Source organism: Niabella aquatica, from assembly GCF_054779315.1.
This window is the reverse complement of record NZ_BAAGYM010000003.1, coordinates 172,475-230,145: the sequence shown is the minus strand read 5'-3', so window position 1 is coordinate 230,145 and position 57,671 is coordinate 172,475. Positions and strand designations below refer to the sequence as shown.

Annotated in this window: 45 protein-coding genes (2 of these 45 running past the window's edge); 21 read left to right on the top strand and 24 right to left on the bottom strand. The window is 41.6% G+C overall.

The annotated features are described in order from the left end of the window. Together greA and ACYVBM_RS02520 are read left to right on the top strand one after the other, a co-directional pair. Positions 1 to 279, top strand: partial view of a transcription elongation factor GreA gene (greA, locus tag ACYVBM_RS02525; RefSeq protein ID WP_460684040.1) — the 3' portion only. It extends 195 nt beyond the left edge of the window; only the last 279 of its 474 coding nucleotides appear in the window; its start codon lies off the left edge, out of view; the stop codon is at positions 277 to 279. 75 nt (positions 280 to 354) lie between these two features. Next, positions 355 to 750 (top strand): HIT family protein, encoded by a 396-nt coding sequence (locus tag ACYVBM_RS02520; protein ID WP_460684039.1) that lies wholly within the window; start codon positions 355 to 357, stop codon positions 748 to 750. Here ACYVBM_RS02520 and ACYVBM_RS02515 read toward each other — a convergent pair. Then, complete coding sequence (locus tag ACYVBM_RS02515) at positions 747 to 1,925, bottom strand: MFS transporter (RefSeq protein WP_460684038.1); 1,179 nt, start codon at positions 1,923 to 1,925, stop codon at positions 747 to 749. The genes ACYVBM_RS02520 and ACYVBM_RS02515 overlap by 4 nt on opposite strands. Positions 1,926 to 2,078: 153 nt before the next feature. Between ACYVBM_RS02515 and ACYVBM_RS02510 the strand changes: the two genes are divergently transcribed. Continuing rightward, complete coding sequence (locus ACYVBM_RS02510; protein ID WP_460684037.1) at positions 2,079 to 2,678, top strand: 5' nucleotidase, NT5C type; 600 nt, start codon at positions 2,079 to 2,081, stop codon at positions 2,676 to 2,678. Between the two features lie 3 nt (positions 2,679 to 2,681). On the opposite strand, the gene ACYVBM_RS02505 is transcribed toward ACYVBM_RS02510, so the two are convergent. Beyond that, positions 2,682 to 3,701 (bottom strand): LacI family DNA-binding transcriptional regulator, encoded by a 1,020-nt coding sequence (locus tag ACYVBM_RS02505; protein WP_460684036.1) that lies wholly within the window; start codon positions 3,699 to 3,701, stop codon positions 2,682 to 2,684. Between the two features lie 127 nt (positions 3,702 to 3,828). Here ACYVBM_RS02505 and ACYVBM_RS02500 point away from each other — a divergent pair, with 127 nt between their 5' ends. The 9 genes from ACYVBM_RS02500 (at position 3,829) to ACYVBM_RS02460 (ending at position 22,642) form a co-directional block, all read left to right on the top strand. Further along, positions 3,829 to 6,012 (top strand): S9 family peptidase, encoded by a 2,184-nt coding sequence (locus tag ACYVBM_RS02500; protein ID WP_460684035.1) that lies wholly within the window; start codon positions 3,829 to 3,831, stop codon positions 6,010 to 6,012. A gap of 745 nt (positions 6,013 to 6,757) precedes the next feature. After that, positions 6,758 to 9,877: a SusC/RagA family TonB-linked outer membrane protein gene (locus tag ACYVBM_RS02495; RefSeq protein WP_460684034.1), complete on the top strand. Its 3,120-nt coding sequence runs from the start codon at positions 6,758 to 6,760 to the stop codon at positions 9,875 to 9,877. A gap of 108 nt (positions 9,878 to 9,985) precedes the next feature. After that, positions 9,986 to 11,539 carry a RagB/SusD family nutrient uptake outer membrane protein gene (locus tag ACYVBM_RS02490; protein WP_460684033.1) on the top strand — a complete coding sequence of 518 codons (1,554 nt, stop codon included), beginning with the start codon at positions 9,986 to 9,988 and terminating at the stop codon, positions 11,537 to 11,539. 1 nt (position 11,540) lies between these two features. Next, positions 11,541 to 13,184, top strand: a complete 1,644-nt coding sequence (locus ACYVBM_RS02485; protein ID WP_460684032.1) for a sulfatase family protein — start codon at positions 11,541 to 11,543, stop codon at positions 13,182 to 13,184. A gap of 13 nt (positions 13,185 to 13,197) precedes the next feature. Continuing rightward, the gene (locus ACYVBM_RS02480; protein WP_460684031.1) at positions 13,198 to 14,079 is read left to right on the top strand and encodes an alpha/beta hydrolase; all 882 of its coding nucleotides are present in this window, start codon (positions 13,198 to 13,200) and stop codon (positions 14,077 to 14,079) included. Between the two features lie 237 nt (positions 14,080 to 14,316). Continuing rightward, positions 14,317 to 16,410, top strand: a complete 2,094-nt coding sequence (locus ACYVBM_RS02475; protein WP_460684030.1) for a beta-glucosidase family protein — start codon at positions 14,317 to 14,319, stop codon at positions 16,408 to 16,410. Further along, entirely contained in the window at positions 16,398 to 17,807 is a 1,410-nt protein-coding gene (locus ACYVBM_RS02470; RefSeq protein ID WP_460684029.1) for a sulfatase family protein, read from the top strand. The genes ACYVBM_RS02475 and ACYVBM_RS02470 overlap by 13 nt, the downstream gene beginning before the upstream one ends. A 57-nt stretch (positions 17,808 to 17,864) precedes the next feature. Beyond that, positions 17,865 to 18,683: a glycoside hydrolase family 16 protein gene (locus ACYVBM_RS02465; RefSeq protein WP_460684028.1), complete on the top strand. Its 819-nt coding sequence runs from the start codon at positions 17,865 to 17,867 to the stop codon at positions 18,681 to 18,683. A gap of 59 nt (positions 18,684 to 18,742) precedes the next feature. Then, on the top strand, positions 18,743 to 22,642 hold the full coding sequence (locus ACYVBM_RS02460; RefSeq protein WP_460684027.1) for a hybrid sensor histidine kinase/response regulator: 3,900 nt from the start codon (positions 18,743 to 18,745) through the stop codon (positions 22,640 to 22,642). Between the two features lie 546 nt (positions 22,643 to 23,188). Here the strand turns inward: ACYVBM_RS02460 and ACYVBM_RS02455 are convergent. The 18 genes from ACYVBM_RS02455 to mutY form a co-directional block, all read right to left on the bottom strand. Beyond that, positions 23,189 to 25,567 carry a multicopper oxidase domain-containing protein gene (locus tag ACYVBM_RS02455; protein WP_460684026.1) on the bottom strand — a complete coding sequence of 793 codons (2,379 nt, stop codon included), beginning with the start codon at positions 25,565 to 25,567 and terminating at the stop codon, positions 23,189 to 23,191. Between the two features lie 72 nt (positions 25,568 to 25,639). Continuing rightward, positions 25,640 to 26,083 carry a DUF3347 domain-containing protein gene (locus ACYVBM_RS02450; RefSeq protein ID WP_460684025.1) on the bottom strand — a complete coding sequence of 148 codons (444 nt, stop codon included), beginning with the start codon at positions 26,081 to 26,083 and terminating at the stop codon, positions 25,640 to 25,642. A 16-nt stretch (positions 26,084 to 26,099) separates the two neighbouring features. Beyond that, the gene (locus ACYVBM_RS02445) at positions 26,100 to 26,315 is read right to left on the bottom strand and encodes a heavy-metal-associated domain-containing protein (protein WP_460684024.1); all 216 of its coding nucleotides are present in this window, start codon (positions 26,313 to 26,315) and stop codon (positions 26,100 to 26,102) included. 149 nt (positions 26,316 to 26,464) lie between these two features. Then, a complete protein-coding gene (locus ACYVBM_RS02440) occupies positions 26,465 to 26,842 on the bottom strand; it encodes a YidH family protein (RefSeq protein WP_460684023.1) in 378 nt (125 codons plus the stop codon). A gap of 225 nt (positions 26,843 to 27,067) precedes the next feature. Next, positions 27,068 to 27,649, bottom strand: a complete 582-nt coding sequence (locus tag ACYVBM_RS02435; RefSeq protein ID WP_460684022.1) for a YdeI/OmpD-associated family protein — start codon at positions 27,647 to 27,649, stop codon at positions 27,068 to 27,070. Positions 27,650 to 27,659: 10 nt separating this feature from the next. Further along, positions 27,660 to 28,043: a DoxX family protein gene (locus ACYVBM_RS02430; RefSeq protein WP_460684021.1), complete on the bottom strand. Its 384-nt coding sequence runs from the start codon at positions 28,041 to 28,043 to the stop codon at positions 27,660 to 27,662. Between the two features lie 5 nt (positions 28,044 to 28,048). After that, entirely contained in the window at positions 28,049 to 28,513 is a 465-nt protein-coding gene (locus tag ACYVBM_RS02425; RefSeq protein ID WP_460684020.1) for an SRPBCC family protein, read from the bottom strand. Positions 28,514 to 28,549: 36 nt separating this feature from the next. Then, positions 28,550 to 28,882, bottom strand: a complete 333-nt coding sequence (locus tag ACYVBM_RS02420; RefSeq protein ID WP_460684019.1) for an ArsR/SmtB family transcription factor — start codon at positions 28,880 to 28,882, stop codon at positions 28,550 to 28,552. 211 nt (positions 28,883 to 29,093) lie between these two features. Continuing rightward, positions 29,094 to 31,508: a heavy metal translocating P-type ATPase gene (locus ACYVBM_RS02415; RefSeq protein ID WP_460684018.1), complete on the bottom strand. Its 2,415-nt coding sequence runs from the start codon at positions 31,506 to 31,508 to the stop codon at positions 29,094 to 29,096. A 78-nt stretch (positions 31,509 to 31,586) separates the two neighbouring features. Further along, positions 31,587 to 32,150: a helix-turn-helix domain-containing protein gene (locus tag ACYVBM_RS02410; RefSeq protein WP_460684017.1), complete on the bottom strand. Its 564-nt coding sequence runs from the start codon at positions 32,148 to 32,150 to the stop codon at positions 31,587 to 31,589. Positions 32,151 to 32,214: 64 nt separating this feature from the next. Then, the gene (locus ACYVBM_RS02405) at positions 32,215 to 32,703 is read right to left on the bottom strand and encodes a GDYXXLXY domain-containing protein (protein ID WP_460684016.1); all 489 of its coding nucleotides are present in this window, start codon (positions 32,701 to 32,703) and stop codon (positions 32,215 to 32,217) included. Next, entirely contained in the window at positions 32,690 to 33,763 is a 1,074-nt protein-coding gene (locus tag ACYVBM_RS02400) for a DUF4401 domain-containing protein (RefSeq protein WP_460684015.1), read from the bottom strand. The genes ACYVBM_RS02405 and ACYVBM_RS02400 overlap by 14 nt, the downstream gene beginning before the upstream one ends. Beyond that, positions 33,753 to 34,709 (bottom strand): DUF2157 domain-containing protein, encoded by a 957-nt coding sequence (locus ACYVBM_RS02395; RefSeq protein ID WP_460684014.1) that lies wholly within the window; start codon positions 34,707 to 34,709, stop codon positions 33,753 to 33,755. The genes ACYVBM_RS02400 and ACYVBM_RS02395 overlap by 11 nt, the downstream gene beginning before the upstream one ends. Positions 34,710 to 34,963: 254 nt before the next feature. Beyond that, positions 34,964 to 36,349: a LutB/LldF family L-lactate oxidation iron-sulfur protein gene (locus ACYVBM_RS02390; protein ID WP_460684013.1), complete on the bottom strand. Its 1,386-nt coding sequence runs from the start codon at positions 36,347 to 36,349 to the stop codon at positions 34,964 to 34,966. Positions 36,350 to 36,391: 42 nt separating this feature from the next. Then, on the bottom strand, positions 36,392 to 36,982 hold the full coding sequence (locus ACYVBM_RS02385) for a DUF3109 family protein (protein ID WP_460684012.1): 591 nt from the start codon (positions 36,980 to 36,982) through the stop codon (positions 36,392 to 36,394). A 44-nt stretch (positions 36,983 to 37,026) separates the two neighbouring features. Beyond that, positions 37,027 to 38,373 carry a gliding motility-associated protein GldE gene (gene gldE / locus ACYVBM_RS02380; protein ID WP_460684011.1) on the bottom strand — a complete coding sequence of 449 codons (1,347 nt, stop codon included), beginning with the start codon at positions 38,371 to 38,373 and terminating at the stop codon, positions 37,027 to 37,029. A gap of 89 nt (positions 38,374 to 38,462) precedes the next feature. Beyond that, a complete protein-coding gene (locus ACYVBM_RS02375) occupies positions 38,463 to 38,885 on the bottom strand; it encodes a single-stranded DNA-binding protein (protein ID WP_460684010.1) in 423 nt (140 codons plus the stop codon). A 226-nt stretch (positions 38,886 to 39,111) separates the two neighbouring features. Then, entirely contained in the window at positions 39,112 to 40,158 is a 1,047-nt protein-coding gene (gene mutY / locus ACYVBM_RS02370) for an A/G-specific adenine glycosylase (RefSeq protein WP_460684009.1), read from the bottom strand. 168 nt (positions 40,159 to 40,326) lie between these two features. Between mutY and ACYVBM_RS02365 the strand changes: the two genes are divergently transcribed. The 3 genes from ACYVBM_RS02365 (at position 40,327) to ACYVBM_RS02355 (ending at position 43,519) form a co-directional block, all read left to right on the top strand. Beyond that, positions 40,327 to 40,650 (top strand): HU family DNA-binding protein, encoded by a 324-nt coding sequence (locus ACYVBM_RS02365; protein WP_460684008.1) that lies wholly within the window; start codon positions 40,327 to 40,329, stop codon positions 40,648 to 40,650. A 106-nt stretch (positions 40,651 to 40,756) separates the two neighbouring features. Then, entirely contained in the window at positions 40,757 to 41,653 is an 897-nt protein-coding gene (locus ACYVBM_RS02360) for a tetratricopeptide repeat protein (RefSeq protein WP_460684007.1), read from the top strand. A 318-nt stretch (positions 41,654 to 41,971) separates the two neighbouring features. Continuing rightward, positions 41,972 to 43,519: an Rne/Rng family ribonuclease gene (locus ACYVBM_RS02355; RefSeq protein ID WP_460684006.1), complete on the top strand. Its 1,548-nt coding sequence runs from the start codon at positions 41,972 to 41,974 to the stop codon at positions 43,517 to 43,519. Positions 43,520 to 43,550: 31 nt separating this feature from the next. On the opposite strand, the gene ACYVBM_RS02350 is transcribed toward ACYVBM_RS02355, so the two are convergent. Then, the gene (locus tag ACYVBM_RS02350) at positions 43,551 to 43,781 is read right to left on the bottom strand and encodes a hypothetical protein (protein WP_460684005.1); all 231 of its coding nucleotides are present in this window, start codon (positions 43,779 to 43,781) and stop codon (positions 43,551 to 43,553) included. Between the two features lie 99 nt (positions 43,782 to 43,880). On the opposite strand from ACYVBM_RS02350, the gene ACYVBM_RS02345 reads away from it, so the two are divergent. Continuing rightward, on the top strand, positions 43,881 to 44,996 hold the full coding sequence (locus ACYVBM_RS02345; RefSeq protein ID WP_460684004.1) for a glycosyltransferase: 1,116 nt from the start codon (positions 43,881 to 43,883) through the stop codon (positions 44,994 to 44,996). Between the two features lie 8 nt (positions 44,997 to 45,004). On the opposite strand, the gene ACYVBM_RS02340 is transcribed toward ACYVBM_RS02345, so the two are convergent. After that, entirely contained in the window at positions 45,005 to 45,934 is a 930-nt protein-coding gene (locus tag ACYVBM_RS02340; protein ID WP_460684003.1) for a DUF3078 domain-containing protein, read from the bottom strand. A 690-nt stretch (positions 45,935 to 46,624) separates the two neighbouring features. Here ACYVBM_RS02340 and ACYVBM_RS02335 point away from each other — a divergent pair. Beyond that, positions 46,625 to 47,092 carry an Lrp/AsnC ligand binding domain-containing protein gene (locus ACYVBM_RS02335; protein WP_460684002.1) on the top strand — a complete coding sequence of 156 codons (468 nt, stop codon included), beginning with the start codon at positions 46,625 to 46,627 and terminating at the stop codon, positions 47,090 to 47,092. Between the two features lie 34 nt (positions 47,093 to 47,126). Here ACYVBM_RS02335 and ligA read toward each other — a convergent pair whose 3' ends face one another. Then, entirely contained in the window at positions 47,127 to 49,226 is a 2,100-nt protein-coding gene (ligA, locus tag ACYVBM_RS02330) for an NAD-dependent DNA ligase LigA (protein ID WP_460684001.1), read from the bottom strand. 95 nt (positions 49,227 to 49,321) lie between these two features. Next, a complete protein-coding gene (locus ACYVBM_RS02325; protein ID WP_460684000.1) occupies positions 49,322 to 51,892 on the bottom strand; it encodes a DUF4961 domain-containing protein in 2,571 nt (856 codons plus the stop codon). A gap of 228 nt (positions 51,893 to 52,120) precedes the next feature. Here ACYVBM_RS02325 and ACYVBM_RS02320 point away from each other — a divergent pair, with 228 nt between their 5' ends. The 4 genes from ACYVBM_RS02320 to ACYVBM_RS02305 form a co-directional block, all read left to right on the top strand. Next, positions 52,121 to 52,834 (top strand): NUDIX hydrolase, encoded by a 714-nt coding sequence (locus tag ACYVBM_RS02320; RefSeq protein WP_460683999.1) that lies wholly within the window; start codon positions 52,121 to 52,123, stop codon positions 52,832 to 52,834. 117 nt (positions 52,835 to 52,951) lie between these two features. Further along, positions 52,952 to 55,927 (top strand): SusC/RagA family TonB-linked outer membrane protein, encoded by a 2,976-nt coding sequence (locus ACYVBM_RS02315; protein ID WP_460683998.1) that lies wholly within the window; start codon positions 52,952 to 52,954, stop codon positions 55,925 to 55,927. Between the two features lie 16 nt (positions 55,928 to 55,943). Beyond that, positions 55,944 to 57,548, top strand: a complete 1,605-nt coding sequence (locus ACYVBM_RS02310; RefSeq protein ID WP_460683997.1) for a RagB/SusD family nutrient uptake outer membrane protein — start codon at positions 55,944 to 55,946, stop codon at positions 57,546 to 57,548. An 82-nt stretch (positions 57,549 to 57,630) separates the two neighbouring features. Next, positions 57,631 to 57,671, top strand: the start of a protein-coding gene (locus ACYVBM_RS02305; RefSeq protein WP_460683996.1) for a SusE domain-containing protein. 934 nt of this gene lie beyond the right edge of the window; 41 of the gene's 975 nt are visible here — the first part of the coding sequence; it begins with the start codon at positions 57,631 to 57,633; its stop codon lies beyond the right edge, outside the window.

The following is a 57,671-nucleotide window of genomic DNA, read 5'->3' as shown; positions in this document are numbered from 1 at the left end:
CTGGAAGGAGCATTGGCAAACGCCCGTATAGTGGATGAGAGCACTATCGATACCAGCAAGGTTTCTATTTTAACGAAAGTAAAGCTGACTAATCTTAAAACTAAAAAAGAAGTTACTTATCAATTGGTAAGTGAGCAGGAGGCTGATCTGAAAGCGGGGAAAATATCAGTAAGCTCACCTATCGGTAGAGGCATCTTGGGTAAAGAGCCCGGAGAGGTAGCCGATGTGCAGGCCCCCGCCGGCCTGATCCAGTTCAGGGTGGAGGAGATCAGCATCTGACCTGATTTTTTTTACATGGAACCGGCTGAGGCCGGTTTTTTTTATTGTAATTTCATCGTACAAATAATATATACAATGACTATATTTTCAAAAATTATTGCCGGGGATATTCCATCATATAAGATTGCAGAAAACGATAAGTTTATAGCTTTTCTGGATATTATGCCGTTACGTAAAGGGCATGTACTGGTAGTTCCTAAAACCGAGGTGGACAATCTGTTTGATGTACCGGATGATTATTTGTCTGAATTGCTCATTTTTGCCAAACCCATTGCAAAAGCTATTGAAAGATCTTTTGACTGCAACCGCTGCGGTGTTAGTGTGGTGGGTATTGAAGTGCCGCATGCACATGTACACCTCATTCCTATAAATGACGCAAACGACCTTAATTTTGTACAGCCTAAATTAAAGTATAGTGATGAACAGATGAAAGAAGTTCAGCAACTCATTATCAGCAATATACAGGATTAGTTTAGGGCCAGCTGTGATTTACCTTTCGCATGGCGGCTGTATTTTAGTATGAATCTGACAGTGAGCAAAAATCCTGTAAAAGCCATAAGAGCACCAATAAAAGAAGGATAATTATAGCCCAGTCCAAACGCAATGGGTAAACCGCCAAAATAAGCGCCTATTGAATTAGCCATATTAAATGCGGCCTGCATAAATGCGGCGCCCATCATTGCTGATTTTTCTGCTGACCGTATCATTAATATATTGATGGGCGAGCCCACTGCCATGGCCAATGCCCCGCAAATAAAGGTAAGCAGCATAGACGCAACCTGGTTGTCCGAAAACAGAAATACCCCTGTTAATGCTATTACCAGGGCTATTAGCAGAACCGCACTGGCTTTTTCAGGAGCCATTTTATCGGCCATAATACCACCTATTAAGTTCCCTGCAACCATACCTGCACCGGCGATCAGCATGATATAAGAAACGGATTTCATAGAAAAGCCCGATACATGCGTCATAAGCGGGGAAATATAGCTAAACCATGCAAACAGTCCTCCAAATCCCACAGCAGTAATCAATAAAATATGCCAGGCTTTTTTGGTTTTAAAAAAACGAAGCTCTTCCTTTATATTGCTTTGCCCCTCCATGGAAATAGAAGGTAACCACATTTTAAGAAAAAAAATGGTGATAAGGCCAATCGTACCTACTATAATAAAAGCAAGCCTCCAGCTGTACTCATGCCCCAGGTAAGTAACCAATGGAACCATAGCAAGGTTGGCAACAGTAAGCCCCGCAAACATCATGGATATGGCCTGAGCCTGTTTACCAGCCTTCGCCATTTTTGAAGCTACAACAGCACCAATGCCAAAAAAAGCACCGTGGGGAAGCCCCGAAAAAAACCGGGCAAAAAGCAAACTATAAAAATCGGGTGCAGCTGCAGAAATGCCATTAAAGAATGTAAATAATACCATTAAGCCGATCAGTACTTTTTTGGGATTATACTTTACAGAAACTGCAACCAGAAGCGGAGCACCGACTATTACACCCAGCGCATAAGCTGAAATTAAATAACCTGCCATAGGGATACTTATATGCAGGGAACGGGCTATATCCTGCATGAGCCCCATTACAATGAACTCAGTAGTGCCAATGCCCAAGCCACCTAATGCTAACGAAAATAGTTTTTTGTTCATAATCAACATTTTGTACAATGGCAGGCATAACATTAGCTATTGATTGGATGCAAAAATACACATTTTGTTTAATCGATTAAACAAAATGTGTATTTTTGCATCGGGTTTCTGATCAATAAAATTTAATATTTTGAACTCATAAATTCAAGCAACATGAAAAGAATAGCAGTAGATATGGATGGAGTGCTGGCCGATTGTTTTGAACAGTTTATCAGTTATGAATATGCCGATACCGGTACCAGAAAAACGGTTGCGGATGGGGTAGGGAGAACAGAAGATGAAACTTTTGAACATGCAAGGACCTATCTTTACCAGCCGGGTTTTTTCAGAAATATGCCGGTAATACCCGGAAGCCAGGAAGTTTTATATAAACTGAATAAAGCGTATGAATTGTTCATTGTTTCCTCGGCTACGGAGTTTCCGCAATCCTTAACAGAAAAACAGGAATGGCTGAACGAACATTTCCCTTTTATTAACTGGCAGCAAATGGTTTTTTGCGGAAAAAAAACAATGATCAGTGCCGATATCATGATAGATGATCATTTCAAAAACCTGGATTATTTTAAGGGCAGAACTATATTGTTTACACAGCCGCATAACCAGTTGGCTGATGCAGGCAAACATACGCGGGTATATTCATGGGGTGATATTGAGCAGCTTTTGCTGAACGGTCAGCAAAGCAGGGACTGCTATAGCGCTAATAACAATAATAATGCAATAGCATTTACGCCTGTTATCAGCAAGTATGCATAACTTTTAGTGGCCTGTGGAGCCCCGTTTTACAATTTCTGCCGGAATGAAAACCTGCTGCTCCATTTTGTTTTTTGTAATACTATCGATCAACAGGTCGGTGGCTATTTGGCCTAACTGCAGCATGGGCTGTTTTACAAACGTCACCTGCGGCTGGTAGAAATCAAAAACCTCCTGCTCGTCAAAGGCTATTACCTGCAATGATGCGGGTATAGCGATACTTTGCTGCTGAAGGTACATCAATGCGTGTACGGCAATCCTGTTAGAGGCAAATAATATCGCATCTGCCGCAGGTGCTGAGAGCAGGGACGCCACAGCCCTGATGATTTCTGCTGGGTCATTATCGATCCCCACCTTTTTTACCAGGCTTTTATCAGGAGTGATTTTTGCCTCTTTTAAAGCCCTGGTATACCCTTTTGTGCGGTCGTTTAAGTGGTAGAGCTCGGTTTTATAGTTGATCAGCCCTATCCTTTTTTTGCCATTATCAATCAAGAGCTTTACAGCATCATAGGCGGCTTTAACGTTATTTACGTTCACATAGTGGGCGTCGATTTTCGGGAAATACCTGTCAACAATTACAAAAGGAAAATGTATATTTTTTAAACGGGTGATCTGCTCTTCGGCGCCTTCAGGGGGCAGCAGGATCAAGCCATCTACCTGCCTGTTCAAAAAAGTATGGATCAGCTTTTCAAAGCGGTTGATATCTTCATCAGAGCTGCCAAAAATTACGGTATAGCCGTATTTAGCCCCTTCATCTTCTATGATCCTTGCCAGTGAAGAAGAAAAGGGATTGGCTATATCTGCCACCACCAGACCTATAGTAAAGGTTCTGCGGGTCTTTAAGCTTTTGGCGATCTGGTTGGGCTGGTATTGTAGTTTTTTTGCCGTCTTTCTTATTTTATCAGCAACCTCTTTGCTGATCCTGTTTTCAAAACGGTTGTTCAGCACATAGGAAACCAACGCTGCTGATACGCCTACTTCACGGGCAATATCTTTTAAAGAAATTTTTCCTGTTTTTTGCTGCATTCCGGCAAAAGTAGCACATGATTTTTTATCATTGGCAACCGGGTAACAATGTCGTTCATTAATTTATAAAAAATATTTATCGATCAATATGTACATTCGCTTCGCACATTCATAAAAATATTTTTGCATGTTCAAACGTTTTTATTCCCTTTGCCTGCTCCTGGTTATTTTTATTCAGGGTATTGCGCAGTCAGTTAACTGGTCGGCCGATGGGTCCTCCTATTATGAGATAGCAGATAACGCCATTGTAAAGATTACGTTACCTGATCTTTCAAAAACCATCCTGGTTGCTAAAGAAAAGCTTACTCCTGCCGGCTCTGCCGCTGCTATTGCTATCAGAAGCTTCATGGTAAGCGCCGATGAATCGAAAGTGCTTATTTATAATAATACACAAAAAGTGTGGCGGCAGGATACACGTGGGGATTATTGGGTATATGACAGGGTGTCGGCGCGTTTGCAGCAGTTGGGGAAAGGGCGGCCCTCGTCATCTCTTATGTTTGCCAAGCTATCCCCCGACAATACGAAAGTGGCGTATGTTAGCGATTATAATCTGTATGTGGAAGACCTGGCCACGGGACGTATTACGGCATTAACTACAGGTGGTGACAGGAAAAATATCAATGGCACGTTCGACTGGGCGTATGAAGAAGAGTTTTTTTGCAGGGATGGTTTCAGATGGGCGCCCGACAGCAAAAAGATCGCCTACTGGAAAATAATAACAGGCGATACCAAAGTGTACAATATGGTCAATAATACTGATTCTATTTATCCCGGCCTGATCCCTATTGAATACCCGGTTGCAGGTGAAAAACCCTCTATATTTAAGATTGGTATAGTTGCTGTTAGCGGAGCTGAGACGCGATGGATGAATGTACCGGATAATGCTGTTTGGGGATCGTATGTACCGCGTATGGAATGGGCCGCAAATAATAAAGAACTGATCATTCAGCACCTGAACCGGCAGCAGAATGAAAGTAACCTGATGTTATGCGATGTTGAAAAAGGAAGCGTCAGAACGATATATACCGAAAAAGACAGCGCCTGGATTGATATTGCTCCTAACTGGGATGAAGATTATGCCAACGGCGGCTGGGACTGGCTGAATGATGGAAAAGAGTTTCTGTGGGCATCTGAAAAAGACGGCTGGCGTCATTTGTACAGGGTAAGCAGGGACGGGAAAAGAGAAACCCTGGTTACCAGTGGCAGGTATGATGTAATGGATATTGCAGCTATTGATGAAGCCAACGGTTACATTTATTTTCATGCTTCGCCGGAAAACGCCACCCAAAAATATTTATACCGTACTAAATTAAGCGGCAAAGGAACCCCGGAGCTTTTAACGCCTTTATCTTATACCGGTACTAATAATTATGAGCTGTCGCCCGGTGCAAAGTTCGCGGTACACCAGTTTTCCAATTATTACATTCGGCCGGTAAGAGAATGGATTACGCTGCCCGGCCATAAAGCCATAGCAGGCACCGGCAAAGTGGATGAAGCTATTGCAGCCGCGGATAAATTGAAATCAAATATTGAATTTATTACTATTACAACCGCAGACGGCGTACAGATGGATGCCTGGATGGCAAAACCTGCCGGCTTCGACCCTTCAAAAAAATATCCTGTAGTATTTTATGTATACACCGAGCCCTGGGGACAAACCGTAAAAGATGCTTACGGCGCAGGGCGTAATTTTTTATATAATGGAGATATGGCAAGAGACGGTTATATCTATATATCGGTTGACAGCAGGGGTACCCCTGTGCCTAAGGGCAGAGCATGGCGCAAATCGCTGTATAAAAATATTGGTATATTGAATATTCATGATCAGGCAATGGCGGCCAGAGAGCTTTTGAAGAGGCCGTATATAGACAGCAGCCGGGTAGCTGTATGGGGCTGGAGTGGTGGAGGCTCTACTACTTTAAACCTTATGTTCCAGTTTCCTGAAATTTATAAAACAGGTATTGCGGTGGCGGCAGTGGGTAACCAGCGTACTTATGATAATATTTACCAGGAACGTTATTCGGGTATACCGCAGCAGGATGAAACGCCTTATATAAAAGGCTCTCCTGTTTCACATGCCAAAAACTTAAAGGGAAATCTATTATATATACATGGCACCGGCGATGATAATGTACATTATAATAATGCCGATATGCTGATCAATGAACTGATAAAATACAATAAACAGTTTCAGCTGATGAGCTATCCTAACCGATCGCACAGCATATCAGAAGGAGAGGGCACTACAGAACACTTGTCTACCTTATTTACCAGTTACCTGAGGCAATATTGCTCTCCGGGAGCGAGATAAAGGTATGGACAGGCACGGTCAGTCAGTAAAGAGGAATATTTTTAGCTGCAATAGCAAACATTTCATTTTTATATAGGAGGTACTGAAGCGTTGCCCGGCTGCGGGGTCTGTTGTAGGAATCTGTCGCAACTATCATAATCCGACGCAGGCGGAGCTATAATCTAATTTCTTTTTTAAGCGCTTCTATTTTAGCTGTATACACTGCATCCTATTTTACTTTTTTTCAAACAAATTCTATTTTAAGCTTATGATTCATTTGATACTTTCATTCAGCAACACAATTTTAAGCAATTAAGGCCGGCAGGTTTAACAATCGTTCTAAAAAGTGTAAAATCTGTTCAAGACCTGTTTTTTCAAAACGTAAAGAAAATATGATGGCGGGGAAGAAAAGTTTAATTACTTACCTGCTGAGCTGTTAGAGGCTTTTTAATAAATGGCTTCAGACACCGGCAGCATCTGTGCAATATACAGCGCGCCGTTATGGAAGGATTAATGAATACTAAAAATAAAAAGATCTTACAGATACCATAGAATTTAAAAAATAAATCCTATTGCTCTTTGCCTGTCTGCTTTATGCTAAACTATACGTCAAAGCCAGAAATTGAACAGCAATTCAACCAAACTGAACCAGGATTCAACCCCCTAAAGGGGCACATGCTGTTAAATTTGCCCCTGTTCGAATTGTAACTCTTTTTTGAGTTCCATGTAAACTTGTCATATTTAAAAACCATTTAAACCTAAGCACATGAAACATTGGTTTAAAAAACGATTGATTGCTAAGGAATATTTAACCTGCATTCTCTTTGTTTTAATGAACATCACGGTTAAAGCCCAAACCAAAACTGTAACTGGCAGCATTAAAGATGAACAAGGCCTTGCAATGCACGGCGTGAGCATTAAGATAAAGGGCTCTGTCAACGGAACTCTAAGCGATGGAAAAGGCAATTACACCATCAAACTTCCATCAAACGGGGTTACGCTGGTATATTCGTTCCAAGGCTACCAAAGCCAGGAAGTAAGTACTGCAGGCAAAACAATTATTAACCTCAGCATGACACCATCAATACAAGACCTATCAGAAATTGTGGTGATCGGGTACGGCGAAGTTGCCAGAAAAGATCTTACCGGGGCAATTGCAACAGTAAAAACCTCGCAGCAGGATGCCATACAGTTTAATACTGTAGATGAGCTTTTGAAAGGAAGGGCGGCCGGTGTACAGGTAACTACCAGTAGTTCCGCCCCGGGCGGTATTGCATCAGTGCGCATTAGAGGAACCAACTCTCTGCGATCTGATAATGAACCTTTATATGTAATTGATGGGGTAATTATGAGCTCGGTAACAGATGATAACCTGTCGATGAGTCCCGGGGCCAACAATGGCCAGGAGGCTCAAAATGGGCTCTCTGGATTAAATACACAGGATATTGAAAGTATTGAAGTGCTTAAAGATGCATCGGCAACGGCAATTTATGGCTCCAGGGGTGCGAATGGCGTTATTATTATTACTACTAAAAAAGGCAGGGCCGGCAATGCACAGTTTATCTTATCCACTAATACCCAGCTATCAATGCCGGGTAGATTTTACGAGGTGCTAGATGGCCCTGGCTATGCCAGGTACATCAACGATGTTTTATTGGCAAGAGGCAATACTGCTCCAAGGTATGATCCAGATACCGTAACCTCGGTAAACTGGCAAAAACAACTGATTAAAACCGGTATTACCCAAAACCACCGTATATCGGTTTCGGGTGGTTCTAAAGATAAAAATACGATCTATTATTTATCTGCCGGTTACATTAATACCCAGGGTGTTTTAGAAAATACCGGTGCTAAAGTAGGTGACATAAGATTAAACCTTACCCAAAAGCTCACTTCAAAACTTGATCTGACGTTCAATTTGAGTTCGGGCTACCAAGTAAACAATATGACTTCTGGTACCGAGCCGTTGGGTTCTTCACAATCCAGTATGATACAGCAATTGGTTTATGCACAACCTTTTTTTAAACCCAAAACAGATGACGGCAATAATGATGAAGCTTTGTGGGCCAATCCAACGTCATGGATCAATGATTATGCCGATATCAGCAAAGAGCTTCGCTTCCAGGGAAATTTATCATTAAGCTATAAAATATCTCCAACCTTCACCTACAGGTTAAATATGGCTGGCAGTAACCGTAATAAAGACAGGGCGCGCTGGTATGGCCCTAGTACCTATTTGGGTGGGCTTAGTAATGGTCAATTAGGTATTGGCAACATGAACAGAACTTTTTATTCGGGCGAAAGCTTGCTGATGTTTAGAAAAGGAAACAAAAAGCACCAGTTCAACGGCACTGTAGGGTTAACCTATAACCACGACCATTTAATGAACACGGCGTACCTGAACAAACGGTTTTTCTCTTATGAGCTTACTACCGACGGTTTTGGCTATGGCAGCGATCTGTCTCTTACCATTCCCGACGAAAGTGTAATCGAGATATTTTCGGCGCTGGCCCGTTTAAATTATACTTATAATAACAAGTATCTTTTTACCTTAACCGGCAGGGCTGATGGCAGCAGTAAATTTTCAGGCAGTAATAAGTTTGCCTATTTCCCGTCTGCCTCGTTTGCCTGGCGCGCAAAACAGGAACATTTTCTTAAAAATGTAGAACAAATATCTGATTTAAAACTACGTATAGGCTTTGGTATTACGGGTAATCAGGGTATCAGGCCCTACAGCACCATTGTTAAATACGGCGCTACCCAATATCCTAACCCCAATGGCGGTGGCTTTTTAATAGGAGTGCGCCCCCAAAATGTAGGGAATACCGATTTGAAATGGGAAAGCACTTCACAGGTAAATGCCGGTTTAGATATAGGTGTGTTTGGTAACAATCTGACGTTTACAGTTGACGCTTATTATAAAAAAACAACGGATCTGCTTCAAAACTTTACCCTGCCATACTCAGCGGCTTATGCCACCATCGCCCAAAACTATGGTAGCTTAGAAAACAGGGGTTTGGAATTTTCGGCAAACGCCAATATAATAGACAAAGGCGACTTTAAATTTGGAGCAAATGCCAACCTTAGCTTTAACCGCAATAAAATATTAGACCTGGGTTTAACCCCCACCACTTTAGGAACCTTAACAAACGTTTCATATTATTATGGCGCGGCAGTTTCAAACAGTCCGTTCTTTAAAATGCCTGCCAATGTATTTATTGAAGGTCGTCCTCTTGGATTATTTTACGGCTTGCAAAGCAAGGGCATCTGGCAAAACACAGACGATATAGCCAGTCAGAAATATTATGGCACAGCAATAGTACCTGGTAATATCCGTTATGTTGACCAAAACGGAGACAACAATATTACCGACGATGACAGAGTGATTTTAGGTAACCCCAATCCTGATTTTATTTATGGTTTCGGCTTTAACTTCTCGTATAAGAAAATTTCGCTCAATGCATTTTTTAACGGCAGCTACGGTAATGAAATTGTAAATGGCAATATGCTGCGTTTAACTAATACAAATGGTTTGGGTAACATTCTGGCCAGCAGCTATTACAATGCATGGACTGCTACTAATCCCAGTAATGAGTATCCCCGGCTAAACTATGAAGAAACACGTTTTAGCGACCGATTGGTAGAGGACGGCAGCTATCTAAGGCTGTCAACTGTCAATCTCAATTATGATCTGCCATTGAAATCTAAATTCTTAAAGCAGATTACTTTTTCGGTAACCGGTAAAAATCTATGGCTGCTTACCAGGTATTCGGGTTACGATCCCGAAGTGAACAGCTTTGGATGGGATGCTTCCCGTATTGGGGTTGACTGGGCTTCGTACCCGAATAGCAAAGCAGTAACATTTGGTATTAATGCAAAATTTTAATTTGTTATGAAATGACCATAAAAATTTTCGAGCAAATTCACACCCAAAGCAATGAAAATTTTTTATGCAAAATTCCATGTGGCAATAAAAACAATAAAAAATATACACATGACAAAATCATTCATTATAGTTAGCATAGTATTCATGTTGTTCGTGGCGCCTGCGTGTAAAAAATCTTTTTTAAAAGAAGTGCCTACCACCTTTTATACCGAAGAAGGTGCTTTTGGTACAGACGGCGGCGCAAAATCGTCTTTAATCGGCCTTTACTCAACCATTGCGGGTTACGACTACTTTGGTACGGGCTATATTATGCTTACCTCCGAGGCTTCAGGCAGCTTTTACTCGCCGCATGCTGTGTCAAGAGCAGTGGCCGAGCTTAAGGTCGAATCTAACAGCTCCTGGATTTATATGGTTTACAGGCAGGCATATACCGCTATTGACCAGGCCAACACCATTATAGCTAACCTGCCCAACAGCAAGGTAAGCGCTAGCGTAAGTAATAATATTTTAGGTCAAACCTATTTTATCCGCGGGATGCTTTATTTTAACCTGGTGCGTATGTGGGGCGGCGTACCATTGCGCCTGGAGCCTGTTAACCAGAGCAATTTATACAAGCCAAGAGCAAGTGCTGATGAAGTGTATGCGCAGGTCATCAGCGATTTGGAAAAGGCTAAAACATTATTGCCCGAGCCTGCCGTACAGGAAAAAGGCTTTCCTCATAAATATGCTCCTTATGCCCTGCTTGGTAAAGTATATGTTACTTTAGCAGGCGATAATAATCCATCGCCCTATTGGCAAAAAGCCAAAGACGAATTATTAGAAGTAGTAAATCAGGAAGGAACGGCTTATACGCTGGAAAGCAGTTTTGCCAATTTATTCAGTTACACCAACGAAAATACCAGGGAATCTATTTTTGAGATTCAGTTTATTCCCACTACCCCATCAAACGGCCAGCTTACCAATTACTTTATGCCTGGCAACATTAGCACCCAACCGTTGGCACAACGCAATTTTCAATGGTTAAGGCCAAACAAAGAAGTGTATGACAGGCACGCAGCGCAATATCCTAACGATCCACGTTTGGCTACTACTTTTGTGGCCGGAACCTATAAAAACAGGGCAAATGGTAATGTAACTACCTATCCATTGGGCCAGTTTAACAATAATACCAATGGCTTTCCCTTTATTAGAAAATATGAAGATCCGAGTTACGTTATCGACATCGGGGGCCGCAATCTTATTTATATGCGCTATGCCGATGTTTTATTGCTGTTGGCCGAAGCCGAAAATGAAATCAACGGCCCGGCAAATGCTTATCAGTATGTAAACAAGGTATTGACCAGGGCCAGAAATACAGTTTCGCCAGCTGCAGCACAGCCCGCCAACTTTGCGGGTATGGATCAGGCTACTTTTAGAACCAGAATAATGGAAGAACGCTATTACGAGCTGCTGGGAGAGTTTCATGAATACTTTGATGTACGTCGACGTGGTGTTACCAAATTTCTGGCCTACCTTAAAGCGCATAATGATTATCCCAACCTGAGGTCTGCATACGAATTTGTTTACCCTTTAAATGAAAGACTGATGCTTATGCCTATTCCGGATGGTGAAATGAACTATAACAGAGCTTTACAACCAGGCGATCAAAATCCCGGTTACTGAGATGATTAAAAGATTAAAGATATGTTTCCTGCTTGCTTTGTGCTGTATCCAGCAGCGCATAGCACAAGGTAAGTTACCACCTGAGCTTCCTCAACGTCCTAACATTGTATGGATAGTAGCCGAAGATATGTCTTCTCATTTGAGAAGTTTTGGAGATGATGGGGTAAAAACGCCCAACCTCGACAGGTTGGCTGCGGATGGGGTAAGATATACGCAGGTATATACCACAGCAGGCGTATGTGCTCCCAGCAGATCATCGCTGATTACCGGGATGTACCAGACTGCTATAGGCACTGGAAATATGCGCACTTTAAGCAGACCGCCGGGATATAAAAACCCCGAAGCACCGGATCCTTATTCGGCAGTTTTGCCAGAATACGTTAAAGGTTTCCCCGAGTATTTACGCCTAAATGGCTATTACTGTTCTAACAATGCCAAACAGGATTACCAGTTTATCGCTCCGGTTACCATGTGGGATGAATCCTCTCCCCGAGCACACTGGCGAAACCGGCCAGAGGGCATTCCTTTTTTTTCGGTATTTAATTTGGAAGTTACCCATGAGGCAAAATTATGGGAACGGGAAAATGAGCCTCTGTTGGTCGATCCTGCCCGGGTGATGGTGCCACCCTATTATCCTGATGTGCCCGAAGTAAGACAGGGGATTGCCCGGCACTTATCTAATGTAATGATAATGGACCAGCAGGCCGGGGAAATTATCAATCAGCTAAAAAAAGATGGGTTATACGACAATACCATTATTTTCTTCTACACTGATCATGGTGATGCCCTGCCTTATGTAAAACGTGAGGTACTGAAAAGGGGGCTGCATGTTCCGCTTATTATCAAATTCCCCGGCAATCAGATGGCCGGAAGTATAAACAGGCAGATGATCAGCCTTATGGATCTGGGACCCACAGTACTATCATTAACCCAAACCATCGTTCCTGCTTATATGCATGGGCAGGCGTTTCTGGGTAGTCAGGCTGTAAATCCCCGCCGCTATATTTTTGCCGGCAGGGATAGAATGGATACCGAGTACGACAGAGTGCGCACCGTTCTAGATACTCATTACCAGTATATACGCAATTATTACCCCGGAAGACCACGCTACCAGGAAATAGAATACCGGAAAAATATCCCGATGATGAAACGTATTCTAAATATGCGGGACAGTAACCTGCTAAATAAAACCCAAATGAGGTGGTTTGAAAAAGACAAACCATCAGAAGAGCTTTACGATTTAAAGAGCGACCCGTATGAACTTCATAACCTGGCCTTCAATCCTAAATACAGGAAAGTATTGGAAACATACCGAAAAGCATTTAATGACTGGATGAGCAAAGTAGGGGACAGATCCGAAATTCCCGAAAAAGAAATGGTGCAACAAATGTGGAACGGAAGCAGTGTTCAACCTGCTACTGCCACGCCGCAGTACACTGTTACCCCCAGCGGAATTGTTATTACCTGCGCTACGAGAGGCGCATCCATTGGTTACAAGATCAATTCAGCAGATGCACCGGATAATGCAGCCAACTGGAAGGTTTACAACAATATACCCATCGCGCTGCAGGCAGGCGATAAAATGATCATCAGAGCGGAGCGCATTGGCTATAAGCCGGGTATATTGACTTTTACTTTTAAATAACCATTAAACAGCAATGAAAAAAATAATCATCCTATTATGTATCCCCCTGTTCATTAACTGGCAGAAATTACCAGCCGGTTCTACCGTGCAATCTAAAGAAGCGGGTTGTAAAAAAACTGTTTCCGGAACAGAAAAAGTAGTGATATTTAAAAAGGCCGGTAGTGTAGCACTTAAAATGGTGATCCGTTATCCCGCGGAGAATAAAAAATGTGCGCCTTTGCCCGCTATCGTATTCTTTTATGGTGGCGGTTGGAACAGTGCTGCTCCCGATCAATTTTCAGGACAGGCAAAATATCTTGCAAAAGAAGGAATGATTGCTGCGACGGCAGATTACAGGGTGAGGAACGATCATGGTACTACTCCTTTTGATGCGCTTGATGATGCCCGTTCGGCGGTAGCGTACCTGCGTGAGCACGCAAATGAGCTGGGGATAAATCCAAACAAACTGGCTGCAGGAGGTGGCTCTGCAGGCGGCCAGTTAGCCGCTGCCACCGATCTTACAGGTACCGGATTGGCGGAGAGCTCTGCTGTAAGTTGCCGGCCCAACGCCTTGGTTTTGTTCAATCCTGTATTTAACAATGGCCCTGGAAACTTCGGGAATAACAGTGACAGCAGGGCCGTGGGCGATCGTTATCCCGAATTTTCGCCTTATCACAATATTAAAAAAGGGGCCGCACCAACCATTGTTTTTTTGGGTACCAGCGATAAGCTGATCCCGGTTAGCGTAGCCGAAGATTATAAGAAGGCAATGGAAGCTGCTGGCAGTCGTTGTGATTTGTATTTGTACAAAGATCAAGGACACGGTTTTTTTAACAGGGCGCCCTATTATAATCAAACATTGGAGCAGGCCGCCAGATTTTTACGTGAGTTGGGATACCTGCCTGCAAAAAAATGACAACACGCAATCACCCCCTAATCAAACAGAATAATGACCGTTAATAAAATAGCGTTTATCTTACTGGTATTATACCGCCTGGCAGGGACGAAGACGAAAACCTTATTGAAAAGCCGGCATATGCCGAAACTGTACAAAAACTAAAAGGCCGGCTTATTCAAATTTTTAGACGAACAGTATACCCAACTGATAAAACAAACCAGTATGCATTGCCGTACCTTATTTTTTTCCTTACTGATGAGCGTAGCTTTAAAAAGCTATACACAATTTAATATTCCTGATACCAGGGTAATGCAGCAAGCCAATAAATTGCTTGTCCGAATGACCTTGGAGGAAAAGCTGCTTTTTATTACAGGTGGCCCCAAAGCTACGATTAACGGAATTCCCCGTTTAGGGCTGCGGCCAATTCGTATGTCAGACGGGCCTTTGGGCATAAAGGCACAGGCTGAAGGTGAAGATGCCGTAAAAATTAATGCCACAGCGTTCCCGTCGGCAATGACCATGGCTTCCACCTGGAATAATCATTTACTCTATGAAATTGGCAAAGCAATAGGTTCCGAGTCCAAGTATAATGGGGTAGATATATTATTAGGCCCGTCTGTGAACATGGTACGGATACCACAAAACGGCCGGAATTTCGAATATTTTGGAGAAGATCCTTACCTGACCGGCCAATTAGGAGTAGCGTATATCAAAGGTTTGCAAAGTCAAAAAGTGTTGGCCAATGTAAAGCATTTTGCAGCTAACAATAGTGAGTTTAACCGTTATAAATCTAACTCTGTTTTAGACGAGCGTACACTCCACGAAATTTACCTGCCGGCTTTTGAAGCGGCAGTAAAAGAAGGCGGCTCGGCCACGGTAATGACGGCACATAATCTCTTGAACGGCTACCATAGTTCGGAAAATGCCTTTTTATTAGATACTATCCTGCGCAAAAATTGGAATTTTAACGGCTTTGTCATTTCCGATTGGTTTTCCAACTACGACCTTATTCCTACGGCCCGATACGGCGTAGATCTTGAAATGCCTATACCGCGGATAATGATGCAAGAACAAATGTTAAAGGCCCTTAAAAATAAAGAAATCAGTGTTGAGGATATTGATAAAAAAGTAAGGAGGATACTTTATACCTGCCTGTACTTCAATTTGTATGAGCAACAAAATGCGCAGGCACCTGATTTGGGACAACATGCCAGTATTGCCCTGCGTACCGGCGAAGAAGGAACCGTACTTTTAAAAAACAGCGACAACTTTCTTCCTCTTGCTAAAAAAAATATCAAAAATATAGTTTTACTGGGCAGGGCTACCGTAGAAACACCTTCATATGGTGGCGGTGCTGCAGGTATGGATGCCAGACGCAAGAGAAATATGCTTCATGAAATACAGCACCTGGCAGGCAATAATATCAATGTTAGTTATTTTGAAAATACAGATGTCAATGGGGTTGCTGAAAAACTTAAAACAGCCGATATCGTACTTATTTCGGTAGGCTTCGATGCAAAAACAGAGGGTGAAGCCCACGACAGACCCTTTAGCCTGCCTGAGGACCAAAATAAGCTGATACAACAGGTAGCTGCCATTAATCCAAATATTGTAGTAGTGCTGTATGCAGGAGGTTCTGTGAATATTTCGCCCTGGATCAACGAAGTAAAAGCACTTTTTATGCCCTGGTATTTAGGTGATGCGACGGGACATATTATAGGTCGCATTATCTTTGGCGAGATCAACCCATCTGGCAAGCTGCCCATCAGCATTGAAAAAGACTGGAAAGACTCCCCGGCCTTTAAGAGCTACGATACCTATGCGAGTGAAGCTAATATGCCCGCGTTATTTAAACCTTTTTATGAAAAAATAAATGGTGTTGTAGATTCAAAAAGTAAAATAGATACCCCCTATGAAGAGGGGATATTTATGGGATACAGGCACTATACCACCAGTCAGATTGAGCCTTTGTTTCCTTTTGGCTTTGGACTGTCTTATACCAGTTTCAACATAACTGATTTAAGGACTTCATTCAAAAACGGTAATATTATGGTGATGCTTAATGTAAAAAATACCGGCAAGATAGCGGGTGCCGAGGTGGTACAAATTTATGTTGGAGATGACGAAGCCAGTATAAAACGGCCGGTGAAAGAATTGAAGGCGTATGAAAAGATTTTTCTTAAACCGGGTGAACAGAGGCAGCTGACTTTTTGCCTCACTAAAAAAGACCTTAGTTTCTGGGACATTAACACTCACAGTTGGAAGGCCGAAACAGGCTATTTCACCATCTATGCTGCAAGCTCATCTGCCGATAGCAGTAATCAAACAAAAGTATTATGGAAAGAATAACGCATTACGCTATACTGGCCTTAATTGCCGCTGCCTGTTCTTTAACCTGCCCGCAGGCAGCAGCACAACAAAAGCCCAACATTATTTTCATTATGACCGATGACCAGGGCTATCGCGATGTAGGCAGTTATGGTTATGGCAGCAAAAAGCTGGTTACGCCTCATCTTGATGCCATGGCAAAAACAGGACGCATATTTACCAATTATTATGTTGCAGCTAATGTTTGTACCCCATCAAGGGCAGGAATACTTACGGGCTGTTACCCGCAGCGCATTAATATGGAGCAGGTGCTTTTTCCTCAAACAGGCCCCGCTTATATAAAAGGTAAAAACCAGCATGGGCTCAACCCCAACGAAGAAACGATTGCATCGCTTCTAAGGGATAACGGTTATACAACTGCATGTACCGGTAAATGGCATCTGGGATACCAAACCGGGTTTCTGCCCTTGCAGCATGGATTTGATGAATTTTTGGGGATTCCCTATTCGCACGATATGATACCTCAAACTGATAGCCTCTATCCTCCGCTACCTCTGATTAAGGGCAACAAGATACTTCGTATCAACTTTCCGCTGGACAGCCTTACTCAAACGTTTACCGATTTTTCTGTCGATTTTATCAATCGAAATAAGCACAGGCCTTTCTTTTTATATCTTGCCTATTCCATGCCGCACGTACCGCTGGCGGTATCAAAAAAATATGACGGTATTACCAAAAAAGGACTTTATGCCGATGTAATTTATGAAATAGATGCTTCAGTGGGACGTATCATGCAAACCCTGGAAAAAAACGGGCTTGATCGGAACACACTGGTTATTTTTACTTCTGACAATGGCCCCTGGCTAAAATTTGGCAATCATGCAGGCATGGCTTATGGGCTTAAAGAAGGTAAGGGAACAACATATGACGGGGGCCACAAAGTGCCTTTTATTGCCCAATGGAAAGGTACTGTTCCTGCAAATTCTACCTGCAATGAGCCTTTATCTGGAACAGATATTTTACCTACGTTAATTTCATTTGCAGGAGCAAACCAGCCTAAGCTGAAAATTGACGGGCACAATGCAGGCTATTTATTCACTGAAAAAAAACCATCGCCTAATAATAACCCCATTTACTTTTTTAACGCTACCGAACTGCAGGCTGTACGCCAGGGTAGCTATAAATACCATTTTGCTCACGGATATGATAGTGTGACAGTAAAGGGTAACAATGGCAAACAGGGCAGCTCTGCCCGGCAACAACAGCAGGAAGCCCTCTATAATATTAAGAACGATCCGGGAGAAAAAATAAATCTCATTAATACCCGTAAAAAAACAGCACTTGAGCTTAAAAAAACTGCCGAAAGTTTTATAAACGAAATAAAAATCAATCAAAGGCCTAACGGAAGAATTAAATAGATCTCATACGCATTATCAACAATATTTTCTTAGTAACCGAATTGTACATCACAGAATATGAAAGCAAAAATTTTAGTAAATTCATTGATTATTGTTCAGTCATTCCTGATCATACAATGCTCTGCCAAATCTGTTCCCGGCCAACAGCCTTCCGAAAGCCTGGTAACGGATACCTCGGTCAACCGGAAACTCGTTTGGAGTGACGAGTTTAACGGTAATGAAATAGACAAGACGAAGTGGGAAATCGCACATAGCAAACGACGTACGGATCCTGCCGGAAGGGATGCGTGGTGGCATAAGGACAATGCTTATGTTCAAAACGGCAATCTGGTAATCCGCACTTCAAATATTGATGGCGTTTATGCCGGTGCAGCCATTGATACCAAAGGTAAATTTGAAAGGGCTTTTGGCTATTACGAAACCAGGGTAAAGTTGCAAAAAGAACAGGGCCATTGGGGCGCAGTTTGGCTGTTTGCAAAGAGCGTAAACAATGTGGGCGATGAAGGACGCGATGGCACCGAAATAGACATCTTTGAATCGCCTTATATTGGTTTGGGTAAAGATAGTATCAATGCTGCTCTGCATTGGGATGGGTATGGTGCCGCACACAAAAAAGCCAACAAGGTAGTAACCGGTATGAATTTAAATGATGGAAGCTGGCATACTTTTGCAGTAGAGTGGACTCCTGAAATGTATAAATTTTATTATGACGGAAAATTAGTGTGGGAAACCAATGAAGGCGGCGTTTGCCAGGTACCGTTGCACATTATTATTTCTGATGAGGTGGGTGACTGGGGTAAGCAAGTCAACATTTTTAAGGCAAATTTGCCCGATTATATGCTGGTAGATTATATACGTGTTTATGATAAAAAATAATTAAGGAGTTTGAAAGCAATTTTCATGTCATTATCCCTATATCGTTTATTTTGCCATTAATGATAAAGCGGTTAATATTTTCCTGCCTGTCAGGTATCTGTTCTTTGTTGACATTTTCCCAACAGAATTTTCAGTCCGTTATGGTGGAAGACGGCCTTGAAAACAATATTGTATTTGGAGCGGTACAGGACAATAAACATTTCTTGTGGTTTACCACCATGTCGGGTATTGACCGGTATGATGGCAAATCATTTGTTCACTATAACCTGCCCAATGAAAATCAGGAGCCAAGCTTCGGTTTTAAACAGGCTATTAATATTGTAAAGGATAGTGAAGGTCAGCTTTGGACTTCAACTATTCAGCAACTATACCGGTACAACGCTGTTTTAGATCGTTTTGAATTTGTGCTCAAATACCCCAATGGTCCCGTTATTACATCCAATATTTTTGCCGACGATTTTAATGGTATATGGATAGGCACTAATAAAGCGCTATTCAGATACGACGGCAATAAAAAAAAGCTGTTTAGCGTGGGTAAAACCGGCGCAGAAGCCTGGGCCTTTAATGAGGATGCCGACAAGCGTATATGGGCAACATCGTCTAAAGGTATATATTGCTTTACCTACAACAAGCAATTAAAAGACTACGTGGCTACGGAAGTAAAAATGCCGGTAAAATTAGAACCATTGTCTACGTTTTACGACCGGTCTGACCGGTTGTGGATTGGCACCCTTGAAAAAGGGTTGTTGATTTTTGATGTTAAAAATCAACGGTTCCTGAACACTTCTGCTATTAACCATTATATCAAAAATACGGCAATCAGAGGAATTGTTTATATTGACAAAAAGAAACAGTATGTACTGGGCACCGATGGCGAAGGGCTGCTGTTTGTTTCCGAAGATTTAACGGTGGCAGCACACGAAACCTACAACCCCGATAACCCCCTGTCTATTTCAAGCAATAGTGTGCAAAGACTTTACAAAGACAGTTTTGACCGGTTATGGATCACTACTTTTGGCGGTGGTGTGAGCTATACCTCGGATAAACTACCTTTCAAAAACTTCACCCATGAGATCAATAACCCGAATAGTTTGCACAATAACATGGGACGCAGCTGTACAGAAGATAACCAGGGCAGGATTTGGTTTGGTACCAGCAAAGGACTTAGCATCTATAATCCAAAAACAGGCCAGTGGAAATACCACACCTTAGACTCAAAAGGGGACGGTGCCAATATTTTAACCTTACTGAACACAGGCGATGGTTATATTTGGGCAGGAACTTATGGGGATGGACTCAAAAAAATTAACACTGCCACTGAAAAAGTGGAGCATTATTTTGCCGGTGATGGAAGCAATTTAAAAAGCTCATTAAGCACTAACTATGTTTTTAGTTTATATCAGGACAGCCGTAAAAATATCTGGATTGGGGGCATCCGCGGGTTGTTATCGGTATTAAATCCTCAATTATCCGTCATTAACAGTTACCCGGTAAGAGATATCCATACTCTTATAGAAGACAGGAACGGCAACATGTACGCCGGTGGAACCAGCGGCCTTACATTTATTAATACCCATACCAATGCGGTAACAAAAATTGACTTTTCCGAAAAATATCAGAATATACAAATATTTGCACTTCAGCGTGATGGAGATAAATTTTGGATGGGAACGCGAGGCTCTGGCTTATTACTTTGGCATCCTCAAAAAGGAATCATTAAGCATTATTTAGAGAAAGAAGGGTTGCCTTCAGCTATTGTGTACGGCATCCTGCCCGATGAGCAAAACAGACTTTGGCTAAGTACCACGAATGGCCTGGCCTGTTTCACCTATAGCAGCCAGAGTTTTCAAAACTACAATTGGGCCGATGGCCTGAGAACCAGCCAGTTTAACAGCTCGGCTCATTATAAAACCTCGAAGGGCGAAATGATATTTGGTGGCACTAACGGTTTCGTAATGTTTAATCCCTCGCAAATCAAAGAAAAATCATACCCCTCCAGAATTGTATTTACAGATTTTAAAATAGCTAATCAAAGTGTGATTGTAGGTGCTGATCATTCACCAATCAACGAGCAGGTAGACGATTTGTCGGAAATTAAACTCCACCACAATCAAAATTCCATTTCTTTCCATTTTGTAAATATTTCTCCTCAAAGCGCTGATAAAAATACCTATACGTGGAAACTAAAGGGGTTCGATAAAAACTGGTCGCCTCCTTCTGCTATAGGAAGTGCCAATTATACCAATCTGGATCCCGGAACCTACGAATTCAGTGTCAAAGCACTTAACAATCCTTACAGTAATCACCAACGCAATATCCGTATTGTAATAGCCAGCCCGCTTTATCGTACCTGGTGGGCCTATTCGTTGTATTTTATATTACTGGCTTTACTTTTTACAGCATTGAGGTTTTACCTGAAGGCACTGCTGGCCCGTAAGAGAGATAAAGAGCGGCTGCAGTTTTTCGTTAACATTGCTCACGATTTACGTACCCCGCTAACACTTATTAAAAGCCCCATCAGTTCCATTCTTCATAAAGCTGATTTATCAACTGAAGACAAGAAAAGCCTGGACATAGCTGAACGTAATGCCGACAGGCTGATGCGATTGGTTACACAGCTGATGGATTTTCAGAAGGCTGATGCTAATAAAATGAAAATAAAGGCAGACCGTTACAACATAGTAGCCGTTTTGCAGCATATCCTGACCTATTTTAAACCACTTTTTGAGGACAAAAAAATCAGCCTGTCCTTCCAGCCCGGTACGGCAGAAATTTTAGTATGGTTTGACCGGGATAAGTTTGAAAAAATAATGTACAACGTTATTTCTAATGCTATTAAATATTCTAAAGAGCAGGGAACCGTTACCGTACATGTACAGGCAGATGACCATTACTGCCATATCAAAGTTATTGATAATGGAATAGGCATACCAGAAAAACAGCAAAAACAGATATTTCAAACCTATTACCGGGCAGACAATGCTATAAACCTGCAGGAAACAGGCAGCGGTATCGGGCTGATGCTCACCAAACAATTGGTAGAGCTGCATAAAGGCACTATCAGTTTTTTGAGCAAAATGAATTTTGGCACAACGTTTAAGATATCTTTTCCCCTGTCTGACCATTTTACCATAAAGGAAAAAATAAGCGAAAGCGCAGATCCGGATGAAGGTGTTAATGGCAAAAAAAGCAGAAAAGGAACTCAGTTGCTCATCGTTGAAGACAACCTGGAACTGCAACGTTATTTAGAGAAAGAACTCTCTAAATTTTATAATGTTGATGCTGCTGCAAACGGAAAAGAAGCGCTGAAGCTGGTAAAGCAGCATAGTTATGACCTTATTGTAAGTGATATTATGATGCCTGAAATGAACGGTTATCAATTGTGCGCTTTTCTTAAAAATCAAATATCAACCTGTCATATTCCTGTTATACTGCTTACTGCAATACATGATGATGAATACCGGATAGAAGGATATACGGTTGGGGCTGATGATTATGTACAAAAGCCGTTCAATATGTTACACCTGAAAACACGTATAGAGAACCTGCTGCACAATAGGGCGATTATAAAAAACAAGTTCTTTAATACTTTTGACAAAAATGCTAATGGCGCAGAAGAAGATCCTAATTTTATTTTTATTTCAAATGCCACGCAAATTGTAACTGATAATATTCAAAATCCACAGTTCTCCATTGATATGCTGTGTAACGAACTGGCAGTAAGCCGGTCCGTATTGTTCCGGAAACTGAAAAATATTTCTGATATAGCTCCGCAGGATTTTATTAAAAATATAAGGCTTAAAATTGCAGCGGAATTGCTGATGTCTAAAAAATATTCTATTAACGAAATAACTTACATGACTGGGTTTTCAGACTCCAAATATTTTAGCACCTCGTTCAAAAAGAAATTTAAGCAATCACCTACAGCGTTTTTACGCGATAACGAGCAGGCATATTAAAAGGATGGTCAGTATTTGAATTACAATTCTCCAGCCGAACTGAAATTCATCAACAGGTATTGCTATTTAGATTTGTGCATGTAAGCCGATTTTGGCCTGGAATAGGATGCCGCGGGAATAAAGATAAAGCATCGTTGTTTAATGAGATATGATGGTTCGGTGTGAAAATAATTAGGGCTTGCTGTTTGACTGCCACGAATGCACAAATGTGCCGTTGCAGAAGATATCGTGTAATTCGCTATTATAACCTGCGTATTATTCTGCATGCATATTTTCAATTTAAGAGCAAAATCCTTGCAACAAAAAATCTTGCGATTCGTATTCAAAGCAAAAAAAGTATTCACTTCAAATTAACACATGCATTTTTACAAAATATTCGTGCATTCGTGGCTGTATTTAATGTTTTGCGGAATTCTCACAGAGCATTCGAGTTAACCAGCAGGCCCTAATTAATAAGCTATATAACAGGTAATGCTTACAGGCGCTGAACGATTTGATTATATCTTATAAAGATGAGTGCTGTTTCAAAATAGGGGCATTACTATCTTAATAGTTGAATGATAATCCCACGCCAAAGCCCATATCACTATCGTAGTGCGCCCTCACACCCATATATCTTGTAAGTATATATCGCAGGTCAGCCATGTACTCTTTATCAGAATTCACCATAAAACCGGCTCTTAGTCTTTTGGAAACCGGGATGTCTTCCCGCATCAGCGACAAACGGAATATGCCATCGTGATACATTTCTGCCTGTACATTAATCAGCATTGGAAGGGTGTACATTGCCCCAAAACTTAAGGCAGCCCTGTTGTCTTTTTTATTCATCTGGCCAAACAGGTTTTTCTCTTGTTTATCCATTCCCAATTTACGATATCTCCAGTCGAAACCTATAAACGGCATGAGCCATTGCATTTTACCCATATATCTGCCTAAATGGGTCTCTGTTTCATAACCGTGCATATTATTATAACCTAAGCGCCACTCAGATCCTAAACGCCACCTTGCATTCATCAGCATTAGTTCGCCATCATTACCATTAGTGGCAAAATCGTTCTGTGCCATAAAGTGAACCATATTGCTTTCATGCTGTAGCTTACGATATGCTTTTGCTTTATCGGGCAACTCAGGATTGTTATAGTCATCTATTGCAAAAACCCTGTTCATTCCCGCCATCATGTGGTATAATATATGACAGTGAAAAAACCAATCGCCTTCGGTATTTGCCAAAAATTCTATGGTATCAGTTTCCATCGGCATAATATCGATGATATTTTTCAATGGTGCATGATCGCCGTGCTGGTTCAATACCCTGAAATCAAAACCATGCAGGTGCATCGGGTGCCGCATCATCGAATTGTTGTAAATAGTAATCCTTAATATTTCGCCTTTCTTCACCGGTATCTTATCACTCTCAGAAAGTACCCGGTTATCCATACTCCATACATAGCGGTTCATATTCCCGGTAAGGGTAAACTTCAACTCCTTAACGGGCGCTTGCTTTGGCAATCTGGTATTGTATGGCGATTGGAGCATTCCATAGTTTAATGTAATGATATCGTTTGAAGCACCGGCATTGTGATGATCATGATTTTCTTTCATCTTCATATCTGCGTGTCTAAGATGATCCTGGCCTTCTTCTTTGCTTTTCTTCTTTTCTTCCACCATATTCATATCGTGACTTTGATGGTCGTGTCCGGTATGGTGCCCGGGAATTTTCTTTGTACTCTTTGTCTTTTCTTTACCTGCAATTTCGGGGTACATCACCCTGTTCATATCCATCTGCTGCAGGTTCATATTCATGCCCATATCATCTAGGTCACCATTCATCTTCATCATACCGTTCATCATTTTCATGCCCTCAAAATATTCCAGGCGGGGCAATGAGCCGGCATACTGCTTTTCCCCGTTGCCTATGAAGTAGCTCGCAGATTGTGTACGGTCTTCAGTAGTTGCCATAAACTCAAAAGCTTTACCATTTTCGGGAATGGTAACTACAACATCATAGGTTTCAGATACAGCAATGAGCAGCCTGTCCACATCCACAGGCTCCACATCGTTTCCATCGCTTGCCACAACGCTCATTGTCCCACCCGCATAATGCAGCCAGAAGTAAGATGAAGCGCCACCGTTGGAAATGCGTAAACGTAGTTTGTCCCCCGCTTTAGGAGGTTTGCCATCAATGTATTTCAGTTCCGTAATGTGATTGCCATTCAGTAAAACCCTATCGTAATACACATCGCTTACGTCCATGGCCAGCATGCGCTTCCATTCGTTGGTAAGCTTGGTTTTTAAATGTCCGCTGCGGATGGCTTCGGCATAGCTTTGTGTTGAACCTTTTTTTATAGCAAACCAGTCGCTTGCGTTGTGCAGCATACGGTGTACATTTTCGGGTTTTAGATTGGTCCATTCGCTGATCATAATGGGTATAGCCGGCAGATCGTCAATTCCTTTCCGCGGAGCCTTGCCCTCAGCTTTCCCTGCAGACGAGGAAACATCTTTATGCATAATAAAGCTGCCATACATCCCTATCTGCTCCTGTAACCCTGAGTGTGAATGATACCAATGCGTGCCGTTCTGAATAATGGGGAAGCGATATGTGTAAGTTTCTCCCGGTGCAATTGGTTTTTGTGTAAGCCAGGGTACACCATCTTCTTTATTGGGCAGGAATACACCGTGCCAGTGCAGGGAAGTGCTTTCTTTTAGCTGGTTATGCACTACGATTTCCGCAGTATCGCCTTGAGTAAATTCAAGCGTCGGCATCGGTATCTGCCCGTTTACGGCAATGGCTCTTTTTGCTTTGCCTGCATAGTTTACGATAGTGTCTTTTACAAATAAATCGTAATGCACTACTTTTTGGGCAATGCCGAGCCGGAAAACAAAAAGTGTTAATATGCTTAACGATAACAGTTTTTTTGAAAGCATATTTTTGACCCGTTTTAAAATCGTGTTGAAATATATTTTGAAAGGCGCCGCTCATCAGCGATGCCTTAAAGATTATGATTTTGTTTCTGCCACCTTTCCGCACGTAAGCATTGATGAACCGTAGTAAGGATTTCTGATTTCTTTCTCTTTACTTAACCAATAAGCTTTCTTCATCGGGCAGTATTGATAATAGACTGCCTGGCCTGCCTTGTTGTCGCTTTTTACAAGCTTCCACATTATAGTAGATACATCATTGAACGCCGCTCTTTGCTTTTCAATACCACTTGCCTGGCTTAGCTTTTCAGTGGCTTTCAGTAACGCATCTTTTAGCTCAAAACTCCTTTCGTCTTTTACTGATTGATATAGTATGCTGATAGCCTGTGAAGCGTTTTTGCTATCGCTGTTTACCAAAGCGTTCTTTACGTTGATGTAGCTGTTCAGGAAGTGATCCGTGTTTTGGGCAAATGCTGTACACCCCGCCAATAATATTACCAGCATTATTAAACTCTTTTTCATTGTTAATATTTTACGTTTATAAAATCTCTATTTTAAATCCTGCTTTCTGTACTGTTTCTATTATTTCTTTGCCGGTAATTCCTTCTGATTTAACGGTAAGCACCTTGTCTTTATTGTTGATGTCTACATTCCATTCACCAATGCCTTTTGCGTTATCTAAATAAGGTTTTACTGATGTTACACATCCGCCGCAATTGATATTTGTTTTAAACTGAAAATTTTTATGTTCCATTTTCTTTGAATTTACACGTTAATAATGAGTACAAAGTTCAACATAAGAATGCTGCCAGCTATTGTGTTATTTCCTGTTTGATTTATGAGATTTACGGGTTTAAAGAACTGGCAGGTCCGGATGATTAAAAACCTCCCGCCGCGCCGGGCTCAGATATTTTTGATCAGGTACCAGATCAGGATAACGCTTATAAGTACCATGCCAGCAGTAAGATAAGTGATTAGCGGATTAGAGCTGGAATAGTTGTCCGAGGCAATCTGTTTTTCTATCTTCTTGTAATTGATATAGGCCATGGCAGCGGTTAACGAACCTATTGCAACCAGTATAACACCTATAATACCTGAATATCCTGTTGGGGGAGCGGTTACCTGTTTGCCAACGATTTGTGAAACCTGCCTGATAAACATTGAAAATTTAACCACAATAAAGCCAAAGCCCATGATTCCTATGCTGGTTCTGATCCACGCCAGGAAAGTTCTTTCATTGGCAAGATGGTCATTGGGTTTCCCTTTTTGTTTATTTTCCATTTTTTATACCAAACATACAAGAAGCCTGCCGGACTGCAGTCAGATTTTCCATTTATAAATGCTACAATGAGGAAAGCGTAATACAGCGGCCTATTACTTTTCTACAGCAACCGGGGTGGCATCATCGGACACCGGGCATCTTTCCTGCAAACGATAAATAATTTGAACGAGCTTTGTCGGTTCAATATTGCACCACATCCTTACGAACGATGCAGATCTTGTTTATCAGTCATCTAAACCTTTGTTCTCAAGAATTTTCGGAATATATTTTTCAATCCTCGCTTGCCTTGTTTTGGATTGTTTGGCCTGGTTGAAGTAAAGTAAATATCCTTTTTGCCGGCCGGGTGTCAGGGAGTAAAATGCTTTGTTTAATGCTTTATTCTGGTCTAAAACTTTCTGAAACTCTTCGGGAGCAGGATGGCCGGCGGTCGTCTTCATTGTTACTTTCTTTCCCGATTTTTCAACGGTAATGGCTTCTTTAATATAATTTTTAATAACGGGTTCCAGTTGTGTGATTTGTTCTATATTCGTAAACCTGATTTGTCTTGCCAACTGCACATTTTCGGTTTGCTGAATCAATATATTTTCAGGGTCTTTCAGCAAAGCGCCTTTATGAAACAATAAGGCACAATATTCCTTAAAACCGTGAATGAGTACGATGTTTTTCCCTTCAAAGGTGTAGCAGGGATGCATCCATTTGTAATCTTCTTCAAGCGATGGGTTTTCACGAATGATTTTACGTAATAAGTGAAATTCGTCTTTCCATTTTTTTGCCTTTCCGAAAAATTGTTCTGCCTGTCCGTTCATTGAAGTCGATTTAATTCTTTTCAGGAATGATTTTTCTATCGGCTGGCCGGAAATACCATGATAAAACCGTTACCGATAATAGTACTAATGAGGGAATAGCTTCAGCAAATGATTGTCCAGCTACTAAATGTGAAACAAACGCGCCTGACATGACAAAGAAAAATCCTGCGTAAGCCCATTCTTTCAGTAATGGAAATTTAGGGATAAGAATCGCAATAACACCTAACAGTTTCCATACGCCAAGGATGCTTAAAAAATATAACGGATAGCCCAATGCGGCTACTATTTCATTGTAACCACCTATTTGTAGTAATTGTTGTATGCCTCCTGCCGTCATTCCTATTGACAGAAATAGGGTTATAATCCAATAGACGATTTTATTTCGCTTTTTCATATTTGTTATTTTAGTTTATGGATGATTTCCTGTAGCCTGGTATGTGCCATATTGATGCCTTGTGCAAAATGCATTTGCAATAACTGGTTTCTGAATTCAATGGACTTGAACACAATGTGCATTGTGAGCTTACTTGTATCGCCTGTTAGGTTTTCAAACTCCAGGTATTCAAGCTGAACAGGAAAGGACGTGTTTTCCATTTCAAATGTTCGTGTAATTCTTTGGTTCGGAATAAATTCGTGTATTGTTCCGTTTGCCCTGAAAACGACGTTGCCATTGTGCGATGTTTCAAAAGCATAAGAGCCGTGTTTTTTATTTTCCATTTTCAGCACTTTCGTTCCCATCCATTGCTCAAAAAGTTCAGGCTCTTCATAAGCTTTAAAAAGATGTTCTACAGGCAAATCAAATTCCCGTGTAATGATGATTTCCTGCTTTCCCTCTTCGGCATAGACTTTTGTTTTTTGTTCCATTGTCTATTTGCTTTTATAGTTTTTACTCACTAATGATTATTTCCTTTTGTATTCCTGAATTTTCGATTTCATTACGGCTTCCAGTTTATTAAACCTGTCGTCCCACATTTTGCGGAAAGGCTCAATGAAATCCGCTACCTCTTTCATCTTTTTACCATTGATGCGATAATGAACTTCTCTGCCGCTTTGCTCCTGCTCAAGTAATTCGCACTCTGTTAGAATTTGCAGGTGTTTTGAAACAGTGGGCCGTGCCGTGTCAAAATTTGACGCAATCGCGCCTGCTGTCATAGATTGGGATGCAACTAACAGCAGTATGGCTCTTCTTGTAGGGTCGGCAATAGCCTGAAATACATCTCGCCTTAAATTCATCAGTTGGTTTTTTATTTATTGGATCGCGCTTTGTTTTATTTATGAAGTCATTTGGCTACAAATATAAGTGTAGTTATTTGGCTACGCAAATTATTCGGAAATTTTTTTACCAGGCGAAACCTACTTGCTTTGCGTTAATGATGGCTGCCGGGCAGGGTTCTTTTGTGAATCTAAACGAAACAAAAGAGGTGATGCCCAAATGGAAATAAGCCTATTTCTTCCACCTCAGGCGCAGGCTGTTCGTTACTACGCTTACGCTGCTCAATGCCATTGCTGCACCTGCGATCATTGGATTTAATAAAAAGCCGTTAAAAGGATAAAGAATACCTGCTGCAATTGGAATACCGATCACATTATAGATAAATGCCCAGAACAGGTTTTGTTGAATGGTGGCTACGGTTTGCTTAGACAGGCGGATTGCCTGTGGTATCCTGCTAAGATCAGATGAAATGATCGTCATTTTAGCCACATCCATTGCAATATCACTTCCCTTACCCATAGCAATACTTACATCTGCAGTGGCAAGGGCGGTACTATCGTTGATTCCATCTCCTACCATTGCAACAATTTTTCCTTGCTGTTGCAATTCTTTTATAAAGTCCGCTTTATGCTGTGGTAATACTTCTGCCTTGTAATGCCTGATGCCTGTTTGCTGCGCAATGGCCTGAGCAGTGGCTTCATTATCGCCCGTAAGCATATAGGTTTCTATGCCCATTTCCTGCATTTGCTTAATAGCAGCTACCGATGTTTCTTTAATCTTGTCTGAAATAGCGATTACTGAAAGTGCCTGTTCATTATCTGCAAACCATATTACTGTTTTGGATTGTTCACTCCATTTATCCGCTTGTTTTAACAACTCATCTGCAATATTGATATTGTTCTCTGCTAATAGTTTTTTATTACCGGCGAAATAAGTTGTATTATTACAACTGGCTTTTGCTCCTTTACCTGTAATGCTGTCGAACCCTGATAAGTACATAGCGGGCACTCCTTCCAGATGTTTTACTATTGCTTCGGCCAATGGATGTTCTGATTGCTTTTCAATGCTTAATAAAATATTTTTAGTTGTATCATCATTATGCAGCCATTGGATGCCAGTTACCTGCGGCCTGCCTTCGGTAATGGTTCCGGTTTTATCCAATACAACGGCCTTTATTTTCTTAGCCAGCTCCAGACTTTCGGCATCTTTGATTAAAATGCCGTTTTCCGCTCCTTTGCCTACACCTACCATAATAGCTGTAGGGGTAGCCAATCCTAATGCACAGGGACAGGCAATTACCAATACCGTAACGGCTGCCAATAGCCCCTGCACCGTACCATTATCACCACCCAATAACAACCATAATACAAAAGTAAGTATGGCTATTGCTATAACTATCGGAACAAAAATACCTGCAATCTTATCGACCAGTTTTTGTACAGGTGCCTTACTGCCCTGCGCATCCTGCACCATTTTAATGATCTGCGCAAGCATGGTTTCTTTACCCACTTTCAAGGCTTTAAACCTGAAGCTGCCCTTTTGGTTGATCGTTCCGGCAAATACTTGGTCGTTTTCTTTTTTCAGTACCGGAACAGGCTCCCCGCTCAGCATACTTTCATCTACGTATGAACTCCCAGAAATCAGCATTCCGTCTACCGCAATTTTTTCACCGGGCTTTACCAGGATAATATCACCTGCGTTTACGGCCTCAATGGTTGTGTGTTTTTCCGTTCCGTCCGCCTGTATCACCAATACGGTTTTGGGCTGTAAGCCCATCAGCTTTTTAATAGCCGATGAGGTGCTTCCTTTGGCTTTTTCTTCCAGTAGTTTTCCTAACAGAATAAATGTGATCACTACAGCTGCTGCTTCAAAATATACGTGAGCGTGCAGCCCTCTTTGATGCCAGAAATCTGGAAAAAGCATATTGAATACACTGAAAATATAAGCAATGCCGGTACTCAGTGCCACCAGCGTATCCATATTGGCAGAACGATGCCGTGCCTGCTTCCATGCATTAATGAAAAAATCTTTTCCCATCCACAATACAACAGGTGTTGCGAACAGCCACATGATTTCATTGGCATAGGAGATCTCCATAAAAAACATCCCTGTCACCACTACCGGGAGCGTTAGTATAATTGCCCATAAGGTTTTGTTTTTAAGTTGCTTGAATTGATGAGCATGAATAGCTTCCAATGTTTCCTGCTGTTTGGGTTCCTCTTCTACGAGTAAATCATAACCAACGGATTGTACCGCTTTCTGCAGCTTCGCAGCATCTGTGATGTTGGGTAAATATTCTACAGTAAGATTGCCTGTAGCAAAATTTACAGAAGCATTAATCACGCCCTCTGCATATTTAACAATGCTTTCGGCGCTATTTGCGCAGGAGGCACAACTCATGCCCAATACAGGAAAAGTATTTTTAACAGTGGTAACGCCATATCCCAGGCCTTTAATGGCTTTAACTGCTTCTGCCACAGCTTCGTTGTCTTCTGCGGTAATAACTGCCCTGCGGTTGTTCAGTTCTACCTTATGACTCTCTACACCTTTAACCTGCGCCAGCCCTTTCTCTACAATTAGTGCACAATGCTCACTTTCTACATTTTCTAAAGGCAGATATATTGTTTGTTGATGATTTGTTGCCATAGCCTGTATATTACAATACAAAGTTGGCAATAATGCCTGTGGCAGCTATTGTGCAATTATGGAATTGATTTGTAATATTTACACTTCGTCCAAGGGCTTTCTTTTATCTTCCCTGATCTGTTTAAAATGGCTTGGAGTAAGTCCGGTCACTTTTTTGAACTGGTTGCTTAAATAGGCCACACTTGAATAATTTAAACGGGAAGCAATCTCGCTTAACGATAACTCATCGTACTCCAGTAGTTCCTTTACCTTTTCTATTTTCTGAGCAATAAAATATTTCTCAATAGTAGTGCCTTCTACTTCTGAAAACAGGTTCGACAAGTAGTTGTAGTCGTGATGTAATTCCCGGCTTAAAATGTCCGACAAATTATTTTTAGTATCATTATCCTGGTAGTGCACCAGGTCGATAATAACATTTTTTATCTTCTCAATGATCCTGCTTTTTTTATCATCAATAAGCTCGAACCCGAGAGTGGTCAATACTTTCGCCAATAGTTCTTTTTCTCCTGGTGTAGGCTCTTTTTTAAGTGTTACTTCGCCCAGCTTAATATTTTCAATAGCTAAACCGAGCTTTTCCAGTTCATTCTGTACCACCATAATGCAGCGGTTACAGACCATATTTTTTATAAAAAGTGTGCTCATATTTATTCCTCACCGCTTTCGGCATATTCTCAAAAATAGACCTATGTAGGTGTATATACAATCTTTATTCTATTTTTTTCAAATCCTCGTCATAAAGTCCTGTTAACAGGCTGTTTCCGTTTTTGTCTGTTTTTATGCCTCCGTATTTGGCCTTGTCATATCTGGCTGCATGCCCTTCCTGGAAAAAGAAAGATGCTGCTCCTATGTTAATGCTCCATTGATCCGGAGAGGTATATTCAATAAGATACTCTCCTTTATTCAGGGGTGTCCGGTGCTCTTGAAATCGGACGCGCCTGGCTATTTGATTTGTGTCTGGCAGAACAACGCAATAACCACGTTTTGTAATGTTTGCAGAACCAATATCTTCCGAAATTTTATAGCGCAAAGCCATGTAATCTCCCTGCATTAAAGAACGGGGGTCAACAGGGGCAAGCTCCAGCAATATCAATTGCCCGTTCTTTAACAGTGCCTCTTTTTTCGCAACAGAGTTATTGAAATAGATCAGTAAGAAAATGAGGTTCAGCAATATAATGAACCATTTATATTTTTTCATTAGTAGTCAGTTTCTTGTGGGTGAATAAATAAAGTGATATAAAAAATACGCCGGTTAAAAGCAAGAGGACAGATTTGGTCAGCAGCGTAAAATGAAGATCATAATAATACTGTGCAATAAAGTATATGAATGCAATAATACCCAAAACAAAACCGGTTGTATAGTTTACCAGGAAGCCCAGTAAAATGATCAGAACGGCACCTGGTATGGCTGGCGACAATGCGGATGGCAATAATATAAGAACGGCGAAAATGTATATGACGGTTTTATGCTGTGCCCTGGTTATATTCAGCATACTAAACAGAATGAATATCAAATAAAGTATCGCAGCAATAATGATTACAGATGATAGCCATATATAGTCTGGCGATACAGGAACGAGGTCTTTTTTACCAAGAAATACCAGACCTGCCAAAAATGATAAGATCAATCCAGCTCTCGCAGGGGCGTAAAGTCTGGCTAATGCTTTACCGGCTGTAATTATTTTAGATTCTTTCAGGAAAAGATACGCTACAGCCAGTGCAAGTGCTGCAACGTAAATATGAATAAGATCGTAAGCTTTGTTTAATATAATGAGCGTTAAAATACTTCCGTTTATTATCAGAACAGCAAGAAAAGAAAGAATGTAATGCGGCACTATACTTAATGAGAGAAACGCAATAAGTATAAAGGCTATACTAATAGTAGTTCCGGTTATTTTTAAGCCACCCATTCCCAGTCCCAACAGGATAAAGCCAATGATAAAAAAGGAAACACTTAATGTGTCGATAATTATTTTATCATGCTTTTTGTTGATCCAGACAGCACCGACTATACAAAGTGCTCCAAAGATTAATAAGCCCGGGTTGGATCTGTACAGCCCTGCAATAAAAAGAAAGCCCAAAAGGGCAAGGCTTGCCAGTAAGCCGCCCAGAACAGACAGTATTTTTATAATCAGCGATTGATCATCGTTACTTTTTTGATAAGCAGACTCAATAGCCTCTTTATTGTACCGCAGTTCTTTCTCCTGAGTAGTTTGTAAATAATCCAGCAGTTCTTCTATGTGGTCCTTATTTCTCATTTTTCCATTTCTTTTGAAAAGTGACCAGGTTTTTGATAACCAAAGTAACGGAGGTTATAATAAACAGGCCGACTAGCAGGAACATCATTTCTCCATCTGATATTTTGATAAACAAGGCTGACATGATTACAATAATACCGAAGGGAATGATAGCAAGATAAAAACCGTTTTTTGTTTTCAGCGCGTACCATATACCTAATGTAAATCCTGTTAAAGTAAGTAAGATCAATACAGGGAAGGCAACCTGGTGATCATCAAAAATCCCGGTAATAATCCCGGTAGTAGCGGAAATTACAGCAGCCAGCGCCACTGTATGCAAGAACCAGACAGGCATGTTGGCCATTTTCCTGTACCTGGCAATTAAAGCAGCAGTAACCGGTACAGCGGCATTAATGATGAAAAGCAGGGTAAAAACAAGCACTTCCGACCAGTTCCCCGCAACCTGCTGCGCGTACAAAATAAGTGTTGTATTGATCAGAATTAGGTATAGCAGCCATAAAGGTGCAAAGCCTGCAACAAATACCCATAAAGTTATAAAAAGCGTCCAGGCCAGGAAGAAGTCATATGCATTGGCGCCTGTTTGATAGATCTGTCCGAATACGGCAAACAAAACGCCTACCAGAACCGCTGCAGCAGTAAGTATGATATTCCTGCCGGTAATATTGATTTTAAGAAATAATACAAGGCACGTTGTTGCAATGATCAGCAGCTCTATAAGCCCTGTTTTAGTAAACCTGTGCAGATCTGCCCAATTGTAAGCAAAGAAAAAAACGATCCCCGATGCCGCAAAACCAATACCAAGGCTTATAAAAAACAGCAGCAAAAATTTTTGCCATGCCTCTTTATTATGATATACATTTTTTTTCAGGATTTTGTCAGCTCCTTGCTCGGTTAAGCTGCTATGTCTGCTAATGATATAAATGTCTTCCCGCTGTATATTTTGCATCGGTTTTTTTTAAGTTGTTCGTTTTCAGTATTCGCTTTTATTAAAGTATTAAAGAATAGCGATCTGAAAAAATATTATACAGAGGCTAAAAGCAAAGGCCCAAAGCTAAATTATAAGTCATTGTTATTACATGAAGTATAGTAGCTCTATACAGGCTTTGTACAATAACTCTTTACCCGCCAGGCGGCGCATCAGGCAATTACCGCTAACAACTGAAGCGTCTCTGCATTTCCAGAAGAAATGAGCCAGGCCGGTTAATCTTTAGATTCTTTCCTCCGCTCAGCCCACAATTCGTTAAAGGACTTTTTAGGGAACACAAGCCTGCTGCGATCTTTAGTCCAGGCGTCTGCAATAGAATTAATTACCTTTGTTTTTATATTACCATTGGCTATATTCATCCATCTGCGCTTCAGCATTCCCGCCTTCCACATTTTCCAGGCTACTTTTTCTGCCAAAGGAGCATGGCCCTGCTGCCGTGCTTCGTGGCGGTTTTCCAAAAGCAGTTCGTGAAGATTTATTCTTACCGCACATACTTCGGTACAGTTACCACAAAGTGAAGAAGCATGGCTTAAGTGCTTCCATTCCTTCATAGGCTTTAAGTGCGGTGTAATAACAGAGCCGATAGGGCCGCTGTAGGTAGTGTCATAAGTATGGCCGCCAATATTTTTATAAACCGGGCAGGCGTTTAAGCAGGCTCCACAGCGGATACAGTACAGGGCCTCGCGTGTTTTTTCATTGGCCAGCATATTGGTGCGCCCGTTATCCAGCAGTATTACGTACATTTCTTCCGGGCCATCCGTTTCTCCGGGCTGCCGGGGGCCGGTAACGATCGTACTGTAAGAAGTGATACGTTGTCCTGTTCCAAAGGTGGCCAAAAGCGGCCAGAATAATGCAAGGTCTGTCATTGAAGGGATCATTTTTTCAATGCCTGCAATTACAATATGCGTTTTCGGCATGGAGCAGCTTAATCTTGCATTTCCTTCATTTTCCGTAATCGCAATGCCACCGATATCCGCAATGATAAAGTTGGCTCCTGTAACGCCTACTTCCGCTTCAGCATATTTCTGGCGCAGCTTATCGCGGGCTATGAGTGTTAGTTGTTCTGCACTAAGACCGGGATCAGTACCCAGCTTATCGGCAAATAACCTGGCAATGTCGGCCTTGCTTTTATGCATGGCCGGTGTTACAATATGATATGGGGTTTCGCCATCCAGCTGCTGGATGTACTCCCCTAAATCCGTTTCGATACTTTCAATACCATGCGCTTCCAGATGCCTGTTCAGGTGTATTTCCTCGGTAACCATGCTTTTGCTTTTTACCAGCGTGCGGCAATTTTTTGCTTTGCAAATGGCCACGATCTCATCCATAGCCTGTTTAGCATCTTCACACCAGATCACTTTTGCGCCGCGGCCTGTAATGAGCGCTTCAAAATTTTCAAGCTGCTGGTCCAGGGTCTCAATCGCCTTCCACTTTAAGTTTTTAGCCCGTTCACGGGCAAGGGATACATCAGCAAACTGTTTTTTGCCTGCAGGCACAGAGGCATTGTACCGCCCGATATTAAAGTTGATAACCTGGCGGTGATCTCTGTCTGCTGCTTTTTCTTTGCTTTTCTTTTGAAAGGCTGTAGATGAATGGGACATATGAAGAAATAACAGATAGGTTTAAGAATGTAAAGGCTTTGCTCAGGCTCCGTTTTCATGCGCAGCTACAGCTTGCTCCAGCACCTCGTAAAATGCAGCTCCGTATTTTCTTATTAATGGTTCTTTTAAAAACTGGTAAACCGGAACCTTTAATTTTTCTCCCAGCTTACACGCAGGGCTGCATAGCTTTTTACGTGGTTCGTAATTCAGGCGTTCGTAGTCTCCATGCCTGCCTTTGTAAGCTATAATGGGGTACAGGTGGCAGCTGATGGGTTTTTTCCATTGTATTTTTCCATCATTATAAGCCTGCTCAAACGCACATTTGATCAGGCCATTCTCTTCACGGTAAGCGTAAACGCAAATTTCATTATCACTGGGCAGGGTAGGAGTTACCCAGCCAAACTCATCATCATACAGGTACCTGCCTTTTTTTTCTACTTCTTCAATGGCATCTTTGGTCATATAAGCCTGAATGATCTCGTAATATTGATCCACCTCTTTCAGCTCCTCGATGCTTAACGGTGCACCGGCGTCGCCTTCTTCACAGCAGGCGCCTTTACATTTGGAAAGATCGCACACGAACTGAGCCTCTGCCACATCGTCGCTAATTATTTTGTTGTCGATTATAATCATTATGCAAAAGTAATGCAATGCAACGGATCGGTCTACGGTGTATATTATTCCTTTGTTTTAATTACTACCTGTGCTTTTTTTACACGGTTTCTTTCTACTTCAAGCACGGTAAACTCAAAATCGCCGGACTGCACAACGGTGCCTTCATGAGGCAGTTCGCCGGATATTTCATTGATCAGGCCGCCAAGCGATTCATTATCTCCCCTTACGGAATCAAATGTATTTACAGGTAGCTGCATGATCCTGCATACATCACGAAGCATGGTGCTGCCATCAAACAGGTAGGTATGATCGTCTACTTTTTTATTATTGATTTCATCTTCGTCGAACTCATCTTTTATATCCCCTATAACTTCTTCCTGGATATCTTCCATTGTAACAATACCGCTGGTTCCGCCAAATTCATCTACAACAATAGCAAAGTGTACACGCTTTTTCTGGAACTCCAGAAGCAGGTCTTCAATAAGCTTGGAATCAGGAACAAAATAGGGCGCCCTGATCACGGTATGCCAGTCAAAATCCGTTTCGTATAAATGAGGAATAAGGTCTTTGGTATTAAGAATGCCTTCAATTTCATCCAAGTTACCTTTATAAATGGGAAGGCGTGAATATTGCAGGTCTTTTATTTTTTCGATCAGTTCGGTAAAAGGAGTGTGATACTCTATACCGTTTACATACAGGCGGCTGCGCATTATCTTCTTCACCGATATCTTGCCGAACTTTACAATGCTTTTCATGATGTTTTTCTCTTCCGGAGAAGCTTCGTCATCTGTTTGCACATCAATGGCTTCATCAAATTCCTGCAGGCTGTTAGCTTCAGCATTTTCAGTACCCAGCACCTTACCAAGGCCATACGCAACGGCCACGATCCCTTTGCTCATCCTTCGTAAAATGTAATGGATTATTTCTACAATAAAAAGCAATACAGGCCATTCGTATGCAAAGCGTAGGCTGTTTTGCCTTGCCCATACACGGGGAAATATTTCCAGTGGAAAAATGATCAGTAAAGCGATAAGCAGCCATTTTAGGGCAATAGAATATCCGCTGTGCAAATATTCAGGCGGTGTATATTGATTAATCAGGTAATTGGTTAAAATAATAAGACAGATGTTCAGGATGGTTTTGGATATCACCATGGAAGTATATACTTCTTTGGGCTCATCCAGCAGGTCAATAATTCTGCGGGCGGCAGGCTGCTGTCTCGTTTTTAAAACATCTATATCTTTTTCATTAAGAGAAAAAATGGCGGCCTGTGATCCGGCAACTGAAAAAGACAGGAATATAAGCAATAAAAGAACCACAACCAGTATAGTACTGCTTTGCGGGGTAGCCTGCAGCTCTATCTGCAGTAAGGGGTTCAGCAATAAAATAGCAAAGGCCGGTGTATCCAAAACAAATTAATTAATAAGGTTTTAAACAGGCGCTTAATACAAATATGAATGTATACATTTATATTAAAAATAAGATATCCGTATGTTCTTTAAAAACTGATGCTACCGGCCTCATTGTTGTCTGTTGCCGGCGGGTGATCATTGGGTGCCGGTTCCTCATGCTCTTGGGAAAGGCCTTCTGCTTTTTTATCCAGCATGATCAGGTTTTCACCTACTACTTCAGTAATATATTTTTTTACACCATCTTTATCCTCCCAGCTGCGTGTACGTAATCTCCCCTCAATATATACAAGGCTCGATTTGTGTAAAAACTTCTGGGCAAGATCTGCAAGGCCACGCCACAGAACAACGGTATGCCATTCTGTTTGCGATACCAGTTTGCCCGACCTGTCTTTAAAAGTTTCCGTTGTGGCCAGAGGAAATTTTGCAACGGAGATATTTCCTTCAAGCAGTTGCACTTCAGGGTCTTTTCCCAAATTACCAATCAACATTACGCGGTTAACACCTCTCATAATAAGTATAAATTTTTCTTATGTAAGTATGTATGAAGCTATAGTACTATAAAATTAATTTTTTTTAGGCATTTGAAAAAATAATGCTTCCGGCTGATGCATAAAGCTTTTTTGTTGTTAAAAAAGAAACATCAAAACTGATGCTGCTGCGTGTGCCTTTTTGGCGGGCTGCTCAACCTGGAAATATAGATATATTATGGGGGTGTTTAACTTCAGCCAAACTGTGTTATTCGGCTCCCGCATCCTTGCTGCCCGATAAAAAGTCGTTAATTATTTTAGGAAAAGAATAATCTTTAAGGTCCTTAACAGCCACCCATTTATAGGTTTGCATTGTCGCGGGCCTTTGATCGGTAAATGCATACACAAACCGGGCACTAATGCTTTGATGCGTAAGCTTTTGCCTGTAAATGGTATCTGGTGTTTTTATAGCAGTTCCTTCCGTAATCCAGCCTAAACCCTTAGCCTCCTTAACCGCCTGTTCTGCAGCAGTGGCGTCGGGAAACTCGATCAGGGGAAATCCGTGGAGATGGCGCCAAATGTCTTTTTCTGTTCTTTCATGCAAAGCGATTGTGCCCTGATACTGTATCAGGAAAAAATAAAAAAAACGGTTTCGTTGTTTTATCTTTTTTTCTTTTACCGGCAGTTCCTGTATGCTGTTTTGGGTATACGCTACACAGTATTTTTTAAAAATACAGCTGGTGCATAAAGGTACCGCCGGCTTGCATACCGTAGCGCCAAAGTCCATAATGGCCTGGTTGTATTTGCCTGGTCTTTCTTTATCCAGAAGTTCTGCAGCAAGGAGGGTAAATTTTTTTCTGCCTGCAGTGGTGTCTGTAGCATCGGCAATACCAAATACCCTGGCCAGGATGCGGAATACATTTCCATCTATTACTGCAAAAGGCAGGTTGAAGGCAAAAGAGGCAATAGCTGAAGCCGTATAAGGGCCGATTCCCCTTAGGTTAAGGATCTCTTCGTACTGACGGGGAAACACGCCCTTCAGTTCCCGGTAAATATATTTTGCCGTAGCTATCAGATTGCTGCATCTTGAATAATAGCCCAGGCCTTCCCAAAGCTTATAAACTTTTTTTTCTTCGGCAAGGGCCAGGTGGCTAACCGTAGGAAAGTGCTGTATAAAGCTATTATAATACTCCATACCCTGCTCTACCCTTGTTTGCTGCAGGATGATTTCACTGAGCCATATTTTATAAGGATCTTTTTCTTCTTTCCAGGGCATTTGTCTTTTATTGTCTGTTTCATGCCACTTTAACAACAATTTTGAAAATTTGCTGAAATTCAGAGTTTTATGTGTTAAATTGTTCAAAAGTTTTTATTTATTTTTCTGAAAGAAAAAAATTGGATTAATAATTGTTAATATCTTAGAAGTATTATTTGTAAAATGCTGTTATACAATTTAAATTAGTAGTTAAAATAATATCAAATTATGCGAAAAGCGGACTTGGTTAATAAGATTTCTGAGAAAACCGGTATCCCTAAAGTAGATGTACTGGTAACTCTGGAAACAATGTTTAAAGAAGTTAAGGATACGCTGGCTTCTGGTGAAAACATTTATATTCGTGGTTTTGGCAGCTTTATTACCAAAAAGCGGGCTGCAAAAATCGGCCGCAATATTAAGAAAAATGTAGCGGTTCATATTCCTGAACATTATATTCCTGCTTTTAAGCCAGCAAAGGAGTTCAGTATCGAGGTAAAAAAATTAAAAGAGCCTAAGCCAGACGATGGACCTGGAGAAGATCGTGATGATTAGCTATATCTCTAACTACAATATATAGCTGCTTCCTGTTTTATCCTTTCCTTTTTAAACAATTTATATAGTATTGGGGTTAACTTTGCAATCAAAATATATTTGGATTGTGAAAAAACCCCAATATTTAACTATATCTCTGGCAGTAGCTGTATTGTGCTTGCTTTGGGCTTTTGGAAAGACCAAACCTGAACCAAAATCAGTTGTTCATGAAGAACATTCTCATGATGATGGCCATGACCATCCCGCTCCATCTTCTGTCGGCGGAGTATTAATTTCTTCATTTTCAATTGATAGTGCCTTAGAAGTTGCAAAAAGCAAATTGTCTGAGCGCAACATATCTCGACTCGGCCAGCTTGAGGCGTCGGTTTCCGGAACAGCAGATAATCAACAAAAAATACATGCTTACCACCAGCTTTCGGGCTTTTGGAAAGATAGCATAAAGGCCTTTGTGCCCTATGCCTGGTATATGGCTGAAGAAGCAAGGTTGGAAAATTCAGAAAAAAACCTCAATTTTGCAGGCCATTTGTTTTTGAACAATCTGCAGCATGTAGAAAATACGGAGATGGCAAGGTGGATGGCACTGCAGGCAAAAGATTTGTTCGAAAGATCTTTGAAGCTTAATCCCGGGAACGACTCGGCAAAAGTAGGCTTAGGTGCTACTTATATGTTTGGCGGCATATCCAATGCTCCAATGGAGGGTATTGCCAAGATAAGAGATGTGGTTGCCAAAGACAGTACGAATGTATATGCGCAAATGACTTTGGCTATGGGTTCGCTAATGAGCGGACAAACAGATAAAGCCAAAGAGCGTCTTGAAATAATAACCCGGCTGGATCCTGAAAACCTGCAGGCGGTATTATTGCTGGCAGATATTTACGAAAAACAGGAAAATAAACAGGAAGCTTTAAAATTTTATCAGAAAGCATTACCGTTGACCACCAATCATACGGAAATGAAAGCTGAGCTTGAAAAAAGGATTATTGCTTTAAAAAAGCAGAATTAATTATTATTAAACGTATTAAAATTATTTGAACTATGCCTTGTGGTAAAAAAAGAAAACGTCATAAAATTGCAACTCACAAACGCAAAAAAAGACTAAGAAAAAACCGTCATAAAAAGAAATAAACGCTTTTTAGGAAATATTCTACATAAAACCCCGTAGATTACTTTTGCGGGGTTTTATGTGATTTTGTCAGTTTTCATACCCTTTATCGTTATATGCATTTTCCAGCCTTAAATGCCATATGCTTTTCCCTTGCATTACAATAACGTATAAAGTTGGTTAAGTTTACTTTTAAAGACATAGCCATGTTCATAGGTAATGAATAAAGAAATTGTAATTAATGCCGCTCCTACCGGTGTTGAAATAGCTTTATTAGAAGATAAGAAGCTGGTAGAGTTGCATAGCGAAAAAAGCGACGCCCGCTTTGCTGTTGGTGATCTTTATCTGGGTAAGGTAAAGAGGCTGATGCCCGGACTAAATGCTGCCTTTATAGATGTAGGTTTCGAAAAAGATGCGTTTTTGCATTATACGGATCTGAGCCCTTACGCTAAGTCATTATTGAAATTCACCAATCTGGCCATGTCGGCCACAGATGCGAATCCCGTAGACTTTTCAAAATTTGAGGTGGAGCCGGAAATAGTAAAAACCGGCAAGATCAGTGAAGTTTTGGGCGGTAAGCCCCATGTTCTGGTACAAATACTGAAAGAGCCGATTGCGGCGAAAGGTCCGCGCCTGAGCTGTGAATTGTCGCTTCCTGGCAGGTTTGTGGTAATTACCCCCTTTAATAACATAGTAGCGGTATCTAAAAAGATTCACTCGTCTGAGGAAAGGAAAAGGTTGCAAAAGATTATTGAGGCCGTAAAACCCAAAAATTTTGGTGTCATTGTAAGAACGGCAGCCGAAGGTAAAAATACCGCAGAACTGTATGAAGACCTAGGCAACCTGGTAAACATCTGGAGCACTGTACAGCAAAATTTAAGAGGGGCTGTAGCACCTACTAAAATTTTCAGTGAGCAAAACAAAACCAACAGCATCTTAAGAGATCTGTTAAGTGCGGATTATAACCGCATCGTAACAAACGATAAAAATATTTTTAACGAAACCAAGAACTATATTCAGCGTATTGCGCCCGAAAAAGCGGAAATCGTAAATCAGGCGCAGGGAAACGTGTTTGATGCATTGGGTATTACCAAGCAGGTTAAAGGTTCATTTGGAAAAACTGTAACGCTTAACAGTGGTGCTTACCTGATTATCGAACATACAGAGGCGCTTCATGTGATTGATGTGAACAGCGGTTATAAAAATGTAGGCAATAACCAGGAGCAGAACGCACTTGAAACCAACCTGGAAGCTGCTGCTGAAATTGCAAGACAGCTCAGGCTAAGGGATATTGGCGGGATCATTGTGGTTGACTTTATTGATATGAAGCTTGCAGAGAATAAGAAAAAGCTGCATGAAGTGATGGAGGAAGTGATGGCTGCAGACCGGGCGAAACATTCTGTATTGGCTATATCAAAGTTTGGCCTGATGCAGATAACACGGCAGCGTATGCGCCCCGAAGTGAACATCAATACCCAGGAAGTATGCCCCAGCTGCAACGGCAGCGGTAAAATCTCTTCTACATTAGTACTGGAGGATGAAATTGAAAAGAACCTGAACTATCTGATCACTCATAAGCATAAAAACCTGAAGCTGGTAGTGAATCCTATCATGCACGCTTATTTAACCAAAGGCCTTTGGTGGAACAGCAAGCTATCTAAGTGGAATAAACGGTTCGGGCAAAAAACGCGGTTAGAAAAAAACACGGCGTATCATCTTACAGAGTATCATTTTTTTGATGCTAATGATGAGGAAATAAAATTTTAGAAAAAATGGTAGTGCTTACAGGCTACCATTTTTAATTTTTGTTGATAAGGAACCTAAAAGGTTTTAGCTGCTCTTTTTGTACAGCAGCCAGTATTTTATTTCTTTTAGAGGTAATATGATTCCGGTTCACCAGTTCATGGGCGTTGCAGAACCCATCGATATTGTCAACACACGCAATCACTTCATTCAGATGTTCTACTCTGGGCGGTACAGACCGGGTATCTTTTACCAAAAAAATAATATCTCTGCTATATTTATTCATGAAGCATTTCAACCGTAATGAATAGTAAATTTACTTTATTTTACAATTAATTATTCCCAAAAGTTCAATTTTGTAAGTTAATTTTTTTGATTTGCATCAATGCCGGACTCTAAAAAGCTGAAAATATTGGTTGCTCCGCTCGATTGGGGATTAGGGCATACTACCCGCTGCATGCCCGTGATCGATGAATTATTAAAAAAAAATGTTGAAGTACTGCTGGCAGGCAATGAGGTTCAGAAGAAAATACTAAACACTGAATTCCCTCAATGTGATTTTTTATCATTAAACGGTTATAATGTAAAATATGCGGATAGCGGCAGGGGATTGATGGTAAAAATGATGCGTCAGCTTCCACGCATCCTTTCTTTAATAAAAGCTGAAAACGACTGGCTTAAACAGGCAATAGCTGACAACTGCATCGATGGAATAATAAGTGATAACCGGTTTGGTTTGTATCATGCCATTGTGCCCTGTGTGTTTATTACACACCAGTTGCAGATAAAAACCGGTGCAGGTAAGATTGCCGATAAATTTGCCCGGAACATTAATTACAGGCGGATTAAAAAATTCTCAACCTGCTGGATACCTGATTTTGAAAGAGCTGTTAACCTGGCCGGGGAGCTTTCTCATCCGGCAGTTATGCCTGTCACTCCGTGCCGGTACATTGGTCCTTTATCCCGCACCACGCCCGTTGATGAAAAAGCCGGTAAAAAAAATATTCTTTTTATTCTGTCAGGGCCTGAACCGCAAAGAACCATTTTTGAAGATATGATTTTTAAACAGCTTAAAAATCATACAGCCCCTGTAACAATTGTAAGAGGACGCCCTTTGGATGTAGAGGTTCCTGTTTTTAATAATAATGTAACGATTTACAATCACTTATCTAAAAATGAGCTGCGGCAGTTAATGCAGGAGGCCGGATACGTTGTGTGCAGGAGCGGGTATAGCTCTGTTATGGACATTAATGCAACGAGGGTAAAAGCGATACTCGTACCTACACCCAGACAAACCGAGCAGGAATACCTGGCCGATCATTTGATGAAAAATCAATTTGCAGTAAGTGGAAAGCAGCACGATTTTGATTTGCCCGGCTTACTGGAAAAAGCGGGCCGTTTCTCTTATAAAGGATTTATCAGGCCCGATGCGGATCTTTTGCCTGAAGCCGTAGATAAGTTTTTACAGGATTGCACAACCGCTCGATCTGCAATCCCGTAAAAAGCCGGTTAAAATTTCACTAAAAAGCCCACACCCAGCATCGATTTTATCTGTGTGGCAGGAGAATCATTCTCAGGGCCAAACAGCTTGGCATCATCATCATAAATCATATCAAGGCTATATGTAAGCGTAAAATATTTGGTAAGCTGCATATTTATCATGTTGGTCCAGTAGAGGTCAACATTTTTCGGTTTTTCCAGGTAGTTGGAATAAAGATCCAGGCGGCTTTTGTAAGAAAACATTTTATTGATCTCTTTCATATAATTTAGGGTGGCAAAAGCGCCGAATTCGGTTTTTACACGTTTCCCGGGATCTACCCCGTAAGCGCCCGCATCAGACAGTGAATCATTCATTACAATGGTCCATCTTACTGTAGCCGGAGAAATAAAAGCAGAGAACGCCTTATCTGGCTTCCATTCAAAGCCCGGGCTAAGTAAAACATAGGCAGGCGAAAGGAAATTAGAGCTAAGGGTTCGGTTGCCGTCATCATCGTAAGTATAGCCCCTGAACATTTGTGAACGGAAGTTAAATAAGGCGCCGGCGTTCCATTTCTCTGAAATAGCATATCCATATTTGGAAACCAGGTCTATGCGATCGTCGTTTTTCCTGCCTCCCAGTGAAGTGGTATTCATATACCCCAGGTTCATGTCAAGCGTATTGTCCCAGCTATGTTTCCCTTTTTTATAAAAAGCATAAGTGCTGAGATTCCCATTTATCGCCAGGGAGAATTTATCACCGCCCGCTGCCCAGTTGCTCAATGATCCCTGGGCGGCATTTAAGCCAATAAAACCTCCTGTTTTCCAGGTACTGGAGGTTGTGTCGGCAGGATCTTTTTTTATTTGACGCTCCGCTTCTTTTTTAAGATTCTTTACGGTTTCGTCCTGGGAGAATGCAGCAATGCTGCTCAGAAAGCTAATGGTGAATAATATTTTTCTCATATGTGTTATTGTTGGTTGCAAAAATAGGTATCTAATCATGAATAGATTATAGAAAATAAGATTTATATTTGAGACCGTGGGTTTAAAATATTAGCTTGCTGGGTGTTACAAGATTGGCGTAAACTGCTTAAACAATACTGATATCAGAAAGGGAAGCTTTTTTGAGGTAAAGACTAAATGACAAGGGAGCAGATCCCCATTTACTTTATCGCAGCAAGGATATCTGCGTCGCAATGAATAAGCTAAAGTGAGCGCTCTGCGATGACATGAAGCGGGATGTTTGAAAAGCTGTAAGGGAAGAAGGGGCCGGTTCGCTGCAACTCCGATGTGTAAACTAAAAAACCTCCGCTGAAGCGAAGGTTTTAAATGCTGTAGGGGGAGGGGTCGAACCTCCACGAGGCGGTTAGCCGCAACACAAAGTTCAGTGGTCAATCCTGGTCGGCCTGACGGTCGGCTCTATGCTGTGTTTATTCCGTGATCCTCACCCCCGAGACAAGAGGGCATGTCTGCCAAAAATTTCATCACCCCACAATTTTTAAGAACTTTACCTGAATGATCAGGCTTTGTTAGAACAAAAATAAAGATAAATGTATATCCGTTCCAAATATTTTAAGTATTTTTTTAAAATATAGTATTATTTCAATAAATTGCACTATTTGTTAGATTATATCAAATTTAAGATGATAGATTATGAATTCTAAATTAAATCTTGACAAGCTGGATTTACAGATCATTGAGCACATGATGGGCGACGCCGAAATATCTTATGCCGATCTGGGTAAGAAACTATTTGTGTCGGGTGGTACTATTCATGTTCGCATTAAGAAGCTTCAGAAGGATGGCGTGGTAAAAGGTACAAAGCTCAATCCTGATCTGAAGCTGCTGGGTTACGATGTCATTGCCTTTATAGGTATTTATTTGAAAGAAAGCTCTCTCTATGATTCCGTAGCAAAAGAGCTGCACAAAATAAAAGAAATTGTCCGGCTCAATTACACCACAGGAAACTATAGCATGTTTGCCGAAATTATATGCAAGGATATTTCTGAACTGCGGGATGTTTTGCACGAAAAATTGCAAAAAATAAAGGGTATAGAACGTACAGAAACCTTTATTTCACTGGAAGAAAGTTTTTCCAGGAATGTTAAAGTGCTGGATTAACAGTTCCCGGAAAACGTAAAAGCCTGCAGAACATTTATTGCCCGATCATTTTTAAAAAGTCTGCTTCGCTGATGATTTTTACAGTGTTGAGCTTCCTGGCTTTGTCGAGCTTGCTCCCTGCATCTTCTCCAACTACCAGATAATTTAACCTGGCGCTTACGCCGTTGAGTATCTTCCCGCCTTTGGCTTCAGCAAGGGCTTCCGCTTCGCTTCTTTTCAAGGTAGGCAGGGTTCCGGTAAACAGAAAAGTTACCCCTTCAAGCGCTCCGCCATCGTGCATCTGATTTTTGCTGTTATTCATTTCTATACCAAGAGCTTCCAGCTCTTTAAGCATACAGATATTATCGTCGTTGCTGAAAAAATGAACAATGCTGCCGGCTACTTTTGGGCCAATGTCTTCGAGTGTTTGCAGTTCTTCCAGCGAAATACGCTTCAGGTCGAGTAGGTGATTGACTTTATGAGCAAGTACCTTGGCGGTTGTTTCGCCGACAAAGCGGATACCGAGCGCAAATAATAAGCGGTGCAGCGGTTGCTCTTTGCTTTTTTCTATAGCCTCTTTTAGCTTTTCGACAGATTTTGTTCCAAAGCCTTCCATTTTTCCAATGGCTTCAAAGTTCAGCTTATAAATACCGGGTATATCTTTTAATAATCCCAGTTCATAGAATTTTTTAATATTTGCCTCTCCCAAACCCCTTATATCCAGCGCATCCTTACTTACATAATGTATCATGCGTTCTACTACCTGTGCCGGACACTCTATGTTAATACAGCGCCAGGCAGCTTCCCCTTCTTCCTTAAAAAGCCGGCTGCTGCATACAGGGCAGCTGTGGGGAAACTCAATTTTTTTTTCATTACCAGAGCGCAGCTCAGATAAGGGTTTTACAATATAAGGTATTACATCACCGGCACGTTCAACCAGTACGGTGTCTCCGATCATCAGATCTTTTTCTCTGATCACATCTTCATTGAAAAGAGAAATAGAGCTTACGGTAACACCGCCAATATATACTGGTTCTATTTTAGCAACCGGTGTTATGGAGCCGGTACGACCTACCTGGAAATCTACATGCATCAACTGGCTGGTTCCCTGCCTTGCCTTAAACTTGAAGGCCATTGCCCAGCGTGGATGGTGAGAGGTCATGCCTAACTGATCCTGTAAATCAAAATCATTCACCTTGATCACCATGCCATCAATCTCGTAAGGAAGATGATCTCTTTGCGCTTCAAATTCGAGGCAGTATTGTATCACATCGTCAATTCCCTCAAATACACGCATTTCTTTTACAGGGCTCCTGAACCCCAGCTCCCACAGTAGCTGCAGCGAACCGGCATGTGTGGTAAGCGCCGCGGGCAGTTCTTTACCGGGTATCAAGGTATAATCGCTGATATGATAAACAAATGCTTCGAGATTCCTTTTTCTTACTTCACCCGGATCTTTTATTCTGAGGGTACCGGCAGCTGCATTGCGCGGATTGGCCAGCGGAGGGAATCCTTTTTCGACGAGCGCATCATTGTATTTTTTAAAGCTGTTTTTATTCATTAAAACTTCACCGCGTATTTCTACCTGCTGCATCCCATAACGGCTAAACCCTGCAGACAGAGGCAAAGAGCGGATTTGCCTTATATTGGTCGTTACATCATCACCGGCTACACCATTACCTCTTGTGGCCCCTCTTACTAAAAAGTCGTTTTCATATATGAGGGAAATGCTTCCGCCGTCAAACTTGGGTTCTACGCAATAGGTAATATTTCCCAGGCCTGACAGCTGCCGGGCTTTTCTGTCAAAATCCTTAAGGTCGGCTTCGTTATAAGAATTATCTAAAGACAGCATGGGGACCAGGTGCTGCACTGTTGTGAAGTTCCCGGTAAGCTCTTTTGCAACACGCTGTGTGGGGGAGTCTTTTGTAATCCAGTCAGGATGCTGGTTTTCGGTTCTTTCCAATACCTTAAACAGCTGATCGTATTCGCCATCGGCAATCAACGGATCATTAAGAACATAATACCTGTATTCATGAAAGCGTAAAGATTGTCTTAACGCTTCCGTGCTTTCTTTTGAACCAAGTATTTCAGGACTTTCTTTTAAAAGCGCCTGTGTGTTTTCCTGCAACGCTTTTGTGCTTTCTTTGCTATACATAGTAATGGATAAAATCGAACTAAAAGTAAAGTTTTTGATGCATAGAAAAAAGCCGTCATTAAGACGGCCTCCTAAGTTTATTGCCTGGCGGGAGATTATTGCAATATGCTGGTAGAGAAAATATGGTATTCGCCGGGAGCCATTGTTGTGGTATAAGTATTGCCGGAAATACTGATAGCCTGGTTATTATTGGCCGCGTCGTACCATGTACCCGGGCTGCCAAGGGTAATATTCGCAGCCTGGCTGGTTACGTCAAAATTTCCTGCTACTACTACGGTATTAGTTCCTTCCTGTAATTTGATATATTTTACCGCTCCCGAAAAATCGTAAGTATAGCTGGTAGTATTAAATATGGTATTACTTTTTTTCAGTTGTATAAACTTTGCAAAGGCATTTTTTAATGTAACCCTTGCCGGTTGTGTGTTATACTGCCATAGTACGGGTTTATCGCCTGTTCTGCCGTTTTGATCGATAGATATATCGTAACCCAGTTCGCCAAACTGCCAGATCATTTTAGGTCCGGGAATAGCAAACAGGAAGGCTGCGCACATTTCTTGGCGCTTTAATGCTGTAGCCAGGTTTTTGATGCTATACGCTCCGGACGCATTGCCATACTGGAGGTTTTTATACATCATTCGTTCTTCATCGTGGCTTTCCATATACGTAATCAGGCCTTCCGGTTGCGAAAATCCGTGGGTTTTATAATCAGCCCTGAAAAAGTTTGAGTTATTGATCCAGCCCATGCTGGCTTCATTAAAGTTATAGTTAAGATTATTCCATAACATCATACCTGCTTCTGCCAGTTCTTTTTCTTCCGTATCGGTACAAAGATGCTCCAGTATAACATAAGCATCAGGATCTACGGATTTAATAAAGCTGTTATAGTCTTTCAGGATGGTTACCCTTGTGGCATCATAGGCGGTTAGTGCATCCATAGTAGTGGTAGCTTTTTGGGTAAAGCCTTTGGTAAAGTCGAACCGGAACCCGTCTATCTTATACTCCTGCAGCCAGTGTTTCAGCACATTTTTTACAAAGGTTTTGGTTGCAGCGCTTTCGTGGTTAAAATCGTTACCCCATGATAATGCAGTGTGAGGCGTTTTTGCATTGAACCATGGACTATTAGCAGCCGGTTGGTTATTGGCCTGGTCCCAATACAATTGTACCATAGGCGATTTGCCTTCTGCGTGGTTAAACACCACATCTAGTATAACTGCGATCCCTTTGGCATGACAGGCATCTATAAATGCCTGAAGCATGGGTTTGCTGCCATAATATTTATCCGGTGCAAAATAAAAAGAAGGATTGTAGCCCCAGCTGCTGTTACCTTCAAATTCGTTCACCGGCAATAGCTCAATGGCATTAATGCCCAGGTTGCTTAAATAGTTAATAGTGTCTTTTAGGGTCTGGTAATTATTGGCTGCCAGGAAATCTCTTAGCAATAATTCATAGATCACCAGGTTGTTTTTTGCTGGCTTTGTTATAACAGGGTGGCTCCAGTTATAAGTTGCCTGGCCGGCCTTAAAGGTACTTACAATACCGGTGGTTTTGCCGTTCGGATAAGTTCCTGGATTGGGATAGTTGGCGGCAGGTATATATTTATCGTTATCAGGATCTAAAACTTTTTCTGTATAGGGATCTGCAATTTTCAGAGAGCCATCAACCCAGTACTGATAAGTATATTCTGTATTGGGATTTAATCCGTCTATCTGTACCCACCATGTATTGCCGTCTGGTGTACGCTTCATAAAACCTGCTGCATTAGCTGTCCAGTTATTAAAATCGCCAATAGCATATACGTGATTTTTTAGAGGGGCATACAAAGCCAGAATAGCAGAACTTCCGTTGTTCAAAAATGTTACGCCATTAGATTTAGCACCGGCAGGCAGATCGGCTGTTACTACTGTACCGCTGGATGTAAATTTAAATAACTCCTGCAGCGTTCCATTGGCAATAATCTTTATCGTATGTTCACCAACACCTGTCACTGTTGCTTTTCCTGTAATTTGTGTTGCGTTGTTAGCTGTAGCAAATTCTACATCATCAATGGTCAGCTTCAGGCTTGCCGCCTGGGAGGCAGCTCCCGTTACTTCAACTTCCTGCCCTGCCGCGGGTGTGGCAAATGCCGGAGACGGCTCATAGGTCGGGTTTAGTTCGGGTCGTAAAAACCGGGCGTTAAGCCCCGGAGAATAAACAGGTAAATATATATCGCTGCCATCGGTATTTCGCCCTACAACGGACCCGTCGCCATTTCTAAAAACCATGGCTATCTTTTTGATCTGCTCTCCTGCCGGTACACTAAAAAAGGTTTGGGGAGTAATAGTTATAGTATAACTGCCATTGGTTTGTCTTGTCATTTTCGAGGAGGCGTCCGGCGTATTAAAAGAGCTGCTTTTCACATATTTCCAGTCAGCAGCGCCTGTACTCATATTAGTAATAATACCCCAGTGTATATATATATCGCCCGAAAAACCACTCAGCGCTCCGTTCCCTTTTGAAGGGTTGTACGTAAGGGTAAGAGGCTCCCCGGCTAAGGGAAAGTTTTTATCTGTAGTAATTAAGCCCAGTTGCGACACCGGTGTTACTACCGGGGGAGGATTAGATGTGGGGTCATTTTTTTTACAACTCCATAATAATAAAAGCAATAGGGGCAACAACAATCGTTTCATAATGTGTACTTAGTACACAAATGTAATAAGTTTTCATTTAAAAAAGACAATTTATTTAAAAATTGCATAGGTTTGTGTATAAAGAACACATTGTAAAGCCATCATGAAATGTCCGCGGAAACGTACAGATTACCCCGGGCTGAGCTGCCGGGCAAAAGAGGGCCTGGTATGCAGGGCGGCCGATATATCGGTATTATGCGGCTGGATTAAAAAAGTAAAAATATGCGGATGAATCATCCTAATTTAAAAACTGCGGCTGTAGAAAAGATCAGCCACCTTGAATATTTTAATATTGCCGTCTCGGTAGACTGCGTGATTTTCGGATACGGATATGAAGATAAGGAGCTGAAGGTATTGCTTATAAAGTCTGATCTTGAAGAGTTTTCAGGATTGTTTTCTTTATTAGGAGACCTGGTAAAGCCCGATGAAGATCTTGATGCAGCATCTTACCGTGTGCTCAGGGACCGTACAGGACTGGACGATGTTTTTCTTCAGCAGGTGCATACGTTTGGTGCTGTAAACCGCCACCCTTCGGGGCGGGTGGTAAGCACTGCCTATTATTCGCTGGTAAATATCAACAGCCATAAGCTTAATATAGACAGTCATGATATACACTGGCATCCGGTTAAAGCCATTAAAAAGCTGGCCTTTGATCATAAGCAAATTGTAGATACCTGTCTTCAGATGCTCCGCGAGCAGATTATGGAATACCCCGTAGTGCATAATCTGCTGCCGGAAAAATTTTCATTGAGGGCCTTGCAGGAACTGTATGAAGCTATTTTAGGCACATCGCTGGACCGAAGGAATTTCAGGAAGAAAATTGCGTTAAAGAACTGGTTATCAGAGCTGGAAGAACTGGAGGAAGACGTCACGCACCGTCCGGGGAAGCTGCATAAATTTAAAACAAAAGCATTAAAGATTTCCGCCCCGAAAAAAAATTAAAATTTTTTCCTCCCTATGTGTACTAAATACACATTGTATTCTTATCTTTGTTTTTGTATTCCGATTTTATTGTGTACATAGTACACATATCACTTGTGAAATAAACATTGTTTGTCTATGCAAAGAAAAAGACTATTGCCGGCGTTCATTACGCTGCTCATGCTGGTTTGCGCGTTTACAGCTTTTGCGCAAACAAAAGAAGTAACAGGAACTGTTACTGACGAAAAAACCATTCTCCCACTTCCCGGAGCTACAGTGCAGATCAAGGGTACGAACTATGCTACGGTAACAGACAGTGCCGGCAGGTATCGCCTTACGGTGCCCGAAAGTGCCCGGCTACTGGAGGTTTCTTCTATCGGGTATGCTGCTAAAGAAGTGCCTGTTACCGGTAACCTCATTGACGTACAACTTACCGCTATTGCAAGTTCACTGGAGAATGTGGTGGTTATCGGCTATGGTACCCGGGTAAAAAAAGATGTGACCGGTTCTGTAGGAACGGTGACGGCTAAAGATTTTCAAAAAGGGAATATAGCCACACCCGAGCAGCTTATTGCCGGAAAAGTAGCCGGGGTTTCGATTACATCGAACGGCGGACAGCCCGGCCAGGGCAGTGTTATCCGCATCAGGGGAGGTGCTTCTCTGAATGCCAGTAACGACCCGCTGATAGTAGTGGATGGTGTTCCGCTCAGTGGGGACAAAATAAGCGGTGCGAGTAATCAGTTAGCATTGATTAATGCAGATGACATTGAGTCGTTCAGTATCTTAAAAGATGCCGCCTCTACGGCAATCTATGGCTCCAGGGCCTCGAATGGTGTGATATTAATTACTACGAAAAAGGGCAAGAAAGGTGTTCCTGTGGTTAATTTCAATACACAGTTTACTGTATCTACTATCAGGAAATTTGTTGATCTGTTAACGGCTGACCAGGTGCGGGATTATGTAAATGCCAATGATCAGTCTGGTGAATTTATTAAATTGTTAGGTACTGCAAGCACAGACTGGCAAAAGGAGATTTACCAAACCGGCATCGGAACAAATAATAACCTGAGTATTTCCGGTGCGCATAAATGGCTCCCCTACCGGGTATCTGTTGGTTTTAACGACCAGAAAGGTGTTTTAAAGACTGACAAGTTCCAGAGAGTGACAGGGGCTGTTCGCTTAAATCCTGTATTGCTGGATAACCACCTGAAGATCGACCTCAATATTAATGCCGCACATACCAAATCGCGTTTCGGTAACCAGGGCGCTATCGGGTCCGCGTTGAATATGGATCCTACCAAGCCTGTTTACGATGAATCGAATACCCTGTTTGAAGGTTATTATGAATGGATGAAAGATGCCACAACGCCAATGCCTTTAGCTACCAGGAATCCCGTTGCGCTGCTGATGCAGAAAAAGGACCTGGGACAGGCAGACAGGCTTTGGGGTAATGTGCAACTGGATTATAAATTCCATTTTTTACCGGAGCTGCATGCCAACTATAATTTCGGATATGATTACTCTAACGGCCGAGGGACAACAGATCAGTATAAGAGTTCACGTGACGCATGGGCCAGCGGAGGATCTCATTCAAAATATAAGCAGGTTGCCAATAATATGGTATCAGAGTTTTACCTGAATTACGTAAAAGATATAGCAGCCATAAGAAGCAACATCAACGCTGTTGCCGGTTATGGATATTACGGCTTCAGAACTACAGATCATAATTATGACAGGTTTGATGATGATGGAAAGATCTTGTCAAGTCCTACTTATCCTACAAATCCTCAGGAACATAATATGCTTTCTTTTTATGGTCGTTTAATATATACTTTGGCCGACAAATATATTGTACAGGGATCGTTGCGCCGGGACGCTTCTTCACGGTTCTCCAAGGACAACAGGGTGGGGATATTCCCCGGGGCTTCTATAGCCTGGAAACTCGGGGATGAAGATTTTATCAGAAACAGCCTTGGTACTGTTTCGGACCTGAAGCTTCGCGCCAGCTATGGTGTTACGGGCCAGCAGGACGGGATAGACAATTATTCTTTTGCCTCGTTTTATTCTACAGGTCCTGATTATTCGAAAGTGCAGTTTGGCAATAATTATTATAACATGATTACTGCAGTTGCTTATAACAGCGCATTAAAATGGGAACAAACCGCTTCTTATAATATTGGTATCGATTATGGTTTCCTGCAAAACCGAATTACCGGTAGCATTGATTATTATTTTAAGAGAACAAAAGATTTGCTGAACGATACACCCATACCGCTTGGAACCAACTTCAGCCCTATTGTAAAAGGCAATGTAGGCAATATTGAAAACAAGGGCATTGAGTTTGTGATAAATGCTACCCCTGTGCGTACAAGCAACCTTACCTGGGATATAGGATTCAATTATACCCGCAATAATTCTAAAGTAACGAAGCTGACGGCCGCGTATGATCCGGATTATGCAGGTACTGTGGCCGGAGATGATATTGATGGAGGTACAGGGAACAAAATAATGATCCATTCTATCGGATATGAACCATTTACCTTTTACACATATAAACAGGTTTATGATAAGGTAACGGGCAAACCCATCGATGGTGCGTTTGTGGATTTAAATGAGGACGGACAAATAAATGAAAATGATTTGTACCACTATAAATCCCGTAATCCGAAAGATATTTTTGGATTCTCCACTTCCTTATCTTATAAAAAATGGAGTTTTAGTACAGTGCTGAGAGCTAATTTAGGTAATTATCTTTTTAACAATGTTGCATATAACAGGGGCCGTGTGAACCATATTATGGATCCTACAATGTATATCATGAATGCTTCTACCGAAATCTATCTGTCGGGATTTTCCGGTTTGTCATTAAACCAGAGCCAGTCTGATTATTTTGTACAGAATGCATCTTTCCTGAAAATGGACTTTTTCAATATCGGGTATAATGTAGGGAAGGTATTTAATAAAAAAGCCAATCTGCGCACGAACCTGAACGCGCAAAATGTATTTACGATCACAAAATATACAGGTATCGATCCCGAGCAGTTTAATGGTATTGACAATGCGATTTATCCAAGACCATTTATGGCCTCACTGGGCATTAACCTCGATTTTTAATTCAAAAATTGTTATCATGAAGATATTTGTAAATAAAAGAATATTTATTGCAATAGCAGGACTGGCGCTTATAGGTCTTTTTTCCTGCAATAAGCAGCTCGACCTGTATCCTGAAAACGGTGAAACTTCCTCAAAAGTGTATTCGACACTCGAAGGTACGCGGGGCGTTATAGCAAAAGTATATGGGGCTTATTCATTACCTGGCCAGGATGGCGATGCTACGCCCGACATCCCGGGTATAAAAGCCGACTTTTCTGATTTTATAAGGGTATATTTTAACCTGCAGGAGCTTCCTACAGAAGAAGTTGTTTGCTCATGGGGCGATAATGGGATACAGGACTTTCACGGGATGAACTGGTCTGCCAGCAATCCTTATATTAAGGGCATGTACAGCCGTTCTTTATTCCAGATCACTATGGCTAACGAGTTTATCCGCAACACATCAGACGAAGCGCTTAATGCGAGAGGATTTTCCGCATCTGATATAGAAACAATAAAATATTACCGGGCCGAAGCCAGATTTTTACGGGCCTTCCAGTATTGGGTATTGATGGACCTGTATGGAAATCCTCCCTTTGTAACGGAGCATGACCCGATCGGTACTTTTTTACCACCGCAGAAAACTTCGGCAGAAATATTTGAATATGTGGAGTCTGAGCTGAAGGCTATTGAACCATTGATGCTGGCGCCTAAAAGCAATGATTACGGGCGTGCCGACCAGGCAGCAGTATGGGCACTTTTGGCGCGTATCTATTTAAATGCAAAAACTTACACGGGTACAGAGCGTTATACAGACGCGATCACTTATTCATCTAAGGTGATAAATGCAGGATTTTCTCTTAACACAGAGTACAAGCGCTTGTTCATGGCGGATAACAACCTGAATAATCCCGAGATCATTTTAGCTATCGGTTACGATGGTGTTCATTCTCATTCCTGGGGCGGCACAACTTTTATTATCAACTCTTCATGCGGGGGCGGTATCGTATCTGTTGAAGAACAGGGTGTTTCGGGCAATGCCGGTTGGGCCGGGAACCGCACTACCAAATCACTACCATTATTATTTGGAGATTATTCAGGAAATATGGATAAAAGAGCCCAGTTCGCAGGTCCCAAAATTGAAATTGATAACGTAAGTACCTTTACGGACGGGCTTTCCGTAAAGAAGTTCACAAATAAAAAATCTGATGGTACAATACCTGCATTTACCGGGGATGGAGCTTATTGCTCTACCGATTTCCCGCTTTTCCGCCTGGCGGAGCAGTACCTGATATACGCAGAGGCGGTAAAACGCGGCGGACAGGGAGGCAGCGAGGCTACGGCATTAAGCTATGTTAATGCTTTACGTACAAGAGCATATGGAAATGCATCCGGTAACATAACAGCGGCGCAGCTTACAACTAATTTTATATTGGACGAGAGAGGTCGTGAGTTGTATTGGGAAGGTTTCAGGCGCACCGACCTGATTCGCTACGGGTTGTTGACCAGCGGCTCTTATCTATGGCCCTGGAAGGGAGGCGTAAAAGATGGTAAAGGCGTAGCAGATAAATACAACCTGTACCCGATACCGAGCAGTGAAATCGTTTCTAACCCGAACATGAAGCAAAACCTGGGATATTAATTTTTAGAAACCTGTTAATGTTAAAATTATGAAATTATCGCAGATAAACATATTATGGGCCGGCCTTTTACTTCTTTTGGTCATGTCTTGTAAAAAAGAAGGATCTTTGAACTATGCAGCTAC

Coding starts and splice junctions, on each gene's coding strand:
- ACYVBM_RS02520 (WP_460684039.1), top strand. CDS start 355: ATGACTATATTTTCAAAAATTATTGCCGGGGATATTCCATCATATAAG.
- ACYVBM_RS02515 (WP_460684038.1), bottom strand. CDS start 1,925: ATGAACAAAAAACTATTTTCGTTAGCATTAGGTGGCTTGGGCATTGGC.
- ACYVBM_RS02510 (WP_460684037.1), top strand. CDS start 2,079: ATGAAAAGAATAGCAGTAGATATGGATGGAGTGCTGGCCGATTGTTTT.
- ACYVBM_RS02505 (WP_460684036.1), bottom strand. CDS start 3,701: ATGCAGCAAAAAACAGGAAAAATTTCTTTAAAAGATATTGCCCGTGAA.
- ACYVBM_RS02500 (WP_460684035.1), top strand. CDS start 3,829: ATGTTCAAACGTTTTTATTCCCTTTGCCTGCTCCTGGTTATTTTTATT.
- ACYVBM_RS02495 (WP_460684034.1), top strand. CDS start 6,758: ATGAAACATTGGTTTAAAAAACGATTGATTGCTAAGGAATATTTAACC.
- ACYVBM_RS02490 (WP_460684033.1), top strand. CDS start 9,986: ATGACAAAATCATTCATTATAGTTAGCATAGTATTCATGTTGTTCGTG.
- ACYVBM_RS02485 (WP_460684032.1), top strand. CDS start 11,541: ATGATTAAAAGATTAAAGATATGTTTCCTGCTTGCTTTGTGCTGTATC.
- ACYVBM_RS02480 (WP_460684031.1), top strand. CDS start 13,198: ATGAAAAAAATAATCATCCTATTATGTATCCCCCTGTTCATTAACTGG.
- ACYVBM_RS02475 (WP_460684030.1), top strand. CDS start 14,317: ATGAGCGTAGCTTTAAAAAGCTATACACAATTTAATATTCCTGATACC.
- ACYVBM_RS02470 (WP_460684029.1), top strand. CDS start 16,398: ATGGAAAGAATAACGCATTACGCTATACTGGCCTTAATTGCCGCTGCC.
- ACYVBM_RS02465 (WP_460684028.1), top strand. CDS start 17,865: ATGAAAGCAAAAATTTTAGTAAATTCATTGATTATTGTTCAGTCATTC.
- ACYVBM_RS02460 (WP_460684027.1), top strand. CDS start 18,743: ATGATAAAGCGGTTAATATTTTCCTGCCTGTCAGGTATCTGTTCTTTG.
- ACYVBM_RS02455 (WP_460684026.1), bottom strand. CDS start 25,567: ATGCTTTCAAAAAAACTGTTATCGTTAAGCATATTAACACTTTTTGTT.
- ACYVBM_RS02450 (WP_460684025.1), bottom strand. CDS start 26,083: ATGAAAAAGAGTTTAATAATGCTGGTAATATTATTGGCGGGGTGTACA.
- ACYVBM_RS02445 (WP_460684024.1), bottom strand. CDS start 26,315: ATGGAACATAAAAATTTTCAGTTTAAAACAAATATCAATTGCGGCGGA.
- ACYVBM_RS02440 (WP_460684023.1), bottom strand. CDS start 26,842: ATGGAAAATAAACAAAAAGGGAAACCCAATGACCATCTTGCCAATGAA.
- ACYVBM_RS02435 (WP_460684022.1), bottom strand. CDS start 27,649: ATGAACGGACAGGCAGAACAATTTTTCGGAAAGGCAAAAAAATGGAAA.
- ACYVBM_RS02430 (WP_460684021.1), bottom strand. CDS start 28,043: ATGAAAAAGCGAAATAAAATCGTCTATTGGATTATAACCCTATTTCTG.
- ACYVBM_RS02425 (WP_460684020.1), bottom strand. CDS start 28,513: ATGGAACAAAAAACAAAAGTCTATGCCGAAGAGGGAAAGCAGGAAATC.
- ACYVBM_RS02420 (WP_460684019.1), bottom strand. CDS start 28,882: ATGAATTTAAGGCGAGATGTATTTCAGGCTATTGCCGACCCTACAAGA.
- ACYVBM_RS02415 (WP_460684018.1), bottom strand. CDS start 31,508: ATGGCAACAAATCATCAACAAACAATATATCTGCCTTTAGAAAATGTA.
- ACYVBM_RS02410 (WP_460684017.1), bottom strand. CDS start 32,150: ATGAGCACACTTTTTATAAAAAATATGGTCTGTAACCGCTGCATTATG.
- ACYVBM_RS02405 (WP_460684016.1), bottom strand. CDS start 32,703: ATGAAAAAATATAAATGGTTCATTATATTGCTGAACCTCATTTTCTTA.
- ACYVBM_RS02400 (WP_460684015.1), bottom strand. CDS start 33,763: ATGAGAAATAAGGACCACATAGAAGAACTGCTGGATTATTTACAAACT.
- ACYVBM_RS02395 (WP_460684014.1), bottom strand. CDS start 34,709: ATGCAAAATATACAGCGGGAAGACATTTATATCATTAGCAGACATAGC.
- ACYVBM_RS02390 (WP_460684013.1), bottom strand. CDS start 36,349: ATGTCCCATTCATCTACAGCCTTTCAAAAGAAAAGCAAAGAAAAAGCA.
- ACYVBM_RS02385 (WP_460684012.1), bottom strand. CDS start 36,982: ATGATTATAATCGACAACAAAATAATTAGCGACGATGTGGCAGAGGCT.
- ACYVBM_RS02375 (WP_460684010.1), bottom strand. CDS start 38,885: ATGAGAGGTGTTAACCGCGTAATGTTGATTGGTAATTTGGGAAAAGAC.
- ACYVBM_RS02365 (WP_460684008.1), top strand. CDS start 40,327: ATGCGAAAAGCGGACTTGGTTAATAAGATTTCTGAGAAAACCGGTATC.
- ACYVBM_RS02355 (WP_460684006.1), top strand. CDS start 41,972: ATGAATAAAGAAATTGTAATTAATGCCGCTCCTACCGGTGTTGAAATA.
- ACYVBM_RS02350 (WP_460684005.1), bottom strand. CDS start 43,781: ATGAATAAATATAGCAGAGATATTATTTTTTTGGTAAAAGATACCCGG.
- ACYVBM_RS02345 (WP_460684004.1), top strand. CDS start 43,881: ATGCCGGACTCTAAAAAGCTGAAAATATTGGTTGCTCCGCTCGATTGG.
- ACYVBM_RS02340 (WP_460684003.1), bottom strand. CDS start 45,934: ATGAGAAAAATATTATTCACCATTAGCTTTCTGAGCAGCATTGCTGCA.
- ACYVBM_RS02335 (WP_460684002.1), top strand. CDS start 46,625: ATGAATTCTAAATTAAATCTTGACAAGCTGGATTTACAGATCATTGAG.
- ligA (WP_460684001.1), bottom strand. CDS start 49,226: ATGTATAGCAAAGAAAGCACAAAAGCGTTGCAGGAAAACACACAGGCG.
- ACYVBM_RS02325 (WP_460684000.1), bottom strand. CDS start 51,892: ATGAAACGATTGTTGTTGCCCCTATTGCTTTTATTATTATGGAGTTGT.
- ACYVBM_RS02320 (WP_460683999.1), top strand. CDS start 52,121: ATGAATCATCCTAATTTAAAAACTGCGGCTGTAGAAAAGATCAGCCAC.
- ACYVBM_RS02315 (WP_460683998.1), top strand. CDS start 52,952: ATGCAAAGAAAAAGACTATTGCCGGCGTTCATTACGCTGCTCATGCTG.
- ACYVBM_RS02310 (WP_460683997.1), top strand. CDS start 55,944: ATGAAGATATTTGTAAATAAAAGAATATTTATTGCAATAGCAGGACTG.